General features: G+C 70.0%; 64 protein-coding genes and 2 pseudogenes (1 of these 66 cut by a window edge). 55 read left to right on the plus strand and 11 right to left on the minus strand.

Translation table 11 applies throughout. The features are described from left to right. The 30 genes from rplD to truA all read left to right on the plus strand — a co-directional run. Positions 1-539, plus strand: partial view of a 50S ribosomal protein L4 gene (gene rplD / locus AN215_RS21735; protein WP_070008916.1) — the 3' portion only. The gene continues 121 nt to the left of window position 1, outside the view; the window shows 539 of its 660 coding nt (coding positions 122-660); its start codon lies off the left edge, out of view; the stop codon is at positions 537-539. Next, positions 539-871 (plus strand): 50S ribosomal protein L23, encoded by a 333-nt coding sequence (gene rplW, locus AN215_RS21740; RefSeq protein WP_070008917.1) that lies wholly within the window; start codon positions 539-541, stop codon positions 869-871. Before rplD ends, rplW begins: the two co-directional genes overlap by 1 nt. Before the next feature lie 39 nt (positions 872-910). After that, complete coding sequence (gene rplB / locus AN215_RS21745; protein WP_070008918.1) at positions 911-1747, plus strand: 50S ribosomal protein L2; 837 nt, start codon at positions 911-913, stop codon at positions 1745-1747. Between the two features lie 12 nt (positions 1748-1759). After that, positions 1760-2041, plus strand: coding sequence for a 30S ribosomal protein S19 (gene rpsS / locus AN215_RS21750; RefSeq protein WP_070008919.1), 282 nt, complete (start codon positions 1760-1762; stop codon positions 2039-2041). 43 nt (positions 2042-2084) lie between these two features. Then, positions 2085-2432, plus strand: a complete 348-nt coding sequence (gene rplV, locus AN215_RS21755; protein WP_028433865.1) for a 50S ribosomal protein L22 — start codon at positions 2085-2087, stop codon at positions 2430-2432. Then, positions 2432-3268, plus strand: coding sequence for a 30S ribosomal protein S3 (gene rpsC, locus AN215_RS21760; RefSeq protein WP_070008920.1), 837 nt, complete (start codon positions 2432-2434; stop codon positions 3266-3268). The genes rplV and rpsC overlap by 1 nt, the downstream gene beginning before the upstream one ends. Positions 3269-3273: 5 nt before the next feature. After that, positions 3274-3693 carry a 50S ribosomal protein L16 gene (gene rplP / locus AN215_RS21765; RefSeq protein WP_070008921.1) on the plus strand — a complete coding sequence of 140 codons (420 nt, stop codon included), beginning with the start codon at positions 3274-3276 and terminating at the stop codon, positions 3691-3693. Then, positions 3693-3917 carry a 50S ribosomal protein L29 gene (rpmC, locus tag AN215_RS21770; RefSeq protein ID WP_070008922.1) on the plus strand — a complete coding sequence of 75 codons (225 nt, stop codon included), beginning with the start codon at positions 3693-3695 and terminating at the stop codon, positions 3915-3917. Before rplP ends, rpmC begins: the two co-directional genes overlap by 1 nt. Continuing rightward, complete coding sequence (gene rpsQ / locus AN215_RS21775) at positions 3917-4201, plus strand: 30S ribosomal protein S17 (RefSeq protein ID WP_070008923.1); 285 nt, start codon at positions 3917-3919, stop codon at positions 4199-4201. Before rpmC ends, rpsQ begins: the two co-directional genes overlap by 1 nt. A gap of 126 nt (positions 4202-4327) precedes the next feature. Beyond that, the gene (rplN, locus tag AN215_RS21780) at positions 4328-4696 is read left to right on the plus strand and encodes a 50S ribosomal protein L14 (RefSeq protein WP_027738919.1); all 369 of its coding nucleotides are present in this window, start codon (positions 4328-4330) and stop codon (positions 4694-4696) included. A gap of 2 nt (positions 4697-4698) precedes the next feature. Next, positions 4699-5022 carry a 50S ribosomal protein L24 gene (rplX, locus tag AN215_RS21785; protein WP_070008924.1) on the plus strand — a complete coding sequence of 108 codons (324 nt, stop codon included), beginning with the start codon at positions 4699-4701 and terminating at the stop codon, positions 5020-5022. Next, on the plus strand, positions 5022-5582 hold the full coding sequence (rplE, locus tag AN215_RS21790; RefSeq protein ID WP_070008925.1) for a 50S ribosomal protein L5: 561 nt from the start codon (positions 5022-5024) through the stop codon (positions 5580-5582). The genes rplX and rplE overlap by 1 nt, the downstream gene beginning before the upstream one ends. 1 nt (position 5583) lies before the next feature. Beyond that, positions 5584-5769 carry a type Z 30S ribosomal protein S14 gene (locus AN215_RS21795; protein ID WP_070008926.1) on the plus strand — a complete coding sequence of 62 codons (186 nt, stop codon included), beginning with the start codon at positions 5584-5586 and terminating at the stop codon, positions 5767-5769. Positions 5770-6008: 239 nt separating this feature from the next. Next, positions 6009-6407: a 30S ribosomal protein S8 gene (gene rpsH, locus AN215_RS21800; RefSeq protein WP_070008927.1), complete on the plus strand. Its 399-nt coding sequence runs from the start codon at positions 6009-6011 to the stop codon at positions 6405-6407. A gap of 23 nt (positions 6408-6430) precedes the next feature. Further along, entirely contained in the window at positions 6431-6970 is a 540-nt protein-coding gene (gene rplF, locus AN215_RS21805; protein WP_070008928.1) for a 50S ribosomal protein L6, read from the plus strand. A gap of 3 nt (positions 6971-6973) precedes the next feature. Beyond that, on the plus strand, positions 6974-7357 hold the full coding sequence (gene rplR / locus AN215_RS21810; RefSeq protein WP_070008929.1) for a 50S ribosomal protein L18: 384 nt from the start codon (positions 6974-6976) through the stop codon (positions 7355-7357). Between the two features lie 43 nt (positions 7358-7400). After that, a complete protein-coding gene (gene rpsE / locus AN215_RS21815; protein WP_055485893.1) occupies positions 7401-8003 on the plus strand; it encodes a 30S ribosomal protein S5 in 603 nt (200 codons plus the stop codon). After that, a complete protein-coding gene (gene rpmD, locus AN215_RS21820; RefSeq protein ID WP_070008930.1) occupies positions 8003-8185 on the plus strand; it encodes a 50S ribosomal protein L30 in 183 nt (60 codons plus the stop codon). Before rpsE ends, rpmD begins: the two co-directional genes overlap by 1 nt. A 1-nt stretch (position 8186) precedes the next feature. Beyond that, positions 8187-8642 carry a 50S ribosomal protein L15 gene (gene rplO / locus AN215_RS21825; RefSeq protein WP_070008931.1) on the plus strand — a complete coding sequence of 152 codons (456 nt, stop codon included), beginning with the start codon at positions 8187-8189 and terminating at the stop codon, positions 8640-8642. A 158-nt stretch (positions 8643-8800) separates the two neighbouring features. Next, positions 8801-10126: a preprotein translocase subunit SecY gene (gene secY / locus AN215_RS21830; protein ID WP_070008932.1), complete on the plus strand. Its 1326-nt coding sequence runs from the start codon at positions 8801-8803 to the stop codon at positions 10124-10126. Then, a complete protein-coding gene (locus tag AN215_RS21835) occupies positions 10126-10794 on the plus strand; it encodes an adenylate kinase (protein WP_070008933.1) in 669 nt (222 codons plus the stop codon). Before secY ends, AN215_RS21835 begins: the two co-directional genes overlap by 1 nt. Before the next feature lie 241 nt (positions 10795-11035). Next, positions 11036-11872 carry a type I methionyl aminopeptidase gene (map, locus tag AN215_RS21840; protein ID WP_070008934.1) on the plus strand — a complete coding sequence of 279 codons (837 nt, stop codon included), beginning with the start codon at positions 11036-11038 and terminating at the stop codon, positions 11870-11872. Positions 11873-12105: 233 nt separating this feature from the next. Further along, positions 12106-12327 carry a translation initiation factor IF-1 gene (infA, locus tag AN215_RS21845; protein ID WP_003948620.1) on the plus strand — a complete coding sequence of 74 codons (222 nt, stop codon included), beginning with the start codon at positions 12106-12108 and terminating at the stop codon, positions 12325-12327. A 65-nt stretch (positions 12328-12392) separates the two neighbouring features. Next, positions 12393-12506, plus strand: a complete 114-nt coding sequence (rpmJ, locus tag AN215_RS21850; RefSeq protein ID WP_003956441.1) for a 50S ribosomal protein L36 — start codon at positions 12393-12395, stop codon at positions 12504-12506. A 209-nt stretch (positions 12507-12715) separates the two neighbouring features. Further along, positions 12716-13096 carry a 30S ribosomal protein S13 gene (gene rpsM / locus AN215_RS21855; protein WP_070008935.1) on the plus strand — a complete coding sequence of 127 codons (381 nt, stop codon included), beginning with the start codon at positions 12716-12718 and terminating at the stop codon, positions 13094-13096. Between the two features lie 67 nt (positions 13097-13163). Beyond that, complete coding sequence (gene rpsK / locus AN215_RS21860) at positions 13164-13568, plus strand: 30S ribosomal protein S11 (RefSeq protein ID WP_028433270.1); 405 nt, start codon at positions 13164-13166, stop codon at positions 13566-13568. 26 nt (positions 13569-13594) lie between these two features. Continuing rightward, positions 13595-14221: a 30S ribosomal protein S4 gene (gene rpsD, locus AN215_RS21865; protein WP_070008936.1), complete on the plus strand. Its 627-nt coding sequence runs from the start codon at positions 13595-13597 to the stop codon at positions 14219-14221. A gap of 151 nt (positions 14222-14372) precedes the next feature. After that, entirely contained in the window at positions 14373-15395 is a 1023-nt protein-coding gene (locus AN215_RS21870; RefSeq protein WP_070008937.1) for a DNA-directed RNA polymerase subunit alpha, read from the plus strand. Positions 15396-15611: 216 nt separating this feature from the next. Beyond that, entirely contained in the window at positions 15612-16202 is a 591-nt protein-coding gene (rplQ, locus tag AN215_RS21875) for a 50S ribosomal protein L17 (RefSeq protein ID WP_070008938.1), read from the plus strand. 109 nt (positions 16203-16311) lie between these two features. Then, positions 16312-17202: a tRNA pseudouridine(38-40) synthase TruA gene (gene truA / locus AN215_RS21880; RefSeq protein WP_079123485.1), complete on the plus strand. Its 891-nt coding sequence runs from the start codon at positions 16312-16314 to the stop codon at positions 17200-17202. 77 nt (positions 17203-17279) lie between these two features. Here the strand turns inward: truA and AN215_RS21885 are convergent, their stop codons facing one another. Next, positions 17280-18131, minus strand: coding sequence for a hypothetical protein (locus AN215_RS21885; protein ID WP_245694634.1), 852 nt, complete (start codon positions 18129-18131; stop codon positions 17280-17282). A 54-nt stretch (positions 18132-18185) separates the two neighbouring features. Between AN215_RS21885 and AN215_RS21890 the strand changes: the two genes are divergently transcribed. The 4 genes from AN215_RS21890 (at position 18186) to glmM (ending at position 23078) form a co-directional block, all read left to right on the plus strand. Further along, positions 18186-19832 carry an ABC-F family ATP-binding cassette domain-containing protein gene (locus tag AN215_RS21890; RefSeq protein ID WP_070008941.1) on the plus strand — a complete coding sequence of 549 codons (1647 nt, stop codon included), beginning with the start codon at positions 18186-18188 and terminating at the stop codon, positions 19830-19832. Between the two features lie 405 nt (positions 19833-20237). Beyond that, a complete protein-coding gene (rplM, locus tag AN215_RS21895) occupies positions 20238-20681 on the plus strand; it encodes a 50S ribosomal protein L13 (RefSeq protein WP_070008942.1) in 444 nt (147 codons plus the stop codon). Between the two features lie 42 nt (positions 20682-20723). Continuing rightward, a complete protein-coding gene (gene rpsI / locus AN215_RS21900; protein ID WP_070008943.1) occupies positions 20724-21227 on the plus strand; it encodes a 30S ribosomal protein S9 in 504 nt (167 codons plus the stop codon). Positions 21228-21719: 492 nt separating this feature from the next. Next, on the plus strand, positions 21720-23078 hold the full coding sequence (gene glmM / locus AN215_RS21905) for a phosphoglucosamine mutase (RefSeq protein ID WP_070008944.1): 1359 nt from the start codon (positions 21720-21722) through the stop codon (positions 23076-23078). Positions 23079-23171: 93 nt separating this feature from the next. Here glmM and coaA read toward each other — a convergent pair whose 3' ends face one another. Then, a complete protein-coding gene (coaA, locus tag AN215_RS21910; RefSeq protein WP_070008945.1) occupies positions 23172-24152 on the minus strand; it encodes a type I pantothenate kinase in 981 nt (326 codons plus the stop codon). 193 nt (positions 24153-24345) lie between these two features. Between coaA and AN215_RS21915 the strand changes: the two genes are divergently transcribed. From AN215_RS21915 to AN215_RS28830, 8 genes and pseudogenes are all read left to right on the plus strand, one after another. Then, positions 24346-24567 carry a hypothetical protein gene (locus tag AN215_RS21915; protein WP_070008982.1) on the plus strand — a complete coding sequence of 74 codons (222 nt, stop codon included), beginning with the start codon at positions 24346-24348 and terminating at the stop codon, positions 24565-24567. Positions 24568-24702: 135 nt separating this feature from the next. Beyond that, positions 24703-25419: pseudogene (locus AN215_RS21920) on the plus strand (glutamine--fructose-6-phosphate aminotransferase); the annotation flags it as partial. Positions 25420-25472: 53 nt separating this feature from the next. Next, a complete protein-coding gene (locus AN215_RS21925) occupies positions 25473-25841 on the plus strand; it encodes a holo-ACP synthase (protein ID WP_070008947.1) in 369 nt (122 codons plus the stop codon). A gap of 124 nt (positions 25842-25965) precedes the next feature. After that, positions 25966-27438: a bifunctional ADP-dependent NAD(P)H-hydrate dehydratase/NAD(P)H-hydrate epimerase gene (locus tag AN215_RS21930; protein WP_070008948.1), complete on the plus strand. Its 1473-nt coding sequence runs from the start codon at positions 25966-25968 to the stop codon at positions 27436-27438. A 116-nt stretch (positions 27439-27554) separates the two neighbouring features. Beyond that, positions 27555-28748, plus strand: a complete 1194-nt coding sequence (gene alr / locus AN215_RS21935; protein ID WP_070031225.1) for an alanine racemase — start codon at positions 27555-27557, stop codon at positions 28746-28748. Between the two features lie 3 nt (positions 28749-28751). Then, complete coding sequence (locus tag AN215_RS28825) at positions 28752-30293, plus strand: alpha/beta fold hydrolase (RefSeq protein WP_079123314.1); 1542 nt, start codon at positions 28752-28754, stop codon at positions 30291-30293. A gap of 169 nt (positions 30294-30462) precedes the next feature. Then, a complete protein-coding gene (tsaE, locus tag AN215_RS21945) occupies positions 30463-31035 on the plus strand; it encodes a tRNA (adenosine(37)-N6)-threonylcarbamoyltransferase complex ATPase subunit type 1 TsaE (protein ID WP_070008655.1) in 573 nt (190 codons plus the stop codon). Positions 31036-31186: 151 nt separating this feature from the next. Then, positions 31187-31426 carry a hypothetical protein gene (locus tag AN215_RS28830; RefSeq protein ID WP_079123315.1) on the plus strand — a complete coding sequence of 80 codons (240 nt, stop codon included), beginning with the start codon at positions 31187-31189 and terminating at the stop codon, positions 31424-31426. A gap of 201 nt (positions 31427-31627) precedes the next feature. Here AN215_RS28830 and AN215_RS21950 read toward each other — a convergent pair whose 3' ends face one another. Continuing rightward, complete coding sequence (locus AN215_RS21950; protein ID WP_070008654.1) at positions 31628-32188, minus strand: L,D-transpeptidase; 561 nt, start codon at positions 32186-32188, stop codon at positions 31628-31630. Between the two features lie 178 nt (positions 32189-32366). Here AN215_RS21950 and AN215_RS21955 point away from each other — a divergent pair, with 178 nt between their 5' ends. The 5 genes from AN215_RS21955 (at position 32367) to AN215_RS21975 (ending at position 36571) form a co-directional block, all read left to right on the plus strand. Continuing rightward, positions 32367-33824, plus strand: coding sequence for an LmeA family phospholipid-binding protein (locus AN215_RS21955; protein ID WP_070031226.1), 1458 nt, complete (start codon positions 32367-32369; stop codon positions 33822-33824). Between the two features lie 159 nt (positions 33825-33983). Then, the gene (gene tsaB, locus AN215_RS21960; RefSeq protein ID WP_070011561.1) at positions 33984-34649 is read left to right on the plus strand and encodes a tRNA (adenosine(37)-N6)-threonylcarbamoyltransferase complex dimerization subunit type 1 TsaB; all 666 of its coding nucleotides are present in this window, start codon (positions 33984-33986) and stop codon (positions 34647-34649) included. Positions 34650-34705: 56 nt separating this feature from the next. Then, positions 34706-35206, plus strand: coding sequence for a ribosomal protein S18-alanine N-acetyltransferase (rimI, locus tag AN215_RS21965; RefSeq protein WP_070011586.1), 501 nt, complete (start codon positions 34706-34708; stop codon positions 35204-35206). After that, positions 35199-36326 carry a tRNA (adenosine(37)-N6)-threonylcarbamoyltransferase complex transferase subunit TsaD gene (gene tsaD, locus AN215_RS21970; RefSeq protein ID WP_070011560.1) on the plus strand — a complete coding sequence of 376 codons (1128 nt, stop codon included), beginning with the start codon at positions 35199-35201 and terminating at the stop codon, positions 36324-36326. Before rimI ends, tsaD begins: the two co-directional genes overlap by 8 nt. Continuing rightward, positions 36323-36571, plus strand: a complete 249-nt coding sequence (locus AN215_RS21975) for a hypothetical protein (protein ID WP_070011559.1) — start codon at positions 36323-36325, stop codon at positions 36569-36571. The genes tsaD and AN215_RS21975 overlap by 4 nt, the downstream gene beginning before the upstream one ends. A gap of 45 nt (positions 36572-36616) precedes the next feature. Here the strand turns inward: AN215_RS21975 and AN215_RS21980 are convergent, their stop codons facing one another. Continuing rightward, positions 36617-37924, minus strand: coding sequence for a class I SAM-dependent methyltransferase (locus AN215_RS21980; RefSeq protein WP_079123316.1), 1308 nt, complete (start codon positions 37922-37924; stop codon positions 36617-36619). Between the two features lie 138 nt (positions 37925-38062). On the opposite strand from AN215_RS21980, the gene groES reads away from it, so the two are divergent. The 3 genes and pseudogenes from groES to groEL form a co-directional block, all read left to right on the plus strand. Further along, positions 38063-38371 carry a co-chaperone GroES gene (groES, locus tag AN215_RS21985; RefSeq protein ID WP_070011585.1) on the plus strand — a complete coding sequence of 103 codons (309 nt, stop codon included), beginning with the start codon at positions 38063-38065 and terminating at the stop codon, positions 38369-38371. A gap of 109 nt (positions 38372-38480) precedes the next feature. Continuing rightward, positions 38481-40106 carry a chaperonin GroEL gene (gene groL / locus AN215_RS21990; protein ID WP_070011557.1) on the plus strand — a complete coding sequence of 542 codons (1626 nt, stop codon included), beginning with the start codon at positions 38481-38483 and terminating at the stop codon, positions 40104-40106. 590 nt (positions 40107-40696) lie between these two features. Beyond that, positions 40697-40861 (plus strand): annotated as a pseudogene (gene groEL, locus AN215_RS30905) (chaperonin GroEL); the annotation flags it as partial. A gap of 688 nt (positions 40862-41549) precedes the next feature. On the opposite strand, the gene AN215_RS21995 reads toward groEL, so the two are convergent. From AN215_RS21995 to AN215_RS22005, 3 genes are all read right to left on the minus strand, one after another. Continuing rightward, positions 41550-42323, minus strand: a complete 774-nt coding sequence (locus AN215_RS21995) for an SDR family NAD(P)-dependent oxidoreductase (RefSeq protein ID WP_070011556.1) — start codon at positions 42321-42323, stop codon at positions 41550-41552. A gap of 21 nt (positions 42324-42344) precedes the next feature. Further along, positions 42345-43007: an MOSC domain-containing protein gene (locus AN215_RS22000; RefSeq protein ID WP_070011555.1), complete on the minus strand. Its 663-nt coding sequence runs from the start codon at positions 43005-43007 to the stop codon at positions 42345-42347. A gap of 157 nt (positions 43008-43164) precedes the next feature. Next, a complete protein-coding gene (locus AN215_RS22005; RefSeq protein WP_070011554.1) occupies positions 43165-43476 on the minus strand; it encodes a WhiB family transcriptional regulator in 312 nt (103 codons plus the stop codon). 374 nt (positions 43477-43850) lie between these two features. On the opposite strand from AN215_RS22005, the gene AN215_RS22010 reads away from it, so the two are divergent. From AN215_RS22010 to AN215_RS22025, 4 genes are all read left to right on the plus strand, one after another. Beyond that, positions 43851-44462, plus strand: coding sequence for a response regulator transcription factor (locus AN215_RS22010; protein WP_003948568.1), 612 nt, complete (start codon positions 43851-43853; stop codon positions 44460-44462). A 278-nt stretch (positions 44463-44740) separates the two neighbouring features. Continuing rightward, positions 44741-45325 carry a sigma-70 family RNA polymerase sigma factor gene (locus tag AN215_RS22015; protein ID WP_070011553.1) on the plus strand — a complete coding sequence of 195 codons (585 nt, stop codon included), beginning with the start codon at positions 44741-44743 and terminating at the stop codon, positions 45323-45325. 53 nt (positions 45326-45378) lie between these two features. Beyond that, entirely contained in the window at positions 45379-46896 is a 1518-nt protein-coding gene (gene guaB / locus AN215_RS22020; RefSeq protein WP_070011552.1) for an IMP dehydrogenase, read from the plus strand. 89 nt (positions 46897-46985) lie between these two features. Beyond that, positions 46986-48095 carry a GuaB3 family IMP dehydrogenase-related protein gene (locus AN215_RS22025; RefSeq protein WP_070011551.1) on the plus strand — a complete coding sequence of 370 codons (1110 nt, stop codon included), beginning with the start codon at positions 46986-46988 and terminating at the stop codon, positions 48093-48095. Positions 48096-48118: 23 nt separating this feature from the next. Here the strand turns inward: AN215_RS22025 and AN215_RS22030 are convergent, their stop codons facing one another. Then, positions 48119-49381, minus strand: a complete 1263-nt coding sequence (locus tag AN215_RS22030; protein ID WP_070011550.1) for a nucleotide sugar dehydrogenase — start codon at positions 49379-49381, stop codon at positions 48119-48121. 287 nt (positions 49382-49668) lie between these two features. On the opposite strand from AN215_RS22030, the gene AN215_RS22035 reads away from it, so the two are divergent. Then, complete coding sequence (locus AN215_RS22035) at positions 49669-51375, plus strand: glycerol-3-phosphate dehydrogenase/oxidase (protein ID WP_070011549.1); 1707 nt, start codon at positions 49669-49671, stop codon at positions 51373-51375. Positions 51376-51436: 61 nt separating this feature from the next. On the opposite strand, the gene AN215_RS29625 is transcribed toward AN215_RS22035, so the two are convergent. From AN215_RS29625 to AN215_RS22040, 3 genes are read right to left on the minus strand one after another with little or no spacing between them, the layout of a single operon-like run. Beyond that, positions 51437-51943: a hypothetical protein gene (locus AN215_RS29625; RefSeq protein WP_139140767.1), complete on the minus strand. Its 507-nt coding sequence runs from the start codon at positions 51941-51943 to the stop codon at positions 51437-51439. Further along, positions 51940-52188 carry a hypothetical protein gene (locus AN215_RS29630; RefSeq protein ID WP_139140768.1) on the minus strand — a complete coding sequence of 83 codons (249 nt, stop codon included), beginning with the start codon at positions 52186-52188 and terminating at the stop codon, positions 51940-51942. The genes AN215_RS29625 and AN215_RS29630 overlap by 4 nt, the downstream gene beginning before the upstream one ends. Further along, a complete protein-coding gene (locus AN215_RS22040) occupies positions 52146-53765 on the minus strand; it encodes a hypothetical protein (protein ID WP_139140769.1) in 1620 nt (539 codons plus the stop codon). Before AN215_RS22040 ends, AN215_RS29630 begins: the two co-directional genes overlap by 43 nt. Between the last annotated feature and the right edge of the window lie 650 nt (positions 53766-54415).

The raw sequence follows: 54415 nt of genomic DNA on the forward strand, positions 1-54415 counted from the left end.
TGGCCGCTGCCCGTCAGGGCACGCACAAGACCAAGACCCGCGGCGAGGTCCGCGGCGGCGGCAAGAAGCCGTACCGCCAGAAGGGCACCGGCCGCGCCCGTCAGGGCTCGACGCGCGCTCCGCAGTTCGCCGGCGGTGGCGTCGTGCACGGCCCCGTGCCGCGTGACTACTCGCAGCGGACGCCGAAGAAGATGAAGGCAGCCGCCCTGCGCGGTGCCCTCTCGGACCGCGCCCGCCACGGCCGTGTGCACGTCGTCTCCGGCGTCGTGGAGAACGAGGTCTCCACGAAGGCCGCGAAGACGCTGCTGGGCAAGATCAGCGAGCGCAAGCACGTGCTGCTGGTCGCCGAGCGCGGCGACGAGCACGCATGGCTGTCGGCCCGCAACCTGCCCCAGGTGCACATCCTGGAGCCGGGCCAGCTGAACACGTACGACGTGCTCGTCTCCGACGACGTGGTCTTCACCAAGGCCGCCTTCGAGTCCTTCGTGGCCGGCCCGCAGAAGGTCGCCACCTCTGAGCTCGAAGGGAGCGAAGCCTGATGAGCGAGGCAACAGCCGCCCAGCCGACGAGCAAGACGTTCACGGACCCCCGTGACATCTTGATCAAGCCCGTGGTCTCGGAGAAGAGCTACGCGCTGCTGGACGAGAACAAGTACACCTTCATCGTCGACCCGCGCGCCAACAAGACCCAGATCAAGCAGGCCGTCGAGGCGGTCTTCTCGGTCAAGGTCAGCGGGGTCAACACGCTCAACCGGCAGGGCAAGCGCAAGCGCACCCGCACCGGTTACGGCAAGCGCGCCGACACCAAGCGCGCCATCGTGACCCTGGTCGAGGGCGACCGCATCGACATCTTCGGCGGCCCGGTCTCCTGACGGAGGCAGGACCGTCCGATATCGGACGAGGACTGAGAAATGGGTATCCGCAAGTACAAGCCGACGACTCCGGGCCGTCGTGGCGCCAGTGTCGCCGACTTCGTCGAGGTCACGCGGTCCACGCCGGAGAAGTCACTGGTCCGCCCGCTGCACAGCAAGGGCGGCCGTAACAACGCCGGTCGTGTGACCGCTCGCCACCAGGGCGGTGGCCACAAGCGCGCCTACCGAGTGATCGACTTCCGTCGTCACGACAAGGACGGCGTGCCCGCCAAGGTCGCGCACATCGAGTACGACCCGAACCGCACCGCGCGCATCGCGCTGCTGCACTACGCCGACGGCGAGAAGCGCTACATTCTCGCGCCCGCCGGCCTCGCGCAGGGCAGCCGCGTGGAGAACGGTCCCGGTGCCGACATCAAGCCGGGCAACAACCTGGCGCTGCGCAACATCCCCGTCGGTACGACGATCCACGCCATCGAGCTGCGGCCCGGCGGCGGCGCGAAGTTCGCCCGGTCCGCCGGCGCTTCCGTGCAGCTGCTGGCGAAGGAGGGCCGCATGGCGCACCTGCGCATGCCGTCCGGTGAGATCCGCCTGGTCGACGTCCGCTGCCGCGCCACCGTCGGCGAGGTCGGCAACGCCGAGCAGTCGAACATCAACTGGGGCAAGGCCGGCCGTATGCGCTGGAAGGGCGTCCGCCCGACCGTCCGCGGTGTGGTCATGAACCCGATCGACCACCCGCACGGTGGTGGTGAGGGTCGTACCTCCGGTGGCCGCCACCCGGTTTCGCCGTGGGGTCAGAAGGAGGGGCGTACGCGCTCGCCGAAGAAGGCCAGCAACAAGTACATCGTCCGCCGCCGCAAGACGAACAAGAAGCGTTAGGAGGCGGATCAGATGCCGCGCAGTCTCAAGAAGGGGCCCTTCGTCGACGACCACCTGAACAAGAAGGTGGACGCCCAGAACGAGGCCGGCTCCAAGAACGTCATCAAGACCTGGTCACGCCGCTCGATGATCGTCCCGGCCATGCTCGGCCACACGATCGCGGTGCACGACGGCCGTAAGCACGTCCCGGTGTTCGTCACCGAGTCGATGGTCGGCCACAAGCTCGGCGAGTTCGCGCCGACCCGCACCTTCCGCGGCCACGTCAAGGACGACCGCAAGTCGCGTCGTCGCTGATGGCGGGGTGTGAAGACCTATGACTGACACCGAAGGGACAACCATGGAAGCCAGGGCCTCCGCGCGCTATGTGCGCGTTACGCCCATGAAGGCCCGCCGGGTGGTGGACCTTGTCCGTGGCTTGCCTGCCACGGAGGCCCAGGCGGTCCTGCGCTTCGCACCGCAGGCCGCGAGCGTGCCGGTGGGCAAGGTGCTGGACAGCGCCATCGCCAATGCCGCACACAACTACGACCACACGGACGCCGACAGCCTCGTCATCTCCGAGGCGTACGTCGACGAGGGCCCGACCCTGAAGCGGTTCCGGCCGCGCGCCCAGGGGCGTGCCTACCGGATCCGCAAGCGGACGAGCCACATCACGGTGGTCGTGAGCAGCAAGGAAGGAACCCGGTAATGGGCCAGAAGGTAAACCCGCACGGGTTCCGCCTCGGCATCACCACCGACTTCAAGTCGCGCTGGTACGCCGACAAGCTCTACAAGGACTACATCAAGGAAGACGTCGCGATCCGCAAGATGCTCACGCAGGGCATGGAGCGGGCCGGCATCTCCAAGGTGGAGATCGAGCGCACCCGTGACCGCGTACGTGTCGACGTGCACACCGCACGTCCCGGCATCGTCATCGGCCGCCGCGGCGCCGAGGCCGACAGGCTCCGGGGCAACCTGGAGAAGCTGACCGGCAAGCAGATCCAGTTCAACATCCTCGAGGTCAAGAACCCCGAGACCGATGCGCAGCTGGTGGCACAGGCCGTCGCAGAGCAGCTGTCCTCCCGCGTCTCCTTCCGTCGCGCCATGCGCAAGAGCATGCAGACGACGATGAAGGCCGGCGCGAAGGGCATCAAGATCCAGTGCGGTGGCCGCCTCGGCGGCGCCGAGATGTCCCGCTCGGAGTTCTACCGCGAGGGCCGCGTGCCCCTGCACACGCTCCGCGCGAACGTCGACTACGGCTTCTTCGAGGCCAGGACCACCTTCGGCCGCATCGGCGTGAAGGTCTGGATCTACAAGGGTGACGTCAAGAACATCGCTGAGGTCCGCGCCGAGAACGCCGCCGCCCGTGCGGGCAACCGCCCGTCCCGCGGTGGCGGCAACGAGCGCCCCCGTCGTGGTGGCGAGCGTGGCGGTCGCGGCCGCAAGCCGCAGCAGCAGAGCGCTCCCGCCGAGGCCACCAAGGCCGAGGCCGCGGCGCCCGCCGCCGCGGCCGCAGAGCCCGGCGCTGCCGGGAAGGAGGGCTGACCGCCATGCTTATCCCGCGCAGGGTCAAGCACCGTAAGCAGCACCACCCGAAGCGCACGGGCATGGCCAAGGGTGGCACCGAGGTCTCGTTCGGTGAGTACGGCATCCAGGCCGTCACCGCCGCGTACGTGACGAACCGGCAGATCGAGGCAGCTCGTATCTCCATGACTCGTCACATCAAGCGTGGCGGCAAGGTGTGGATCAACATCTACCCGGACCGCCCGCTGACGAAGAAGCCCGCCGAGACCCGCATGGGTTCCGGCAAGGGCTCTCCGGAGTGGTGGATCGCGAACGTCAAGCCGGGACGGGTGATGTTCGAGCTGTCCTACCCGAACGAGAAGATTGCCAAGGAGGCGCTCACCCGCGCCGCCCACAAGCTTCCGATGAAGTGCCGGATCGTTCGGCGCGAGGCAGGTGAGTCGTGATGGCGGCCGGCACGAAGGCCACCGAGCTGCGTGAGCTGGGCGACGAGGAGCTTCTCGGCAAGCTTCGCGAGTCCAAGGAAGAGCTGTTCAACCTCCGCTTCCAGGCGGCGACCGGGCAGCTGGAGAACCACGGCCGGCTGAAGGCCGTGCGCAAGGACATCGCCCGGATCTACACCCTGATGCGTGAGCGTGAGCTGGGCATCGAGACGGTGGAGAGCGCCTGATGAGCGAGACGAATGTGACTGAGAAGCAGCAGGAGCGCGGTTTCCGCAAGACCCGCGAGGGTCTCGTCGTCAGCGACAAGATGGACAAGACCGTCGTCGTCGCAGTCGAGGACCGCGTCAAGCACGCGCTGTACGGCAAGGTCATCCGCCGTACGAACAAGCTCAAGGCGCACGACGAGCAGAACGCCGCCGGGGTCGGCGACCGCGTACTCCTCATGGAGACCCGGCCGCTGTCCGCGACCAAGCGCTGGCGCATCGTCGAGGTTCTTGAGAAGGCGAAGTAAGCAGTTCCGCAACGGAATTGGCTTGGCAATCAGCCTGGGGACCCCCAGGACAGTTCCGCCAGGCTCGGCAGGGCACGCCCCCGGGCGTGACCCTGCCGGGAACCGGCAGACGATCAGGAGATAGACGTGATCCAGCAGGAGTCCCGGCTGCGCGTCGCCGACAACACGGGTGCGAAGGAGATTCTCACCATCCGTGTGCTCGGCGGCTCGGGCCGGCGCTACGCGGGCGTCGGTGACGTCATCGTCGCTACCGTCAAGGACGCGATCCCGGGCGGGAACGTGAAGAAGGGCGACATCGTCAAGGCCGTCATCGTGCGCACCGTCAAGGAGCGCCGCCGGCCCGACGGCTCGTACATCCGCTTCGACGAGAACGCGGCGGTCATCCTCAAGAACGACGGCGACCCCCGCGGCACCCGCATCTTCGGCCCCGTGGGCCGGGAGCTGCGCGAGAAGAAGTTCATGAAGATCATCTCGCTCGCGCCGGAGGTGCTGTGACGATGAAGATCAAGAAGGGCGACCTGGTCCAGGTCATCACCGGCAAGGACAAGGGCAAGCAGGGCAAGGTCATCGTGGCCTACCCCCGCGAGGACCGAGTCCTGGTCGAGGGTGTCAACCGGGTCAAGAAGCACACGAAGGCCGGCCAGACCGCTCGTGGTTCGAAGACGGGCGGGATCGTGACGACCGAAGCTCCGGTCCACGTCAGCAACGTGCAGCTCGTGGTGGAGAAGGACGGCAACAAGGTCGTCACCCGCGTCGGATACCGCTTCGATGACGACGGCAACAAGATCCGCGTTGCCAAGCGGACCGGTGAGGACATCTGATGACTGCCACCACTGAAGCACCGCGCCTCAAGCAGCGCTACCGCTCCGAGATCAAGGGCAAGCTGCAGGACGAGTTCAAGTACGAGAACGTCATGCAGGTCCCCGGTCTCACCAAGATCGTGGTCAACATGGGTGTGGGCGACGCCGCCCGCGACTCCAAGTTGATGGACGGTGCCATCAAGGACCTCACCACGATCACCGGCCAGAAGCCGGCGGTGACCAAGGCCCGCAAGTCCATCGCGCAGTTCAAGCTGCGTGAGGGCATGCCGATCGGCGCGCACGTGACGCTGCGCGGCGACCGGATGTGGGAGTTCCTGGACCGCCTGCTGTCCCTCGCGCTGCCGCGCATCCGCGACTTCCGCGGTCTGTCGCAGAAGCAGTTCGACGGGCGGGGCAACTACACCTTCGGTCTCACGGAGCAGGTCATGTTCCACGAGATCGACCAGGACAAGATCGACCGGGTCCGGGGCATGGACATCACCGTGGTCACCACGGCGACCAACGACGACGAGGGCCGCTCCCTCCTTCGTCACCTCGGCTTCCCGTTCAAGGAGAACTGACATGGCGAAGAAGGCTCTGATCTCCAAGGCCGCTCGCAAGCCGAAGTTCGCTGTCCGCGCGTACACGCGCTGCCAGCGCTGCGGCCGTCCGCACTCCGTCTACCGCAAGTTCGGCCTTTGCCGCGTGTGCCTTCGCCAGATGGCGCACCGTGGCGAGCTGCCGGGCGTGACCAAGAGCTCCTGGTAACCCGTCGCTCGCCCTTCGCCAGGAGGGCGAGCGAGTACGGGCCAGCCAGGACTCTCGGTAAGAGCATCAAGGCCGGACGGGTGTCCGCCGCACGCCGCTGAGGTCGTGCGGCCGGCCGCCCGCCGTCCGTGACCGTCTTACTACGCCGTAGGTCCCCGCACCCCACCTGTCCTGTCCGTGTACAGGGAGAAGGAGGGCGCATACAGGAAACCCCGGCGAGAGAGGCCGAAGGCCATCACATGACAATGACCGATCCGATCGCGGACATGCTGACGCGTCTGCGTAACGCGAACTCGGCGTATCACGACGCCGTCGTGATGCCGCACAGCAAGATCAAGTCGCACATCGCGGAGATTCTCCAGCAGGAGGGCTACATCACCGGCTGGAGGACCGAGGAGGCCCACGTCGGCAAGAGCCTCGTGCTCGAGCTGAAGTTCGGCCCGAACCGCGAGCGCTCGATCGCGGGCATCAAGCGGATCTCGAAGCCGGGCCTGCGGGTCTACGCGAAGTCCACCAACCTGCCCAAGGTGCTCGGTGGCCTGGGAGTGGCGATCATCTCCACCTCCCACGGGCTGCTCACCGGCCAGCAGGCACAGAAGAAGGGCGTGGGCGGGGAAGTCCTCGCCTACGTCTGGTAACGGAAGGGAACGGAGGTAAAGCAATGTCGCGTATCGGCAAGCTCCCCATCCAGGTTCCCGCCGGTGTGGACGTCACCATCGATGGCCAGGCGGTCGCCGTGAAGGGCCCCAAGGGTTCCCTTTCGCACACCGTTGCCGCGCCCATCGAGATCGTGAAGGGCGAGGACGGCGCGCTGGTCGTCTCGCGTCCCAACGACGAGAGCCGGAACAGGGCCCTGCACGGTCTGTCCCGCACGCTGGTGGCGAACATGATCACTGGCGTGACCAACGGATTCAGCAAGGACCTCGAGATCAGCGGCGTGGGTTACCGCGTCCAGGCGAAGGGCTCCAACCTGGAGTTCTCGCTGGGCTACAGCCACCCGATCCTGGTCGAGGCGCCGGAAGGCATCTCGTTCAAGGTCGAATCGCCGACCAAGTTCTCGGTCGAGGGCATCGACAAGCAGAAGGTCGGCGAGGTCGCCGCCAACATCCGCAAGCTCCGCCGCCCGGACCCGTACAAGGCCAAGGGCGTGAAGTACGCGGGCGAGACCATCCGCCGCAAGGTCGGAAAGGCTGGTAAGTAAGCCATGGCATACGGCGTGAAGATCGCTAAGGGCGACGCCTACAAGCGCGCCGCCGCCAAGCGCCGTCACATCCGCATCCGCAAGAAGGTCTCGGGCACCCCCGCCCGCCCCCGCCTTGTGGTGACGCGCTCGAACCGCCACATGGTCGCTCAGATCGTGGACGACCTGGCGGGCCACACCGTGGCTTCGGCGTCGTCTCTCGACTCGTCGATCCGCGGTGGTGACGGTGACAAGAGCGCGCAGGCCAAGCAGGTGGGCGCACTCGTCGCCGAGCGTGCGAAGGCCGCGGGCGTGGAGGCCGTCGTGTTCGACCGCGGCGGGAACAAGTACGCAGGGCGGATTGCCGCTCTGGCTGACGCCGCCCGTGAAGCCGGGCTCAAGTTCTGAGCCGGTTCCAACGCTGAGCGGATAAAGGAGAGAGGTAATTCCAATGGCTGGACCCCAGCGCCGCGGTGGCGGCGCCGGTGGCGGCGAGCGTCGGGACCGCAAGGGCCGGGACGGCGGCGCCGCCGCCGAGAAGACCGCGTACGTTGAGCGCGTCGTCGCGATCAACCGCGTGGCAAAGGTTGTGAAGGGTGGCCGTCGCTTCAGCTTCACCGCGCTCGTCGTGGTGGGCGACGGTGACGGCACCGTCGGCGTCGGATACGGCAAGGCCAAGGAGGTGCCGGCCGCCATCGCCAAGGGTGTTGAGGAGGCCAAGAAGCACTTCTTCAAGGTCCCCCGCATCCAGGGCACCATTCCGCACCCCATCCAGGGTGAGGAAGCCGCGGGTGTCGTGCTCCTCAAGCCGGCCTCGCCCGGTACCGGTGTGATCGCCGGTGGCCCGGTGCGTGCCGTTCTGGAGTGCGCGGGCATCCACGACGTGCTCAGCAAGTCGCTCGGCTCCTCCAACCCGATCAACATCGTGCACGCCACGCGTGCGGCTCTGCAGGGGCTTCAGCGTCCCGAGGAGATCGCCGCCCGCCGTGGCCTGCCGCTGGAGGACGTGGCTCCCGCCGCACTGCTGCGGGCGCGTGCCGGGGTGAGTGCGTAATGGCTCGCCTGAAGATCACGCAGACGCGTTCTGTCATCGGTACGAAGCAGAACCACCGGGACACGCTGCGGACGCTCGGTCTGAAGAGGGTCAGCGACGTGTCCGTACGCGAGGACCGTCCCGAGGTGCGCGGCATGGTGCACACCGTGCGGCACCTCATCACGGTCGAGGAGGTCGACTGAGATGGCGGAGAACAACCCGCTGAAGGTCCACAACCTCCGGCCGGCTCCGGGCGCCAAGACCGCCAAGACCCGTGTGGGCCGTGGTGAGGCGTCCAAGGGCAAGACCGCCGGACGTGGCACCAAGGGCACCAAGGCCCGTTACCAGGTTCCGGAGAGCTTCGAGGGCGGGCAGATGCCGCTGCACATGCGGCTGCCCAAGCTGAGGGGCTTCCGCAACCCTGCCCACAAGCAGTTCCAGGTGGTGAACCTGGAGAAGCTGGCCGAGCTCTACCCGAAGGGTGGCGAGGTCACGGTGGCCGATCTGGTCGCCAAGGGCGCCGTTCGCAAGAACGAGCTCGTCAAGGTGCTCGGCTCCGGCGACATCTCCGTGAAGCTGACGGTGACCGTCAACAAGGTCTCCGGTTCGGCCAAGGAGAAGATCACCGCTGCCGGCGGCACCGTCAACGAGCTTGGCTGAGTTCGCCGACTGACTGGCCGGGGACGTCCCAACGGGGCGTCCCCGGTCCGTCGTTCCACGGCGGGCACCGTCGCCGGTAAGGTGGCGGGCACTGTTGGTATCTGTCGACCCCAAGACCGTCACCTCTCGCGCGAGACGCGGGGGGCGCAGGAGGCACCGTGCTCACCGCGTTCGCCCGGGCGTTCCAGACGCCCGACCTGCGAAAGAAGCTGTTGTTCACGCTCGGTATCGTGGTGCTCTTCCGCTTGGGGCAGCACGTTCCGGTACCGGGTGTCAGCTTTGAGAACGTCAACCAGTGCGTAAACGAGGCCAAGGGGGACCAGGGCCTCCTCGGGCTGGTCAATATGTTCAGCGGTGGCGCACTGCTGCAGTTGACCATTTTCGCGCTCGGCATCATGCCGTACATCACGGCGAGCATCATCTTGCAGCTGCTCGTCGTGGTCATTCCGCGGCTGGAGGCCCTGAAGAAGGAGGGCCAGTCCGGGCAGGCCAAGATCACGCAGTACACGCGTTATCTGACGGTCGCGCTCTCGATTCTCCAGGCGACGGGCCTCGTCGCCACCGCACGCAGTGGCACCCTCTTCCCGCAGTGCCAGGTGCGCGATCAGATCATCCCGGACCAGTCGATCTTCGCCACCGTCACGATGGTGATCTGCATGACCGCGGGCAGCGCGTTCATCATGTGGCTCGGCGAACTGATCACCGACCGCGGTATCGGCAACGGCATGTCGATGCTGATGTTCATCTCGATCGCCGCCGGCTTCCCCGGCGCGCTGTGGGCCATCAAGAAGCAGGGCAAACTGGCCGACGGCTGGATCGAGTTCGGCACGGTGATCATCTGCGGCCTCGTGATGGTGGGCCTCGTCGTCCTGGTCGAGCAGGCCCAGCGACGTGTTCCCGTTCAGTACGCGAAGAGGATGATCGGCCGCCGCAGTTACGGCGGTACGTCCACCTACATTCCGCTGAAGGTCAATCAGGCGGGTGTGATCCCCGTCATCTTCGCGTCGTCGCTGCTCTACATTCCGGCACTGATCGTTCAGTTCAGCGGATCGCAAGCCGGCTGGGCGCAGTGGATCCAGGACCACTTCGTGACAGGCGACCACCCGCTTTACCTCGTCACGTACTTCGTGCTGATCGTCTTCTTCGCCTTCTTCTACGTCGCGATCTCCTTCAACCCCGAAGAAGTGGCCGACAACATGAAGAAGTATGGTGGCTTCATCCCGGGCATCCGGGCAGGTCGGCCCACCGCGGAGTACCTGGCTTACGTGCTGAACCGCATCACATGGCCGGGGTCTCTGTACCTCGGGCTGATCGCTCTGGTGCCGACCATCGCGCTGATCGCGTTCGGTGCCAATCAGAATCAGCAGCAGAGCTTCCCGTTCGGCGGGACGAGCATTCTGATCATCGTGGGCGTCGGGCTCGAGACCGTGAAGCAGATCGAGAGCCAGCTTCAGCAGCGCAATTACGAAGGGTTCCTCCGCTGATGCGTATCGTCCTCGTCGGACCGCCTGGCGCGGGTAAGGGAACGCAGGCCGCGTTCCTCGCCGAGAACCTGTCGATTCCGCACATCTCCACGGGTGACATCTTCCGCGCGAACATCAGCCAGGGCACTCCGCTCGGGCAGCAGGCCCAGGAGTACATGCGTGCGGGTCAGCTCGTACCCGACGAGGTCACGATCGGTATGGCGAAGGACAGGATGGCCGAGGCCGATGCGGCCTCGGGCTTCCTGCTGGACGGCTTCCCCCGCAACATCGCGCAGGCGGAGGCGCTGGACGGCGTCCTCGAGGAGCGGAGCCAGAAGCTCGACGCCGTGCTCGACCTGGAGGTCCCGGAGGAAGAGGTCGTGAAGCGGATCGCGGGCCGCCGCATCTGCCGCAGCGACAGCAGCCATGTCTTCCACGCTCAGTACAGCCCGCCGAAGCAGGACGGGGTGTGCGACGTCTGCGGCGGCGAGCTGTACCAGCGCGACGACGACCGCGAGGAGACCGTCCGCAAGCGGCTGGCCGTCTACCACAGCGAGACCGAGCCGATCATCGACCACTACAAGCGTCAGGACCTGGTCACGACCATCTCGGCGCTGGGCGAGGTGAGCGAGGTCACCGAGCGGGCGATGCAGGCGCTCGAAACCGCGAGGGACTCCGTGTCCGACTGACGGTACGGAGCGATCCGTCACGGCTTCGCGTTGCGGTCGCGGTTCCCGCCAGGGACCGCGACCGCACGCACATACGGCACACTGAGTGAAGCGGGGGCAGAAGCTCCCGTCCGTACGAGCCTCACGGTCCGCGCCGGCCGGCAGCCCGAGCCCCACCGGGACCGGTCGGGAACGGCACGACATCGAACCCCCTGCAGGACACCAGAGCCCCTGCAGATCATCCAAGGAAGGGCACCGCCGCATGGTGGAGATCAAGACCCCGGAGCAGATCGCGAAGATGCGCGAGGCGGGCCTGGTCGTCGCGGCGATGCACGACGCGTGCAGGACGGCGGCCGTGCCGGGGGCCAGCACCAAGGATCTGGACGAGGTCGCGGCCAAGGTGCTCGCCGACCACGGCGCCAAGCCCAACTTCCTCGGCTACGGCGGCTTTCCGGGCAACATCTGCACCTCCGTGAACGACATCGTCGTGCACGGCATCCCCGACGGGGCGACCGTCCTCAAGGAGGGCGACCTGCTCTCCATCGACGCCGGCGCGATCATCGACGGCTGGCACGGCGACGCCGCCATCACCGTCTTCGTGGGCGAAGGGCACTCCGCCGAGCTGCACGAGCTGAGCCGTGTCACCGAGGAGTCCATGTGGGCCGGCATCGCCGCCGTGCGCAAGGGCAACCGGCTCGTCGACGTCTCCAGGTCGATCGAGGGGTACATCAGGCGGCAGCCCCGTCCCGCCTCGGGCTCGTACGGCATCGTCGAGGACTACGGCGGGCACGGCATCGGCTCCCAGATGCACATGGACCCGCATCTGCTGAACTACGTGGACCGCAGGCGCGGCCGGGGACCGAAGCTGGTGCCGGGCCTGTGCCTCGCCATCGAGCCGATGGTGACTCTGGGGACCCCCAAGACGCACGTGCTCTCGGACGACTGGACGGTCAAGACGAACGACGGCACCTGGTCGAGTCACTGGGAGCACTCGGTGGCCCTCACGGAGTCGGGCCCGCTCGTGCTGACGGCTCCCGACGGCGGCAAGGCGAAGCTCGCCGAGCTGGGGATCACCGCTGCCCCCGACCCGCTCGCCTGACCTCCGCCGGACGCCGTCGCCGCCCGTCCCACGGGGTGGATGCCGGGCCGCTCCCTGAAGGCCTGCGCACAGCGGACTTCCCCGCGCCGCGCATGATGATCTTGATAGCCGGGGAGGCTACCCGAATTCGTCTTTGCGGGGCGGGTACCGTAGACTGGCTCGTCGGTCCCGGGGTATCGGTATGCCCGGGGTCACCCCCAGGTAGCCGATCCCGGAAGGTGAAGCGCTAGAGCATGGCCAAAAAACAAGGGGCCATCGAGATCGAGGGCACGGTCGTCGAATCTCTGCCGAATGCGATGTTCAAGGTGGAGCTTCAGAACGGGCACCAGGTTCTCGCGCACATCAGCGGCAAGATGCGGATGCACTACATCCGTATCCTTCCCGACGACCGGGTCGTGGTGGAGCTCTCTCCCTACGACCTGACCCGCGGGCGGATCGTCTACCGCTACAAGTAGCTCGACAGATCGAGCCGCTGTTCCATGTCCGTGGGGTGGCGGCCTGACCCGGAGAACCTCACAAAATGAAGGTCAAGCCGAGCGTCAAGAAGATCTGCGACAAGTGCAAGGTGATCCGCCGTCACGGCCGGGTCATGGTCATCTGCGACAACCTGCGCCACAAGCAGCGCCAGGGCTGAAGCAACCAGGGCCGCGAGCCTTCGCACATATCGCACTCTTCGCGCGACGCAAGTGAAAAGTACATACGCAGTCACCCGACCCCCCGCCTGGTAATTCTTGTCGGTGGGGACGACACCCCCGGTCGGAGGCCGGGGACCTTGTACGTACGGCGTACGGACAGGGGACGGTGCTGCGGCAGACCTCCGCAAAGCAATCAGGAGCCCAAGGAATGGCACGCCTCGCAGGCGTCGACCTCCCGCGCGAGAAGCGCGTAGAGGTCGCCCTCACCTACGTCTTCGGCATCGGTCGAACCCTTGCCCAGCAGACCCTGGGTGAGTCCGGCGTCAACCCCGACACCCGGGTGCGGGATCTGACTGAGGAAGACCTCATCAAGATCCGCGACTACGTGGACAACAATCTCCGGGTCGAGGGTGACCTCCGCCGTGAGATCCAGGCCGACATCCGCCGCAAGGTCGAGATCGGCTGCTACGAGGGCCTGCGGCACCGCCGCGGTCTTCCCGTCCACGGTCAGCGCACCAAGACCAACGCCCGCACCCGCAAGGGCCCGCGCCGCGCGATCGCCGGCAAGAAGAAGCCGGGCAAGAAGTAGTCCGCACCGGACACGCTGCAAGCGGTCCGTGTTGCAGGACCGACGACCTCCACAGGAGTAAATCCATATGCCTCCGAAGGGCCGTACGGCCGGCGCCAAGAAGGTGCGCCGCAAGGACAAGAAGAACGTCCCCGCCGGGCACGCTCACATCAAGAGCACGTTCAACAACACCATCGTTTCGATCACCGACCCGACCGGCAACGTGATCTCCTGGGCCTCCGCCGGCCACGTCGGCTTCAAGGGCTCCCGGAAGTCGACGCCGTTCGCGGCGCAGATGGCCGCCGAGAACGCCGCTCGCCGCGCTCAGGAGCACGGCATGCGCAAGGTCGACGTCTTCGTGAAGGGTCCCGGCTCCGGCCGTGAGACCGCGATCCGTTCCCTCCAGGCCACCGGCCTCGAGGTGGGTTCGATCCAGGACGTGACCCCGACCCCGCACAACGGCTGCCGCCCGCCCAAGCGCCGCCGAGTCTGACCAGCCGGAACAGGAGAACTGAGACAATGGCGCGTTACACCGGGGCCGACTGCAAGCGTTGCCGTCGGGAGAAGCAGAAGCTCTTCCTCAAGGGGAGCAAGTGCGAGAGCGCGAAGTGCCCGATCGAGATCCGTCCTTACCCCCCGGGTGAGCACGGTCGCGGGCGCACCAAGGACTCCGAGTACCTGCTGCAGAAGCGCGAGAAGCAGAAGGCAGCGCGTATCTACGGCGTCCTGGAGAAGCAGTTCCGCGGGTACTACAACGAGGCCAACCGCCTGCAGGGCAAGACAGGTGACAACCTGCTGCGCATCCTGGAGACCCGTCTGGACAACGTGGTCTACCGGGCCGGCTTCGCCAAGTCCCGCGACCACGCCCGTCAGCTGGTCCGGCACGGGCACATCACGGTCAACGGCCGCAAGACCGACATCCCGTCGGCGCGCGTGTCCGTCAACGACATCGTCGAGGTCCGCGAGCCCTCCCGTAACCTGACGCCTTTCCAGGTGGCGGCTGCGGAGGCCGGGGAGAAGACGGTTCCGGCCTGGCTGGAGTCCATCCCCTCGAAGATGCGGATCCTCGTCCACTCGCTGCCCGAGCGCCAGGTGATCGACACCCAGGTGCAGGAGCAGCTGATCGTCGAGCTGTACTCGAAGTAGTCGGAGTACGCCCGGCTGCTGCCCTTCGGTTCCGCCCGGCGGGCAGCGGTTCAACCGGGGTGGGTGGTACGGCACTCGGACGTGCCGTGCCGCCCGTACCCTGTCAGTGCGGCATCAAATAGCGGTTGCCGAAGACTGGAGGCATCACCACATGCTGATCGCTCAGCGCCCGTCCCTGACCGAAGAGGTCGTCGACGAATTCCGCTCACGGTTCGTGATCGAGCCGCTGGAGCCGGGTTTCGGCTACACCCTCGGTAACTCACTGCGTCGTACGCTCCTCTCCTCGATCCCCGGAGCGGCTGTCACCAGCATCCGGATCGACGGTGTCCTGCACGAGTTCTCGACCGTGCCGGGCGTCAAGGAGGACGTCACCGACCTCATCCTCAACATCAAGTCCCTCGTCGTCTCCTCGGAGCACGACGAGCCGGTCGTGATGTACCTGCGCAAGCAGGGCCCCGGCCTGGTCACCGCCGCGGACATCGCCCCGCCGGCCGGTGTCGAGGTGCACAACCCCGACCTGGTCCTCGCGACGCTCAACGGCAAGGGCAAGCTGGAGATGGAGCTGACGGTCGAGCGCGGCCGCGGCTACGTCTCCGCCGTGCAGAACAAGCAGATGGGCCAGGAGATCGGGCGCATCCCGGTCGACTCCATCTACTCGCCGGTGCTCAAGGTCACGTACAAGGTCGAGGCGACTCGTGTCGAGCAGCGCACCGACTTCGACAAGCTGATCGTCGACGTCGAGACCAAGCAGGCCATGCGGCCGCGCGACGCCATGGCCTCGGCCGGCAAGACCCTGGTCGAGCTCTTCGGCCTGGCCCGCGAGCTGAACGTCGACGCCGAGGGCATCGACATGGGTCCGTCCCCGACGGACGCGGCGCTTGCCGCCGATCTGGCGCTGCCGATCGAGGAGCTGGAACTCACCGTCCGCTCGTACAACTGCCTGAAGCGTGAGGGCATCCACTCCGTGGGCGAGCTCGTGGCGCGTTCCGAGGCGGACCTGCTCGACATCCGCAACTTCGGCGCGAAGTCGATCGACGAGGTCAAGGCGAAGCTGGCCGGCATGGGCCTGGCCCTGAAGGACAGCCCGCCCGGATTCGACCCGACGGCCGCCGCCGACGCCTTCGGGGCGGACGACGACGCGGACGCCGGTTTCGTCGAGACCGAGCAGTACTGAGTCCCGCCGAGCGGTTCTGATCTGCGGGGTCCTTGTGGCCCCGCCGCCCCGGCCGGGAATCCGCCCGGCCGGGCCCCCTCGGCCCTTGTGGGCCTGGGGGGACCCCCACCCTCCGCCCCGGCGGGCCTGGGGGATCCCCAACCCGGTACCTGATACGGCCGGAACTGCCACCGGTACCTGATACGGCCGGTGCAGGAACACCGAAGGAGAAGCACGATGCCGAAGCCCACCAAGGGTGCCCGCATGGGTGGCGGCGCCGCCCACCAGAAGGCGATGCTGGCGAACCTCGCCACGGACCTTTTCGAGTACGGGCGCATCACCACCACCGAGGCGCGGGCCCGCCGGCTGCGTCCCGTCGCGGAGCGTCTGATCACCAAGGCGAAGAAGGGCGACCTTCACAACCGCCGCCAGGTCATGCGCACGGTCACGGACAAGAGCGTGGTCCACACCCTCTTCACCGAGATCGGCCCCCGTTACGAGAACCGGCCGGGCGGCTACACCCGCATCACCAAGATCGGTAACCGCCGTGGCGACAACGCGCCCATGGCCGTGATCGAGCTGGTGGAGGCCCTGACCGTGCAGCAGCAGGCTGTCGGCGAGGCCGAGGCCGCCACGAAGCGGACGGCGAAGGACAAGGAAGCGGCGGGCGACAAGGCCGCGGCCGACCTGAAGAAGGACTCCGCGGAGAAGTCCGAGGCCGCCGAGGCCGAGGTCGAGAAGGCGGAGGCCAAGGCTGAGAAGGCGGAGGCCAAGGCCGAGAAGGCCGAGGGCGAGGAGTCCGGGGCCGGGGAGTCCAAGGACGCCTGACGCTCGTGGAGCTCGTGAGCGGGCCCGTTCCCTTCGGGGAGCGGGCCTGTTCGTTCTTCACCGGGAGAGGAACGGAAGGACCGGCTGCGTGACGGACGTTACGGACGCGGTGGAGCCCGGCAAGGTACGGGCGCGACTCGACCTGAGCTATGACGGCAAGGACTTCTCCGGCTGGGCCCGTCAGCGAGGCCGGCGGACCGTGCAGCAGGAGCTGGAGGACGCGATCCGCGTGGTGCTGCGCCTCGGCCGGGGGGACGAGGCCGTACCGGTGGACCTGACCGTCGCGGGCCGCACGGACGCGGGCGTGCACGCGCGGGGCCAGGTCGCCCACGTCGACCTGCCCGAGGACGTGTGGGCGGAGCACAACGGGCAGTTGCTGCGGCGCCTGGCGGGGCGGCTGCCGATGGACGTACGGGTGTGGCGCGTCGGCGCGGCGCCCGAGCACTTCAACGCCCGCTTCTCGGCGGTCTGGCGCCGCTACTCGTACCGCGTGAGCGACCATCCCGGCGGCGTCGACCCGCTGCTGCGCTCACACGTGCTGTGGCACAACTGGCCGCTCGACGTCGAAGCGATGAACGCCGCAGCCCCGCATCTGCTCGGCGAGCACGACTTCGCCGCGTACTGCAAGAAGCGCGACGGCGCGACCACCGTCCGTACGCTGCAGCAGCTGCGCTGGGAGCGGCACGAGGACGGTGTGCTGGAGGCGACCGTGAAGGCCGACGCCTTCTGCCACAACATGGTCCGCTCGCTGGTCGGGGCGATGCTCTTCGTCGGCGACGGGCACAGGCCGCCGGAGTGGCCCGGTGAGGTGCTCGCGGGGCGGGTCCGGGACTCGGCGGTCCACGTCGTACGGCCGCACGGGCTGACCCTGGAAGAGGTCGGCTATCCGCCGGACGGCGAGCTCGAGGCGCGCAACCGGGCGGCGCGCAACAGGCGTTCACTGCCCGCGGGCGGCGGGGGAGTGCCGGGCGGCGCGGCTGCCGGGGCGGGCTGCTGCTGAAACTGCAGGCGCTCGACATGCAGCCGCCGGACGCGCAGACACGGGGTGCGACGCGCCCTCGCCGACGCGCCGGTCCGTCACCCGGGTGAGGCCCCCACGGCCTTCGCCGCCTGTTCCTTGCCCCGCTTGAGGATGCGGGCGTACGCGTATGTGGAACCGTCGCGGCCTGCCTGCTCCGCCTTGGAGTCGGACGCTGTGGAGGGCTTGCCGTTGGTGCGCCCCGCGATGGTGAAGTAGGCGTACCTGCCGTAGGAGTTGGCGGTCGTACGGCAGGTGACGGTGCGGCAGAAGTCGGGGACGCCGCCGCCCTTCAGCGCGACCAGGTTCGGCTTGTACTGCTTCTTCACCTTGGTCGCCGTCGCGGCGTCGTCGAAGACCGCGATGCCCACCGTGACGGCCAGTCCGCTGCGGGTGTAGGTCGCGCGGAAGAGACTCTCGCAGTCGTTCTTGCTGAGGACCGGGCCGAGTCCGGCGTGCGCCGCGTCCGTGCAGCCCTTGCTGGTGTCGGTCGCGGCGCGCTTGTACGGACGGCCGTTGATGGTGACGTTCTTGGAGGTGAAGAGCGTGCCGACGGTGAGCGGGGCCTTGTCGCGCTTGGCGTCCGAGACGAAGTCGCGGGGCGGTGGCGGCGGCGGAGGCTCGTCCTTGAACGTCGGGTCCGGCTGGCCGGCGGTGCTCGACGGCAGGTCCTCGGGCGTGGGCAGCGTCTCTGACGGCTTGTCGGACGCATTGCCCCCGCCGCCGCCCTCGTTGACCACCGCGACGGCGACGATGCCGGCCACGACGACCGTGGCCAGCGCACCCGCACCGGCGATCATCCAGCGGCGCCGCTTGGAACGCTCACGTTCCGACTCGTCGGCGAGCGCAGCCCAGTCGGGAGTGGAAGAACCGCCCGGACCCTGGTCGGGTCCACCCTGCCCAAAGCTCATGGGCGCATCATATTCGGTTGGCTCAGGAGGTACGCCACCACAACAATCGCCCCCATGGGACACCTCGAAGTCGCTCATCTGGACTACTTCCTCCCGGACGGGAGGGCGCTGCTCGCGGACGTCTCGTTCCGGGTGGGCGAAGGGGCTTCGGTGGCGCTCGTGGGTCCGAACGGGGCGGGGAAGACGACGCTGTTGCGCCTCGCCTCGGGTGAACTGCGCCCGGACAGCGGCACGGTGACGGTCAGCGGGGGGCTGGGCGTGATGCCGCAGTTCATCGGCGTGAGCACCGACCGCGACGACGAGCAGACGGTACGGGACCTGCTGGTGTCCGTCGCGCCGCCCGCGATCCGCAAGGCCGCGGAGGCGGTCGACGCCGCCGAGCTGGCGGTTATGGAGGCGCCCTCCGACGACGAGGCCGTACAGCTGCGTTACGCGCAGGCGCTCGCCGACTGGGCGGAGGTGCAGGGGTACGAGGCCGAGACCCTGTGGGACAAGTGCACGACGGCCGCACTCGGCATCCCTTATGAGAAGGCCCAGTGGCGCACCCTGAGCACACTCTCCGGGGGTGAGCAGAAGCGGCTCGTGCTCGAGTCGCTTCTGCGCGGCGACGACGAGGTACTTCTGCTGGACGAGCCGGACAACTATCTGGACGTCCCCGGCAAACGCTGGCTGGAGGAACGTCTCAACGAGACGCGGAAGACCGTGCTGTTCATCTCTCACGACCGCGAACTTCTGGCGCGGGCGGCCGGCAAGATCGTGAGTGTCGAGCCCAGCCCGGCCGGAAGCGACGTGTGGGTGCACGGCGGCGGGTTCGGCGGCTACCACGAGGCGCGCCGGGAACGGTTCGCGCGCTTCGAGGAACTGCGCCGCCGCTGGGACGAGAAGCGTGCACAGCTGAAGAAGCTGGTGCAGGACATGCAGCGGTACGCCGCACGCAGCGACGAGATGGCCTCCCGCTACCAGGCGGCGAAGACGCGGCTGCGCAAATTCGAGGAGGCGGGCCCGCCCCCGGAGCCGCCCCGCGAGCAGCGGATCACGATGCGGCTGCGCGGCGGGCGTACGGGCGTGCGCGCCGTGACCTGCGCGGAGCTGGAGCTGACGGGACTGATGAAGCCCTTCAGCCTTGAGGTCTTCTACGGGGAGAGGGTGGCGGTGCTCGGCTCGAACGGCTCCGGGAAATCGCACTTCCTGCGGCTCCTGGCCGGCGGCCCGGACGGCGAATCGGTGGCGCACAGGGGCAGTTGGAAGCTCGGCGCACGTGTCGTGCCCGGATACTTCGCTCAGACGCACAGCCGTCCCGAGCTGGAGGGACGCACCCTGCTGGATGTGCTGTGGACCGAGCACGCCAAGGACAGGGGAGCGGCGATGTCCGCGTTGCGCCGGTACGAGATGACGGGTCAGGCCGAGCAGCCCTTCGACCGGCTCTCCGGAGGACAGCAGGCCCGTTTCCAGATCCTGCTGCTGGAGCTGGCAGGCACGACCGCGCTGCTGCTGGACGAGCCGACGGACAACCTGGACCTCGAGTCGGCGGAGGCGTTGCAGAGGGGGCTGGAGGCTTACGAGGGCACGGTGCTGGCGGTGACACACGACCGCTGGTTCGCGCGCTCCTTCGACCGCTTCCTGGTCTTCGGCGCGGACGGTGCCGTACGGGAGACGCCGGAGCCGGTGTGGCAGGAGGGACGGGTGGCGCGGCAGCGCTGAGCGGTGGTGGTGAGGCCGCTGTGCGGCTGTGAACGTTCGAGGAGAGGCCGCGGAAAGGGACTTGAGGCCGGTCACGGGCCAGGCTCAGGCCCGCTTTGACCCGTGTGGGTGCGCCCCGGTAAGCTGCCGGTTCGTTGTGTGTATTGGCTTGCTCATTCTCACGTGGGAGGGCCTTACACCCCGGCCCACCGGCCGATGACCAGCGATCAGCACACGCGGCCCGCGTCACCGTAGTGCGGTCAAGGCTGACGTGATCTGCCAGGTGGCCTTGTCAGGACCTTTCCCGTGGCCCTCCGGGGCTCAAGGGAGACGTCCCCCCAGCCCTCAGCGGGCCTGGGGAGGCCCCGTCTCCCAGGCTCTCGCGGGCCTGGGGACACCCCACTAGAAGAAGCGAAGGCTACGACAGTGCGTACGTACAGCCCCAAGCCCGGCGACGTCCAGCGCCAGTGGCATGTCATCGACGCGCAGGACGTTGTCCTGGGCCGTCTGGCCACCCAGGCCGCCACCCTTCTCCGGGGCAAGCACAAGCCGGTTTACGCGCCTCACGTGGACACCGGCGACTTCGTCATCGTCATCAACGCCGACAAGGTGCACCTGTCCGGCAACAAGCGGACCCAGAAGCTGGCCTACCGCCACTCCGGCTACCCGGGTGGTCTGCGGTCGGTCCGCTATGACGAGCTGCTGGAGAAGAACCCCGCGAAGGCCGTCGAGAAGGCCGTCAAGGGCATGCTCCCCAAGAACACCCTGGGCCGCCAGATGCTCTCGAAGCTGAAGGTGTATGCGGGTGACCAGCACCCGCACGGCGCCCAGAAGCCCGTGCCGTTCGAGATCAGCCAGGTCGCGCAGTAAGTCCGGCCACCGACCCGATACAGAGAGAAGTTGAGGAGAACCGTGGCCGAGACCACTGCTGAGACCCCCGTCGAGGGCGTCGAGGAGTACACGACCGAGACCCCCGAGGCGCCGGAGGAGTTCACCTCCGAGTCGCTCGCATCCCGCTTCGGCGACCCGCAGCCGGCCGCCGGCACGGGGCGCCGCAAGAACGCCGTCGCCCGTGTCCGTATCGTCCCGGGCAGCGGCAAGTGGAAGATCAACGGTCGCACCCTCGAGGGCTACTTCCCCAACAAGGTGCACCAGCAGGAAGTCAACGAGCCCTTCAAGGTGCTCGAGCTGGACGACCGCTACGACATCGTCGCCCGCATCAACGGCGGCGGCATCTCGGGTCAGGCCGGCGCGCTGCGCCTCGGCGTGGCCCGTGCGCTGAACGAGGCGGACGCGGACAACAACCGTGGCCCGCTGAAGAAGGCCGGCTTCCTCACGCGTGACGCTCGCGCCGTCGAGCGCAAGAAGGCCGGTCTGAAGAAGGCCCGTAAGGGCACGCAGTACAGCAAGCGCTGACGCGCCGTCCTGGCTGCGCTGCCCGCAGCAGCGACACGAACCGCCCCGGGGGTACGAAACCGTGCCCCCGGGGCGTTCGTCTATGAGGTTGCCGCGGAAGGTACCGGAGCAGCCGGTCCGGGCGCCGGGGGAGCGGCGGCCGCGCGGGCCAAGCGGCCGGCGGGCCGCTCCGGGCATGCCAATCGCGTGCACTCGGTATACAACGTGTCGCGACGGGCACTTTTGCTGAGTGCGGGCGGTACGTGAGCGTGCCGGGCACCGGGAGCGCGCCAGACCGGGCCGCGGCGGATACCTTGCACGGACGGGTACGGGCCCGGCGTCGGGTCCGGGCCTCCCGCACGCAGCAGGTCGCGGCCGGGTCGCGGCCAGGCCGTGTCCGCCTCGTACACGGCTCCCATGCGCCCCATATGCGGCTCGTATACAGCTCGTATCCGGTCGGGAACACCCCTCGGCCCGGTACTCGGACTCGACTCGGACTCGGAGGAACCACAAGTGGGACGACTCTTCGGAACGGACGGTGTGCGCGGTGTCGCCAACGAGGGGCTGACCGCCGAGCTGGCGCTCGGCCTGTCGGTCTCGGCGGCACATGTGCTCGCTGAAGTGGGCTCGTTCGAGGGACACCGGCCGGTGGCCGTGGTCGGGCGGGACCCACGAGCGTCCGGGGAGTTCCTGGAGGCCGCCGTTGTCGCCGGTCTGGCGGGCGCCGGTGTCGACGTCCTGCGTGTGGGCGTGCTGCCGACCCCGGCTGTCGCCTACCTCACCGGGTCGCTCGGCGCGGACCTCGGCGTGATGCTCTCCGCCAGCCACAACCCCATGCCCGACAACGGCATCAAGTTCTTCGCACAGGGCGGCCACAAGCTCGCCGACGAGCTGGAGGACCGCATCGAGGCGCTCTACCACGAGCACGGCACGGGCCAGCCGTGGGACCGCCCGACGGGCTCCGCCGTGGGCCGCGTCCGCGACTACGACGAGGGCTTCGACAACTACGTGGCGCACCTCGTGGGCGTACTGCCGAACCGGCTCGACGGGCTGAAGGTCGTCATCGACGGGGCCAACGGCGCGGCCTCACGGGTCTCACCGGAGGCGTTCGCACGCGCGGGCGCCGAGGTCGTCACCATCGGCGCGGACCCCGACGGCCTCAACATCAACGACGGCTGCGGCTCGACCCATCTGGACGGACTCCGCGCGGCCGTCGTGGAGCACGGCGCGGACCTCGGCGTGGCGCACGACGGTGACGCCGACCGCTGCCTGGCCGTCGACGCACACGGTGAGGTCGTCGACGGCGACCAGATCCTCGCGGTGCTGGCGGTCGCCATGCGGGACGCGGACCGCCTGCGCAAGGACACCGTGGTGGCCACGGTCATGTCGAACCTCGGCTTCCGGCTGGCCATGGGCCGTGAGGGCATCGAGGTCCTCCAGACCGCGGTCGGCGACCGCTACGTGCTGGAGGAGATGAAGCGCGGCGGATACGCGCTGGGCGGCGAGCAGTCAGGGCACGTGATCGTGCTCGACCACGCCACCACCGGGGACGGCACGCTGACGGGCCTGATGCTCGCAGCACGCGTCGCCACGACGGGCAAGCCGCTCGCGGAGCTGGCGAGCGTCATGGAGCGGCTGCCGCAGGTGCTGATCAACGTGCGGGACGTGGACAAGGGCCGGGTGGAGACGTCCGGAGAGCTGGCCGCGGCCGTCAACGACGCGGAACGTGAGCTGGGCGCGACGGGCAGGGTCCTGCTCCGCTCGTCCGGCACCGAGCCGCTGGTACGGGTCATGGTGGAGGCCGCGGACAGCGAGCAGGCCGAGGCCGTGGCGGGCCGGCTGGCCGACGTCGTGAAGAGCTCGCTCGGCTGACGGCAAGGGCGGTGCGACCGTCACCGGTCAGCCCGCCACGGCTCAGTCCGGCCCGGCCCGGCACCGCTCAGTCCGGCCCGGCCCGCCCGGCCCTCAGAGCTTCCGCAGCGAGAGCCGCTCGACCTTGTGGTCCGCGCCCTTGTGCAACTGCAGCGTCGCGCGCCCGCGCGTGGGCGCGATGTTCTGCCGCAGGTTGGGCTCGTTGATGGTGTGCCATGTGCGGCGCGCGTAGTCGAGCGCCTCGTCCTCCGTCACCTGCGTGTAGCGGTGGAAGTAGGAGCGCGGGTTCTGGAAGGCGGTGTCGCGCAGCGCGCGGAAGCGGTTGAGGTACCAGGCCTCGATGTCGCTCGTACGGGCGTCGACGTAGACGGAGAAGTCGAAGTAGTCGGCGAGGGCGAGCCGGGTACGGCCGTCCTTGCCGGGAAGCGCCGGCTGGAGCACGTTCAGCCCCTCGACGATCAGGATGTCCGGGCGCCGCACCGTGAGCCGTTCCCCGGGGACCCGGTCGTAGATGAGGTGCGAGTAGACGGGCGCGGTCACATCCGGCTTGCCGGCCTTCACGTCCGCGACGAACCTCGTGAGAGCGCGGCGGTCGTACGACTCGGGGAAGCCCTTGCGCGACATCAGCCCGCGCTCCTGCAGCTCCGCCGTGGGGAGCAGGAAGCCGTCCGTGGTGACGAGTTCGACGCGCGGGTGCTCCGGCCAGCGGGCGAGGAGCGCCTGCAGCAGCCGGGAGACCGTGGACTTGCCGACGGCGACGCTTCCCGCGACGCCGATCACGAAGGGCGTCCCGTGCTGTCCCCCGTTCCCTCCGTCTTCTCCCGGCTCAACCGGGCGGCGACTCCAGTCGCTGAGGAACGTGTTCACCGCGTCGCGGAGGCCTTGCGTCGCGGCGACGTAGAGGTTGAGCAGGCGGGAGAGCGGCAGGAAGACCTCGCGCACCTCGTCGAGGTCGACGACGTCGCCGAGGCCGCGCAGCTCCTCCACCTCGGCGGCGGTCAGGGGCAGCGGCGTGCGTTCGCGCAGCGCGCTCCATTCGGCGCGTGAGAGTTCGACGTAAGGCTTGGCCGGCACGCGACCATTCTGCGCCGTGGCCGGTGGCCGGGACCCGTCGGGTGGCTGCCGGAACGGGACGGCGGAGGGGCGGGGTGACACGTACGAACCGTGCGTGAAAATAGGATGTGCAGACGGTGTACGGCTGGTGGGGTTTGGCGCTACGTTTCGCGGCATGTCCCTCCGCATCGGCCGTATGAGCCGCAAACACCGCATGCGAAGACGACCCGCCCTGCTCGTGTCACCGCCGGACCGGGACTTCGCCGCCCGCATACAGAGCGATCTGGCGCTGGACGACCTGCCTGATGAGGACCTCGCCGAGGATCTCTCCGAGAGCCTCGACATGTACGTCCTGGGCAGCAAGCCGCGCTGCGAGGAAGCGGAATATCTGGAACTGGTCGAGGACGCCATAGAGCGGATGGCCCGCGGCCGCTGAGCGCACCCCGTCGCCCGTCCGCACGTTCGCGCCCGGCCCACGCCGGCGTCCGGCTGCACCCCGGCCCACGCCGGCGTCCGGCTGCACCCCGGCGCACGCCGTCGTCCGGCCGCGGTCACGTTCTAGGGTGCTCGCATGTGCGGAATCGTTGCGTACGCGGGAGGGCGTTCCGCCCTCGGTGTCCTGCTCGGCGGACTGCCCCTGCTCGAACACCCGGACTGCGACTCCGCGGGGCTCGCGCTGCTCGTCGACGGCGGACTGGCCGCGGCGAAGAAGACGGGGACGCTCGACGACCTTCGGCGGGAGCTGAGGCTGCGTCCGCTTCCCGCCGCGACGACCGGCATCGGTCACCTTCGCCGTGCCACGCACGGGTCGCCCACGGACCTCAACGCACACCCGCACCTGGACGGTTCGGGCCGCGTGGCGGTCGTACAGAACGGGGACATCGCCGATCACGGACGGCTGCGGGACGAACTCGCTTCCCGTGGCCACGAGTTGGTGTCGGAGACGGACACCGAGGCGGCCGCGCATCTGCTCGCCGGGCACTACTCCTCCTGCGGCGACCCGGCCGAGGCGATGCGTCAGGTCTGCCGTCAGCTCACCGGTTCCTTCGCGCTCGTGGCCGTGCACGCCGACGAGCCGGACGTGGTCGTGGGCGGGTGCCGCGGGCTGCCGCTCATTCTGGGCACCGGTGACGGCGAGACGTTCCTGGCATCGGACCCGGCGGCGTTCGCGCCGCACACCGGCGAGGCAGCCGCCGTCGGCGACGACCGGGTCGTGACGGTGCGTCCGGAGGGCGCGTGGGTCACGGATCTGGACGGGGTGCCGGTGGATCCGCGCCCGTACGAAGTGCGGCCCGGCTCCCGCGACGGGCGGGGCGAGGACGAGGTCGTCGGGGGTTCCAGATGATCGTGGGAGTCGGCATCGACGTCGCCGCGGTCGACCGGTTCGCGCAGGCGCTGGAGCGCACCCCCACGCTGGCCGGACGGCTCTTCGTCGACGCCGAGTTGTGGCTGCCCAGCGGTGAGAGGCGGGGTGTGGCCTCCCTCGCCGCGCGCTTCGCCGCGAAGGAGGCGCTGGCCAAGGCACTCGGGGCGCCCGGAGGCCTGAGCTGGACCGACGCGGAAGTGGTGCAGGCCGACTCGGGACAGCCGTCGCTGACGGTACGGGGGACGGTGGCGGCACGCGCCGAGGCGCTGGGGGTGCGGGGATGGCATCTCTCGCTGTCGCACGACGCGGGCATCGCATCCGCCGTGGTGATCGCGGAGGGGTAGGGCTTCGAACCCGGCCGCCGGCGGTGAGCCCTTGGGGTGAGCCCGCCGGGGTCGGGCCCGCCTGGGGTGAGCCGTCGTCACGTTCCTGTGGTCGGCCCTGCTGGTGCGCCGTCAGACTGGTGGCATGAGGACTGCGTACAGCGTGGAGACCGTACGGGCCGCCGAGCGCGAACTGATGGAACGGCTGGCCCCCGGTGTGCTGATGCAGCGCGCCGCGGCCGGCCTGGCGGCCGCGTGCTCGGGGCTTCTCGGACGGACGTACGGCAGCCGCGTCGTGCTCCTCGTCGGCAGCGGCGACAACGGCGGCGACGCCCTCCATGCGGGAGCGCGCCTCGCCCGGCGCGGGGCAGGCGTCACCGCCGTACTGCTGTCTCCCGAGCGGGTACACGAGGGCGGGCTCGCCGCACTGCGTGCCGCGGGCGGGCGTGTGCAGGCGGCGCCGGGGACGGTCGTGGAGGGCGCGCCCGTCCCCGTCGAACCGGTCGTCGCGCGCGCGGACCTCGTCGTGGACGGGATCGTGGGCATCGGCGGCAAGGGCGGGCTGCGCCCGTCGGCCGTGGAGCTGGCGGAGTTGGTGGAGCGGGTGCGCGCGCCGGTCGTGAGCGTGGACCTGCCGAGTGGCGTGGACGCGGACACCGGCGAGGTGCCGGGTGTGGCGGTACGGGCGGACGCGACGGTGACGTTCGGCGCGTACAAGCCGGGCCTGCTGCTCGACCCGGCGCGCGAGTACGCCGGGGCGCTGCGCCTTGTCGACATCGGGCTCGGCCCGTTCCTGGGCGACGCTCCTGCGGCGGAGGCGCTCCAGCACGCCGACGTGAACGAACTGCTGCCCCGCCCCGGCGCGGAGAGCGACAAGTACAGGCGTGGTGTGGTCGGCGTCGTCGCCGGGTCGGCGCGCTATCCCGGGGCGGCCGTGCTCACGGTGTCGGGTGCGCTGCGCGGCGGCGCCGGAGCCGTGCGTTATGTGGGTCCCGCCGCGGATGCGGTGATCGCCCGCCACCCCGAGACGCTGGTGTCCGCGGGCCCGCCGAGCAAGGCCGGCCGGGTGCAGGCCTGGTCGGTCGGTTCGGGCCTGGGCGAGGACCGGGACCGGCTGGAGGACGTGCTGGCCGCGCCGGTGCCGGTGCTCATCGATGCCGACGGGCTGCGTCTCGCGGACGAGCAGGCGCTGCGGGCCCGTACGGCACCCACGGTGCTGACTCCGCACGCGGGAGAGGCCGCCGCGCTGCTCGGCTGGGAGCGCAGTGAGGTCGAGGCCCGCCGCCTGGCCGCCGTACGGGAGCTCGCGCGGCGCACGGGCGCGACGGTGCTGCTGAAGGGGTCGACGACCCTCGTGGCCGGCCCCGGCGGTGTCCGCGTCAACCCGACGGGCAGCGGCTGGCTGGCCACCGCCGGGACCGGGGACGTGCTGTCGGGGCTGATCGGTTCGCTGCTGGCGGGCGGACTGGAGGCACTGGAGGCGGCGTCCGTGGGCGCGTACGTGCACGGCATGGCGGGCCGCCTCGCGCCACGGCCCGCCGGCGCGTCCGATGTGGCGGACGCACTGACGGCGGCCTGGCGCGACCTGCTGCGGGACGGTGAGCCGGCGGCCCGCTGAAGTACGGGGTCGGCCGAGGCGTCGCAAGCGGTTCTCACGCATGCGTACGGACCGGGGGACGCCGCCGGAACGGCACGGGGAAAGGCCGTACCGGGGGTGCCTGAGACACTGAGAGCGTGAACGACCTCTCCAGCCCCACCGCTCTCCCGGCGCCACCCGGAAGCGAGGCGCTCCGCGCCCGTGCCGAGATCGACCTGGACGCCGTACGCGCCAACGTCCGCGCGCTGCGGGCCCGTGCGCCCCGCGCCGAGCTGATGGCCGTGGTGAAGTCCGGCGGATACGGGCACGGTGCCGTGCCCTGCGCACGCGCGGCGCGCGAGGCGGGCGCGTCCTGGCTGGGCACCGCCACGCCGCAGGAAGCGCTGGAGCTGCGGGCCGCCGGTGACACCGGACGGCTGATGAGCTGGCTGTGGACGCCGGGCGGGCCCTGGCAGGAGGCGATCGAGGCGGACATCGACGTCTCGGCGAGCGCGCTGTGGGCACTGGAGGAGATCGTCGCGGCGGCCCGCAGGAGCTGCCGCACCGCACGTGTACACCTCAAGGCCGACACGGGCCTGGGCCGCGGCGGCTGCCAGCCCGCCGACTGGCCGGACCTCGTCGCCGCCGCGCGCGCCGCCGAGGCCGGGGGAGCGGTACGCGTCGCGGGAGTCTGGTCGCACTTCGCATGCGCCGACGAGCCCGGTCACCCGGCCAACGCCGCGCAGCTCGACGCCTTCCGGGACGCGCTCAAGATCGCGGAGCGGGCCGGTCTCGACCCGGAGGTGCGGCACCACGCGAACTCGGCCGCGACGCTGACTCTCCCGGAGTCCCACTTCGACCTCGTACGGCCGGGGGTCTCCGTCTACGGGCTCTCGCCGTCCCCCGAGGTCGGGGTCGCGGCCGAGCTCGGGCTGCGCCCGGCGATGACCCTGAGCGCCTCGCTCGCGCTGGTGAAGCAGGTGCCCGCGGGCCACGGCGTCAGCTACGGGCACGACTACCGCACGGCGGGCGCGACCGCCCTCGGCCTCGTGCCGCTGGGCTACGCGGACGGTGTGCCGCGGCACGCATCCGGTACGGCGCCGGTGCTGGCCGCCGGCAAGTGGCGGACGGTGGCGGGGCGCGTGGCCATGGACCAGTTCGTGGTCGACCTCGGCGGCGACGCGGCCGCCGCGGGAGACGAGGTCGTGCTCTTCGGCCCCGGCGACCGCGGCGAGCCGACGGCGGAGGACTGGGCGCGCGCGGCGGGGACCATCTCGTACGAGATCGTTACGCGGATCAGCGCCCGGGTATCACGGATTCATACGAACGAACGGGCGAATACGGGGGGCTGAGCGATGACGGCCGGGGTGAGAACCGAAGCGCTCGCGGAAGCCGCAGCCGGGGTCGCGGAGGCGGTCTCGGGCAGCGACGGCGGTGGCGGTGCCGTCGGCGAGGGCCCGTGGGGCCGCCGTGCCGGGCTTGCCGGAGCGGCGCTGGGACTGGTGGCGGCGGGCGTCGCCGTGGAGCGGCTCACGGTCAACCGTGGCGTACGGCGCAAGGCCCGTCTCGCCCTGGACGCCACGGGGCCGTACGGCTCGCTGCGGGGCACGGCAGGCACCGCGTACGCGGAGGACGGCACGGAGCTGTACTTCGAGACGGACGCCCCGGAGGCGTACGAGGACGGCGCCCGCGACGGTGCCGCCGGTGCTGCAGCCGGTGCCGCCGGTACCGCCGCCGGTTCCGGCCCGGCGCGCGACGGCCGCGCCACGACCGCACGTACCGCCGCCGCCGCGGCGGCGGGTGACGGTGTCGGCGGCCCGACCGTGGAGCCGGTGCGCATCGACGCCGGGGCCGCAGGCACAGCCGACGGTGCCGCGGAGGGCGCCGGCGGTGGACGCGAGGGCGCACGCGAGGGCGCACGTCGTGGTCCTGGCGCGCGACGCGGACAGCGGCAGCCGGCGGCCCGGCCCTCGCCGCACCGCAACCGCCTGATGCGCCTGCTCGGGCGCCGCCCCGTACAGGGCGCGGGTGAGGAGCCGCCGCCGAAGGCGGGCCGCCGGCCGCCCACCGTCGTCTTCACTCACGGCTACTGCCTCAACCAGGACGTCTGGCACTTTCAGCGGGCCGCCCTGCGCGGCGCCGTACGCACCGTCTACTGGGACCAGCGCAGCCACGGACGCTCCGGCCGCGGCCCCACCGGGGAGCCCGTGACGATCGACCGGCTCGGCCGCGACCTCAAGGCCGTTCTGGACGAGGCCGTCCCCGAGGGCCCCGTCGTGCTCGTGGGGCACTCCATGGGCGGCATGACGGTGATGGCGCTGGCCGATCAGTACCCGGACTTCGTCGCCGAGCGTGTCACCGGAGTCGCCTTCGTCGACACCAGCGCGGGCGGCCTCGGTGAGGTGACGTACGGGCTGCCGCTTCCGTCGATGGGTGTGAAGGCCGTACGCCGGGTGGTGCCCGGAGTGCTGAAGGCGATGGTCGCGCAGAGCGCGCTGGTCGAGCGTGGCCGGCGGGCGACCGCGGATCTCTTCGCCGGGCTGGTCAAGCGCTATTCCTTCGGCGACGTACGGAACGTCGACCCGGGAGTGGCGCGCTTCGCGGAGCGGCTGATCGAGTCGGTGCCGATCGACGTGGTCGCGGAGTTCTACCCGGCGTTCGAGGCGCACGAGAAGACGGCGGCGCTCACGGCGTTCGACGGACGTCCCGCGCTGGTGCTCGCCGGGGACCGTGACCTGCTCACGCCGTACGCGCACAGCGAAGCCATCGCCGCCGCACTGCCCTCCGCCCGGCTGCTGACCCTCGAGAGGACGGGGCATCTGTCGATGCTGGAGCGCCCGCACGAGGTCAACGAGGCCCTGGCGCAGCTGATCACCCGCGCCGTCACGGAGGCCTGAGCGCGCGGGTCGGCGCAGGCCGGGCGGCCCGCGCCGGGTTGGGCCGGACCCGTCCAGAACGGCGGGCCCGCAGGACGGTCGGGCGGACGAGGGCCGGGAGCCCGGGAGACCGGGAGCCCCACGGGAGAGCGACGCGGCGCCCCGCCTCTCGCGCGTACCATCCGGACGCATGGAAGCACCACAGTCCCCGGCGGCGGCCGAGCCGCTCGCCGTCCGTCGCACCGCGCTCGTCCCCACCGCCGAACGGATGCGGGAGGTGGGACAGCGCATCGCCGGGCTGCTCGGCCCTGGCGACCTCGTACTGCTCACAGGCGAGCTGGGCGCGGGCAAGACCACGCTCGCCCGCGGCATCGGCGCGGGGCTCGGCGTGCGCGGCGCCGTGACCTCGCCGACCTTCGTCATCGCACGAGTGCATCCGCCGCTCGGCGACGGGCCGCCGCTGGTGCACGTCGACGCGTACCGGCTGGGCGGCCAGGGGCTGGAGGGGATGGACGACCTGGATCTGGACGTGTCCCTGCCGGAGTCGGTGGTGATCGTGGAGTGGGGCGAGGGACGTGTCGAGGAACTCTCGGAGGACCGGCTCCACGTGGTGATCGAGCGCGAGACCGGCGCGGCTGCGAACGGTGGCGCGGACGACGGCGGGGACGGCGGCGCGGAAGACGCCCAGGACGACGAGCGGACCGTGACGGTGACCGGCGTCGGCGAGCGGTGGCGCGGGGTGGATCTCTCCCTGCTCGGGTGACCTCCGGCGGGCGGTCCGCCCGGTCCGTACGTCCCGACAGCTTGTCGGCAAGATGTTGCACGGGCGGCGGCGGGCGTGGTCAGATGGTCGTGAGCGCGAGGTTAGGTGTGCCTCACCCGACCCGCCCGCCCAGGAGCCACGGGAGGATCCCATGCCCGCCGAAGACCGAGCGCGGAAGCCCGGCGCGCCGCCGTCGGCTCCCGGGGAGCAAGGCGTTTCCATGCGTGCGCTGCTGGCGTCGTGCGCTGCCGCTGACGCGGTCTCGACGCCGCCTTCCGACGTGGACGGCTCCCCGTCCGAGGCCGGGCGCGCGAAGCGCGGCGACGACGAAGCCGGGACGGCCACGATGACAGGCGCGGCGGAAGCTCACCCGGGCCAGGACGCCGCCTGAAGCAAGCACCCCAGCGGTCCGACCCGCCCGAACCGCCTCGGAGCCGGGTACGGCGGCGGCGTGGCCGCAGCCGCCGCCCGGAGCCCGAGCCCCGCCCCGTAACCGGAGAGATCCGAGGCCCGGTCACGGCCCCTGGAGCCCCATCACGGCCCGGGCGGCCGAGTCCTTCAGCGGGCCACGCTCTTCACCGGGTCACGCCCCTCAGCGGACCACCACGACCTTCGTGCCGATCGTGGCGAAGAGCCACATCGCCTCACCGTCCGCACGGCGTTCCCGGATCCCGCCGGTCTGACGCACCTGGTCGGCGTCCGGCAACGACCCGTCGAGCGCGGCGCTGAACCCTATGGTCGTGCCCTGGCTCGTCGCGAAGCGCACCACGTTCTCGACGGGCACCCCGTCCGAGCCCGTGACGTGCGGCGCGCGGGATTCGACCTTGTACGTCCCAGGTTCCGGGTCGACGGAGCTCGGGGCCACGCGGAAGGTGCGCTTCACCTCCTGGTCGGGGTTCATCAGCCAGACTCTGTTCCGGTCCAGGTCGTAGACGACGCGCTTGCCCGCACCGGAGAACGCGGGGAGGTTGGTCTCCCGCTCCTTCTCCTCCTTCTCGCGCTCCGTGAGTTCCCCGGAACCGCCGGAGTCGGAGGCGCCCGCCTCCGCGCGGTCCTGCGCGGCGCTCGCCTGGTAGGTGAAGTAACCGACGACGGCCAGAGCCGCCGCCGTAAGCGCCGCCACGACCGCTCCCGCGCTGCTGCCACGTGCCACCGTGCGCCGCCCCTTCCCATGTCCGCCGTCCCCGCGCGTCGACGGTAGCAGCAGGTGACGCGGCGACGGCCGGGCTCGGGAGGGGGCGGTGCGGGGGGCATGCGGAACGGTGCTGCCGTACCCCCAGTTCCACAGGCGCGAGTTGGAGATCGTGTCGAGCTTGTGTTCGCATTGGCCGATGAGCGCGCACCGACCCCCGACAAGTTCCACAGGGTGGACAAGGACGGCACCGAATCCTTACGAGGAGCTGGCGTCGCCGGACGCGCCACCGGCCGCCCCCCGCGGACCCAGCCCGTACGACGCGCTCGCGGCGGGCCCCGGCCGGGGCCCGCGCCACGGCGGTGACCACGGCGCCGACCACGCGGGCGGCCAGGGTGCCCGGCATGCCCGCACCGGTCCGGACGGACTCCCCGTCGCCGGCTCCGGCCTCTACGGCAGCCCGTACGACGGCTTCGGCGGCGACGCGGGCGACGGGCACGGGGGCGAGACGCCCGACGACGGCTTTCTGGGGCTGGCTCTGCGCTCCGAGTACGACGAGGCCCCCGAGGACCGCATGCCCTACCTCCGCGCGGTGCGCAGGCGCCGCCGTTCGCGGGCGCGGAGGACCGTGAAGGCCGCCGTCGCCGTCGTGGTCCTGCTGGCGTTCCTCGTCGTCGGCGACCGCTGGGCGGCCCTGTACGCCGAGAACAAGGCCGCCGGCAAGGTCAAGAGCGCGATGAAGCTGCACGCCGAGCCGGAGGTGCACATCCGCGGCTTCCCGTTCCTGACGCAGCTCGCCGGCGAGCGGCTCGACCACGTCGACATCGCGGTCCCGGACGTCCCGGCGGGCCGGATATCGGTCGCGCAGGTGAAGGGGTCCGTCGAGGACGTACGGATCGTGGGCGGTGCCCCGTCCTCCATCAAGGGCGCGGTGCTGGGCCGGATGAAGGGCGACGTGCTTCTCGACTTCGACGACCTGGACCGCGAACTCGGCACGTCCCAGGTGGACTTCACCGCCGGCTCGCGCGACTCCGTACTGGCCCACGGCGAGCTGCCCGTGGCGGGCAAGCGGGTCCAGGTGGGAGCGCGCGCCCATCTGCGCCGTACCGGCGACCACGGGGTCGGCACGACCGTCGACCGCATGCGGCTCAAGGTCCCCGGCCTGTTCTCCTACACCCCGGGCAAGGACGGCGGTCTCCGGCTGGCCCGGCCGGTCGCCGAGCGCATCAAGCGCGACGCGGCGGACGCGAAGGCTCTCTTCCGGGTCGGCTCGGTCGCCGAGCGCTTCGGTCTCACCCCCGAACGCGCCGCACAGGTGCGGCAGAGCGAGACGGAGCTGCGCCGTACGACCGGCGCTCCCCGCTTCGTCGACAGACTCATGAAGATCAACATGCTGGATGTGCTGCTGGAGCACCCCTCGCTGCTGAAACGGATCGGCATCGACCCCGGCCTCATCGAGAGCCTGAAGAAGATCGAGGAGCCGAAGCTGGCGGAGAAGCTGTCGCTGTCGGTACGGCTGCCCGAGGTGCCCGGCGACGTGCGTCTGCGGGAGATCTCCGTCGAGAAGGACGGGATACGGGCACAGCTGACCGGCGCGGACATGCCCTTCGGCGACGGCGCGAAGCACATGCCGCAGGGCCCGGCCGGGCAGCGCTGAGGGCCTGGCGGACCGCGCGGGCCTCGGGGCCCTCGGGGACCTCGCGGACCACGTAGACGTCCCCGCTCCCGCCGGGAGCCGGACTCCGCAGGTCACCCGAAAGCGTCCAGTACGGGACCCTGGAAACGGCCGCTCCCCATCCGCCGTAGGCTGGCTACCGTGCTGCTGCTCGCTCTTGACACCGCCACCCCGGCCATCACCGTCGCGCTGTACGACACCGACGGCGACCGCCTCCTCGCGGCCTCCGACCAGACCGACGCCCGCCGTCACGGTGAGCTGCTGCTGCCGTCGGTCGACCGGGTGCTGCGCGAGGCCGGCCGCCCCCTGCGGGACGTCGACCGCGTCGTCGTCGGCACGGGGCCCGGTCCGTACACCGGGCTGCGGGTCGGGCTCGCCACCGCCGAGTCCTTCGGCGCCGCGCTCGGGATTCCGGTGCTCGGGATGTGCACGCTCGACGGCATCGCGTACGCCTCAGGCCTGGAGGTCCCGTTCGTCGTGGCGACGGACGCCCGCCGCAAGGAGGTCTACTGGGCGCGTTACTCAGACGCCCGTACCCGCCTCGGCGACCCCGCGGTGGACCGCCCCGGCGAACTGCCCGCGGAGATCACGGCGCTGCCGGCCGTCGGCGCCGGCGCGCGGCTGTACGAGGAGACCTTCACGGGCTTGCGGACCGACCTCCCTCTCGACTCCTCGGCCGCGGCGCTCGCGTGTCTCGCCGCCGAGCGGCTCGCCAAGGGCGAGGAGTTCCCCCCGCCGCGGCCCCTCTACCTCCGCCGACCCGACGCCCGCGTCCCCGCCAACTACAAGGTGGTCACGCCCAGGTGACCCGTACCGCCGCGGAGGACCGCCCCCGGCGGAGCGCCGACGTGGTGCTCCGCGAAATGCGCTGGTGGGACATCGAGCGCGTGCTCGGTCTCGAACACGTCCTCTTCCCCGAGGACGCCTGGACCGCCGGCCTCTTCTGGTCGGAGCTGGCGCACGCCCGCGGCCCCGGCGCCACCCGCCGCTATCTCGTGGCCGAGAGCCGGGCACCGGGCGGCGAGGAGCACACCCTCGTCGGGTACGGAGGCCTCGCCGCCGTCGGCGGTACCGGCGACATCCAGACCATCGGAGTCCTCCCCGCCCACCGCGGCACCGGCCTCGCCGCCCGCCTGATGGGTGAACTCCTCGCCGCGGCCGACGCGTTCGGCTGCCACGAGGTGATGCTGGAGGTCCGCGTGGACAACGCACCCGCACAACGTCTCTACGAGCGCTTCGGCTTCACCAGAATCGGCCTCCGGCGCGGCTACTACCAGCCCGGCAACGTCGACGCCCTCGTCATGCGCCTGGAGACCCCCGCCCCCTCCGCGAACTCTTCCCAAGGAACGAAGACCCATGGCTGACGAACCCCTCGTCCTCGGCATCGAGACCTCTTGCGACGAGACCGGCGTCGGCATCGTCCGCGGCCACACCCTGCTCGCCGACGCCATCGCCTCCAGCGTCGACGAGCACGCGCGCTTCGGCGGCGTCGTGCCCGAGGTCGCCAGCCGCGCCCATCTGGAGGCGATGGTCCCCACCATCGAACGCGCCCTGCGTGAGGCCCGCGTCTCGGCCTCCGACCTCGACGCCGTCGCCGTCACCGCCGGGCCAGGGCTCGCGGGTGCGCTCCTCGTGGGCGTCAGCGCGGCCAAGGCGTACGCGTACGCGCTGGGCAAGCCCCTCTACGGCGTCAATCACCTCGCCTCCCACATCTGCGTCGACCAGCTCGAACACGGCCCCCTGCCCGAGCCGACCATGGCGCTGCTCGTCTCCGGCGGACACTCCTCGCTGCTGCTCGCTCCCGACATCACGGCGGACGTACGCCCGCTCGGCTCGACCATCGACGACGCGGCGGGGGAGGCCTTCGACAAGGTGGCCCGCGTGCTCGACCTGGGCTTCCCGGGCGGCCCCGTCATCGACCGGTACGCACGTGAGGGCGACCCGGAGGCCATCGCCTTCCCGCGGGGTCTGACGGGGCCGCGCGACGCCCCGTACGACTTCTCCTTCTCCGGCCTGAAGACGGCCGTCGCCCGCTGGATCGAGGCCAGGCGGAACGCGGGCGAGGAGGTGCCCGTACGGGACGTCAGCGCGTCCTTCCAGGAGGCGGTCACCGACGTGCTGACGCGCAAGGCCGTCCGGGCCTGCCAGGACGAGGGCGTGGACCATCTCATGATCGGCGGCGGCGTCGCCGCCAACTCGCGGCTGCGCGCGATGGCGGAGGAACGCTGCACCCGCGCGGGCATCGAGCTGCGCGTCCCGCGCCCCAAGCTGTGCACGGACAACGGTGCGATGGTCGCGGCGCTCGGCGCCGAGATGGTCGCGCGGCGCCGCGCCACGTCCGGCTGGGACCTTCCGGCGGACTCCTCGCTCCCGGTCACCGAACCACACCTGCCCGGCCCGGCGGACGCACATGGCCACGCCCACGGGCACGGGCACTCCCACGACCACGTGCACGAACTCAGCCGGGAGAACCTCTACTCGTGACCGTCGCACTGATGTGGGAGGCCAAGGCGGCCGGCGGCCGCGGCGGCGAGCTGCTGGCCTGGGCACGTGACCAGGAGCTGGCGGAAGCACCGCAGCGCCGCGAGACCTACACCGCTCCCGGCGACCGCGTCCTCGTCATCACCTGGTGGTCCGGCGGGCTGTCCGCGAAGCTTCCCGAACTGCCCGATCCCCCCGAGGAGTTGACGGCCCGGCCCGTGCACCGCTGGCGCTTCGAGCAGGTCTGAGCGCACGGACCGGGCGGGACGGAGCCGGCGGGAGACCCCGAACAGCTAGGCGCCTGCCGGTCCTTCGAGCGGCTGCCCCAGAAGCACGGTGGGCGCACCCGCCACCCGGGTGAGGAACACCGTGCAGATGCCCGGCCCTTCGAGCTTGAGTTTCTTGCGCAGCTCCGCGGGCTCCACGGCCGAGCCCCGTTTCTTGATGGTGGCAGTGCCGATGCCGCGTTCACGCAGCAGCGCACGCAGCCGCTTCAGCTGGAAGGGCAGCACGTCGGTGATCTCATAGCCCGTCGCGTACGGGGTGACGTGCGGCTCGTCGCACGTCACATAGGCGATCGTCGGATCGATGAGCCGGCCGTTCAGCTCCGCGGCCACCTCCGCCACGAGGTGCGCGCGTACGACCGCGCCGTCCGGCTCGTACAGGTAGCGGCCGACCGGCCCGGCGGGCGGATCGGCCAGCCCGCGCGACAGGAGTGAACGCGGGCCGGGCAGCAGGGTCGCTCGTACGGGGGAACTCTCTGCCGTGCTTCCCGCTCCCCTCCCCGCCCCGAACCAGAGCACGGCTTCCTTCACATCCCCCGAGTCCGAGATCCACTCGGCCTCGGCGTCGTCCGGAACGGCCTCGTGGGGAATGCCGGGCGCGACCTTCAGCGCCGCATGCGAGACGCGGCGGGCCACTTCGACCGCCCACGACAGCGGCGGCGAGTACGCCTCGGGGTCGAAGATCCGCCCCTTGCCGCCACGGCGCGCGGGGTCCACGAACACGGCGTCGCAGCCGGAGACATCGGCGTCGCCCACGTCCTGGCAACGGATCTCGATGCGGTCGGCCAGACCCAGCGCCGCCGCGTTCGCCCGTACGACGTCGCACGTCAACGGGTCGCTGTCGACGGCCAGTACGTGCATCCCCGCACGCGCCAGCGCGATCGCGTCCCCGCCGATGCCGCAGCACAGGTCCGCCAGCACCGGCACGCCCGCCGCGGAGAAGCGTTCCGCCCGGTAGGCGGCGACGCTCGCACGCGTCGATTGCTCCAGGCCGTTCGGCGTGAAGTACATGCGCGCCGCGTCCTCCGCGCCGAACTTCGCCGCCGCCCGCTGCCGCAGCCGGGCCTGGGCGAGGGCGGCCGAGACCAGCTCGGGTGCGTGCGTACGGCGCAGACGCGTCGCCACGGCCAGTTCGCGGTCCGGGTCGTACCCTTCCAACGACCCCAGCAGCGCCTGTCCTTCATCGCCGAGCAGCCCGGCGAACGCCTCACGGTCCACTCCCGCATTCTCCCGTCCCGGCGGGGAACGGACAGCCCGGGGTCGCGGATGAGGCTCGCACGACTGGCACTCGTGTTGACGGAGTGCTAACCGCGGCATAATGTCGACCCTGGCACTCTCCCATTGCGAGTGCCAGACATCAGCGACAGGAAGATCCGGCACCCGCGACGACGGATCAGCCAGGTCGCCACCCCAGACATAAGACCCCGTTATGAGATCTCCGAAGGGGGAGGTCGGATCGTGACGACCGCCAGCAAGGTTGCCATCAAGCCGCTTGAGGACCGCATCGTGGTCCAGCCGCTCGACGCTGAAGAGACCACGGCCTCAGGCCTGGTCATCCCGGACACCGCCAAGGAGAAGCCCCAGGAGGGCACGGTCCTGGCTGTAGGCCCGGGCCGCTTCGAGGACGGCAACCGTCTGCCGCTCGACGTGAACGTCGGCGACATCGTGCTGTACAGCAAGTACGGCGGCACCGAGGTGAAGTACAGCGGCGAGGAGTACCTCGTCCTCTCGGCTCGCGACGTTCTCGCGATCGTCGAGAAGTAAGTCACCGCAGCCGGAAGACACTTCTGATCCGCGCCCCGGTCCCTCCCGCATCACACGAGATGTACCGGGGGCCGGGGCGCGGTTCGTTCGAGAGGACTCAACAGCTCCCATGGCGAAGATCCTGAAGTTCGACGAGGACGCCCGCCGCGCCCTCGAGCGCGGCGTCGACAAGCTGGCCGACACCGTGAAGGTGACGATCGGCCCCAAGGGCCGCAACGTCGTCATCGACAAGAAGTTCGGCGCACCCACCATCACCAACGACGGCGTGACCATCGCCCGTGAGGTCGAGGTCGAGGACGCCTACGAGAACCTCGGCGCGCAGCTGGTGAAGGAGGTGGCGACCAAGACCAACGACATCGCGGGTGACGGCACCACCACCGCCACCGTGCTCGCCCAGGCCCTGGTCCGCGAAGGCCTGCGCAACGTGGCGGCGGGCGCCTCGCCCGCCGCCCTGAAGAAGGGCATCGACGCCGCGGTCAAGGCCGTCTCCGACGACCTGATCGCCAACGCCCGCCCCATCGACTCCAAGGAGGACATCGCCTCGGTCGCCGGCCTGTCCGCCCAGGACAAGCAGGTCGGCGAGCTGATCGCCGAGGCGATGGACAAGGTCGGGAAGGACGGTGTCATCACCGTCGAGGAGTCCCAGACCTTCGGCCTGGAGCTCGACTTCACCGAGGGCATGGCCTTCGACAAGGGCTACCTCTCGCCGTACATGGTCAGCGACCAGGAGCGTATGGAGGCCGTCCTCGACGACCCGTACATCCTGATCCACCAGGGCAAGATCAGCTCCATCCAGGACCTGCTGCCGCTGCTGGAGAAGATCATGCAGGCCGGCGGCTCCAAGCCCCTGCTGATCATCGCCGAGGACGTCGAGGGCGAGGCGCTCTCCACCCTCGTCGTGAACAAGATCCGCGGCACGTTCAACGCCGTCGCCGTCAAGGCGCCCGGCTTCGGCGACCGCCGCAAGGCGATGCTCGGCGACATGGCGACGCTCACGGGCGCCACCGTGATCGCGGAGGAGGTCGGCCTCAAGCTCGACCAGGCCGGTCTGGACGTGCTCGGCACCGCACGCCGCATCACCGTCACCAAGGACGACACGACGATCGTCGACGGTGCGGGCAAGCGTGAGGACGTCGAGGCCCGCGTCTCCCAGATCAAGGGCGAGATCGAGGCCACCGACTCCGACTGGGACCGCGAGAAGCTCCAGGAGCGCCTCGCCAAGCTGGCCGGCGGCGTCTGCGTCATCCGCGTCGGTGCCGCGACCGAGGTCGAGCTCAAGGAGAAGAAGCACCGCCTGGAGGACGCGATCTCCGCGACCCGTGCGGCGGTCGAGGAGGGCATCGTCGCCGGCGGCGGCGCCAGCCTCGTGCACTCCGCGAAGGTCCTGGAGGACTCGCTCGGCAAGAAGGACGACGAGGCGACCGGCGTCGCCGTCGTGCGCCGGGCCGTCGTCGAGCCGCTGCGCTGGATCGCCGAGAACGCGGGCCTCGAGGGTTACGTCATCACCTCGAAGGTCTCCGAACTCGACCGCAACCAGGGCTTCAACGCGGCCACCGGCGACTACGGCGACCTGATCAAGGCCGGCGTCATCGACCCGGTCAAGGTCACGCGCTCCGCGCTGGAGAACGCGGCGTCGATCGCGTCGCTGATGCTGACGACCGAGACGCTGGTCGTCGAGAAGCCGGAGGAGGAAGAGCCGGCAGCGGGTGGCCACGGCCACGGCCACGCGCACTGACGCCGACGCGTCAGCCCACCCGACCGAGGCCCGGTGCTCCCCGCTTGGGGGCGCCGGGCCTCTGGTTGTCCGACTGGGCCCGCCGCGTGTTCGCGTGCGGTGTGTTCGGGGTTCCGGGTGCGTGCCGCTGCGGCGGTGGCTCCGGGAAGGCATGATTTACCTCCCTGTACCGGTACGGGGACCTGTTCTGGCTCCCATATGGCGGTCCGCAAATCATGCTTGAGTTTCCCGGAGCCACCGCCTCCGCGTCCCACCCCCTCCGGTCGTCCGAGCGGCTTTCCCCTGGTGGTTCCCGGACAGGTTGCGGGTTGCTGCCGTGCGGACCTTTCGGCACGTGTACGTGCCTTGCGGCTCCAACCATCGGTGTTCAGGGGCCCGTTGGGCCCTGCCGTGGTCCGAGAGCGGCAGCGGGTCCGACGGGAGGAACGAGGCAACTGACTGGGGCCACCGGCGGGGAGCCGCCGACGGAGGGGAGGGGGCGGGACGCGCAGGGGTGCGTGTCCGGACGCTTGCCCGTGATTTGCCGACCGGCACATGGAGGGCTGAACAAGCAGGCTGACGGTTCAGGGAGGTAAATATGGGGTCTCNACCTGATCAAGGCCGGCGTCATCGACCCGGTCAAGGTCACGCGCTCCGCGCTGGAGAACGCGGCGTCGATCGCGTCGCTGATGCTGACGACCGAGACGCTGGTCGTCGAGAAGCCGGAGGAGGAAGAGCCGGCAGCGGGTGGCCACGGCCACGGCCACGCGCACTGACGCCGACGCGTCAGCCCACCCGACCGAGGCCCGGTGCTCCCCGCTTGGGGGCGCCGGGCCTCTGGTTGTCCGACTGGGCCCGCCGCGTGTTCGCGTGCGGTGTGTTCGGGGTTCCGGGTGCGTGCCGCTGCGGCGGTGGCTCCGGGAAGGCATGATTTACCTCCCTGTACCGGTACGGGGACCTGTTCTGGCTCCCATATGGCGGTCCGCAAATCATGCTTGAGTTTCCCGGAGCCACCGCCTCCGCGTCCCACCCCCTCCGGTCGTCCGAGCGGCTTTCCCCTGGTGGTTCCCGGACAGGTTGCGGGTTGCTGCCGTGCGGACCTTTCGGCACGTGTACGTGCCTTGCGGCTCCAACCATCGGTGTTCAGGGGCCCGTTGGGCCCTGCCGTGGTCCGAGAGCGGCAGCGGGTCCGACGGGAGGAACGAGGCAACTGACTGGGGCCACCGGCGGGGAGCCGCCGACGGAGGGGAGGGGGCGGGACGCGCAGGGGTGCGTGTCCGGACGCTTGCCCGTGATTTGCCGACCGGCACATGGAGGGCTGAACAAGCAGGCTGACGGTTCAGGGAGGTAAATATGGGGTCTCCCCGCCGAAGGCAGGGGACGGGTCCGGACATGTACCCCGGAGCGGCACGCCCCCGCCACCAGAAACGCACCCCGAGGCGCACATGGCGACCCGCTGTGCGGTCAACGCGGCCCGAACCGCCGCCCCGTCGTCGAGGACGCCTTCGACAGCAGCTCCCTGGGAAGGAGCCTCGCCGCCCCCATGAGCGTCTTGTAACGCGCGTCCGGGATCGAGAGGTTCCGGCCGCGGACCAGGTCCTTCATCGCCGCGGCCACCACCGCGTCCGCGTCCAGCCACATCCACCGCGGAACGCTGCCCGCGTCCATCCCGGCGCGCTCGTGGAACTCCGTCCGTACGAAACCGGGGCACAGGGCCATCAGCCGCACCCCCGACCCCGCCAGATCCTTCGCCGCGCCCTGCGTGAACTGGACGACCCATGCCTTGCTCGCCCCGTACGTGCCCCGCGGCACGAACGCCGCGACCGAGGCGACATTCACGACACCGCCGCGCCCCCGCTCCCGCATGCTCGCCGCCCCCGCCGAGGTGAGCCGGAGCACGGCCTCGCAGTGGACCTTGAGCATCGTGAGCTCGTCCTGCATGGGGACGTCGAGGTAGGTGCCCTTGTTGCCGAAGCCCGCGTTGTTGATCAGCAGATCCACGGGATGCTCCCGGTCTGCCAGCCGGTCCTCGACGGCCGAGATGCCGTCCTCCGTGGCCAGGTCGGCCTTCAGGACGGACGCCTCGACACCGTGCAGGTCGTGGAGCCGTGTCGCCTGTTCCCACAGGCGGTCCTTGTCGCGGGCGACCAGTACGAGGTGGTGTCCGTCCCGGGCGAGCCGCCGGGCGAAGGCGGCCCCGAGGCCGGAGGTCGCTCCCGTGATCAGCGCAGTCGTCATGGGGGGCACGCTATCCGCGCTTCAGCCGCCCGTACGCCGCAGGGCCTTGCCCCGCGCCTCCGGGTGCAGCGCGTCGCCCGCGGCGAGGACGCGCGGCAGCAGCTCGGGCTCCCGTGTCAGCGCGCGGAAGAGGAAGCTCACGGTCACCTCGTGGTCCGGGCGGTGGACGATGACCACGCCGTCCCCGGCGCACACCGCCCCCGGCTGGACCACGCGCAGATACGCGCCGGGCAGGGCCCGCTCGGTGAAGCGCTTGACCCAGCCGCGCTCGTCGAGCCAGCCCGCGAAGGTACGGCAGGGAATGCGCGGCGCGGTCACCTCCAGGACCACTTGGTCCCCGATGAGCCAGCGCTCGCCGATCCGCGCACCGTTCACATCCAGCCCCTCGGTCGTGAGGTTCTCGCCGAAGCAGCCTGGGTCGAGGTCCCGGCCGAGTTCACGGGCCCATCCGTCGAGGTCCTCGCGTGCGTAGGCGTACACGGCCTGGTGGTCGCCGCCGTGGTGGCGCATGTCGCCGATGGTGTCGTCGGCGAGGGCGCTTCCGCCGGTGCCCTTCGGGCCTGGCGCGGAGACGCCGACGGGCCCGGAGGCCGGACGCTTGTCGATGCCGGTCAGGCTCCCCGGTGCGTCGGTGTACGAGGGGGCGCGCAGCGGCTTGGCGACGTTGACGGACAGAAGGTTCATGAGCGTCAGGCTAAATGGGTGAATCTCCGCGGACGACCGAGTTCCGCGGCGGCGGCGAACGAGGCGGCAGCGGCGGCGAGATGACGCCGGCGACGAAGACCGAAGGGCCGAAGGGACAACCCCCTGAGCGTGAAGCGCCCAGGGTGAACGTTTCTGCTCAGTTCTGGCCGTCGGGCACGGCGACGAGCCTGCTGCGCGCCCGGCCCATGAGCTCCTCGCGCTCGTCCTCGGTGAGCCCGCCCCACACGCCGTACGGCTCGCGCACCGCCAAGGCGTGCGCCGCGCACTCCGAGCGGACGGGGCAGCGCATGCAGACCTCCTTCGCGGACGCCTCGCGCGCACTGCGGGCCGCGCCGCGCTCGCCCTCGGGGTGGAAGAAGAGAGAGCTGTCGACTCCGCGACAGGCGGCGAGCAGCTGCCAGTCCCACAGGTCTGCGTTGGGGCCCGGGAGGCGGGAGAAGTCTGCCATTGCGTGTCCTCTCGTCGGCGTACTTGAGGCTCGCTCTCGCTCCGTCCATTTATAGACAAATATGACTCATTGCGAACCTAGCCGAAAGAAAGCGCGAAGCAGAACTAAGTCTGCTAAATAGGGCAAAAGGTAAAAGACGCCACTCGGGGAAACCCTTCAGTGCGATGCGGCAGAACTGTGTACGCGCGATCACGTAGAGTGCTGATGGCGGTGGCCGAAACCCGTAACTCTTTTGGGTGACCGTCGTTGAGTGTGCGGAGGCGGTTGGCGGAATGATCTCGGGCACTGGTGTCCGAGGGGTGTCAATCGCACAGGTGACGATTCGTAACAGCCTGGAGGCTCAAGGTGACGCGCATCAGCTGCGGAGGGCGGTCATGACATCCGTCCTCGTCTGCGACGATTCCCCGCTTGCCCGAGAGGCGCTCCGCCGCGCGGTCGCGACCGTGCCCGGCGTCGAGCGTGTGACGACGGCGGCCAACGGCGAGGAAGTCCTCCGCCGCTGGGGTGCCGACCGGTCCGACCTCATCCTCATGGATGTCCGCATGCCCGGTCTCGGTGGTGTGGAGACCGTGCGGCGACTGCTGTCGGCCGACCCCGGCGCCCGCATCATCATGCTGACGGTGGCCGAGGATCTCGACGGAGTGGCACTGGCCGTGGCGGCGGGCGCCCGCGGCTACCTGCACAAGGACGCCTCGCGCGCGGAGCTGCGGGCCACCGTCACGCAGGCGCTGGCCGACCCGACGTGGCGGCTGGCACCCCGGCGGCTGCGTTCGGCCGAGATGGGGGCCGCCCCGACGCTCACCGCCCGTGAGATCCAGGTGCTCGAGGGCATGAGCCACGGCCGGTCCAACGCCGAGATCGGCCGGGAGCTCTTCCTCTCCGAGGACACGGTGAAGACCCACGCCCGGCGTCTGTTCAAGAAGCTCGGCGCCTCGGACCGCGCCCACGCCGTGGCTCTGGGCTTCCGCTGGGGTCTCGTTCGATAGATAGCTCACGTTCGCTCATGGCCCGCCCGTCCCCGCCTGCGAAGTTCCGCCACGCGCGGTCTTCGGGGCCGGCCCCGGGGGAAGGGCGGGGCGGCGTAAGCGGCCCAGGAATCCCGCGAGTGCCGCATGCTTGTTGTATGGAGTTCCTCGGGGACCGTTCGGTCAGGCGTGAGGGGAGGGCGCGGGAGATGAGGGCCAGTGCCCCTGCTCATAACGCTTCGGTGCACAACCAGGGGCGCGGTGCGACGGAACGCTCGGCTCAGGTGCACCATGGACCGATGCGCAACGACGGGCACGACGACACCGCGGTCGTGAGCGCACTCGTACGACGCGCCAGGGAGGGCGACGAGCAGGCCACGCACGACCTCCTCGCCCACGTCCATCCGCTGGCGCTGCGCTACTGCCGCAGGCGGCTGACCCGACTGCCGGGCGACGCAAGGCACTTCGTGGACGACCTCGCACAGGAGGTCTGCATCGCGGTGCTCTGCGCACTGCCGCGCTACCGCGACACCGGGAAACCCTTCGAGGCCTTCGTCGTGGCCATCGCCCAGCACAAGGTCGCCGATCTGCAGCGGGCCGCCATGCGCGGCCCCGGCAGTACGGCGGTGCCCTCCGACGAGATGCCCGAGCAGCCCGACGATTCGCTCGGCCCGGAGGAGCGCGCGCTGCTCAGCAGCGACGCGGCGTGGGCCAAGAAGCTGCTTGCCAATCTGCCGCAGCATCAGCGCGAGCTGGTGCTGCTGCGCGTCGCCGTCGGGCTCACCGCGGAGGAGACCGGCGAGATGCTCGGGATGTCGCCCGGGGCGGTACGTGTCGCCCAGCACAGGGCGCTGAGCAGGCTGAGGGCACTGGCGGAGCAGTAGTTCCGGGCCGTTTAGCATGGACTTTCACCCCGGGCCAGCATTGGAAAGGTGTCATGACAGCGAACGACGGAGTCGGAATCGAAGCCGGAGTACCTGCGAAGTTCGCCATGCTCGGGCTGACGTTCGACGACGTGCTGCTGCTGCCCGGCGAGTCCGACATGGCTCCCGGTGACATCGACACCGGCTCGCGGATCTCCCGCAACGTCCGCGTGAACGTACCGCTGCTGTCGGCGGCGATGGACAAGGTCACCGAGTCCAGGATGGCCATCGCGATGGCCCGTCAGGGCGGCGTCGGCGTGCTGCACCGCAATCTGTCGATCGAGGACCAGGCGGCCCAGGTCGACAGGGTCAAGCGCTCCGAGTCCGGCATGGTCGCCGACCCGATCACGATCCGTCCGGACGCGACGCTGGGTGACGCCGACGTGCTCTGCGGCCGCTTCCGCATCAGCGGCGTGCCCGTCACCGACGAGGCAGGCAAGCTGCTCGGCATCGTCACCAACCGTGACATGGCCTTCGAGTCCGACCGCGACCGGCCTGTGCGCGAGCTGATGACGCCGATGCCGCTGGTCACCGGCAAGGTCGGCATCTCGCGGAACGACGCGATGGAGCTGCTGCGCCGTCACAAGATCGAGAAGCTGCCGCTGGTCGACGACGCCGGCGTCATCAAGGGGCTCATCACCGTCAAGGACTTCGTGAAGGCCGAGCAGTATCCGCTCGCCGCGAAGGACCCGGACGGCAGGCTCGTCGTCGGTGCGGCCGTCGGTGTCGCCGGGGACGCGTACGAGCGTGCGCAGGCCCTGATCGAGGCGGGCGTGGACTTCGTCGTGGTGGACACCGCGCACGGTCACTCGCGGCTCGTCGGCGACATGGTCGCAAAGATCAAGTCGAACTCCCCGGTCGACGTCGTCGGTGGCAACGTCGCCACCCGTCAAGGTGCGCAGACGCTGATCGACGCCGGGGCCGACGGCATCAAGGTCGGTGTCGGGCCGGGTTCCATCTGCACGACGCGCGTCGTCGCGGGCATCGGGGTGCCGCAGGTGACGGCGATCCACGAGGCCTCGCTCGCCGCGCAGGAGGCCGGGGTCCCGGTCATCGGCGACGGCGGCCTGCAGTACAGCGGCGACATCGCGAAGGCCCTGGTGGCGGGCGCCGACACGGTGATGCTCGGGTCGCTTCTCGCCGGCTGCGAGGAGTCGCCCGGCGAGCTGCTGTTCATCAACGGCAAGCAGTTCAAGTCCTACCGTGGAATGGGCTCGCTGGGCGCGATGCAGTCGCGGGGCGAGCAGAAGTCGTACTCGAAGGACCGCTACTTCCAGGAAGAGGTCGGCGGGGACGACAAGCTCATCCCCGAGGGCGTCGAGGGACAGGTGCCCTACCGGGGCCCGCTCGGTGCCGTGGTGCACCAACTGGTCGGCGGTCTCAAGCAGTCGATGTTCTACGTCGGCGGGCGCACCGTGCCGGAGATGAAGGCGAACGGCAGGTTCGTACGCATCACCTCGGCAGGGCTGAAGGAGAGCCACCCGCACGACGTCCAGATGACGACCGAGGCGCCGAACTACTCACGACGCTGAGCCCGGCACCCACCGGGCCGCAGGGCGCCGCCTGTCGGTGATACTGGAGCGGCAGCAGAGCACAGCGCACGGCGAGAAGGGCTTCACAGGTGACAGAGATCGAGATCGGGCGCGGCAAGCGCGGGCGCCGGGCGTACGCCTTCGACGACATCGCTGTGGTGCCCAGCCGCCGCACGCGTGACCCCAAAGAGGTCTCGATCGCCTGGCAGATCGACGCCTACCGCTTCGAACTGCCCTTCATGGCCGCCCCGATGGACTCCGTCGTGTCACCCGCCACCGCGATCCGCATCGGTGAGCTGGGCGGGCTCGGTGTGCTCAACCTCGAAGGGCTCTGGACGCGTTACGAGGACCCGGAGCCGCTGCTCGCCGAGATCGCCGAGCTGGACGAGCGCACCGCCAACCGCCGGATGCAGGAGATCTACGCGGAGCCGGTCAAGGAGGAGCTGATCGGCGAGCGGATCAAGGAGGTGCGTGACGCGGGCGTGGTGACGGCCGCCGCGCTCTCTCCGCAGCGAACGGTCCAGTTCTCCAAGGCGGTTGTCGACGCGGGCGTCGATCTCTTCGTCATCCGCGGTACGACCGTCTCCGCCGAGCACGTGTCGGGGGCGGCGGAGCCGCTCAACCTCAAGCAGTTCATCTACGAGCTGGATGTGCCCGTCATCGTGGGCGGCTGCGCCACGTACACGGCGGCGCTGCATCTGATGCGCACCGGCGCGGCCGGTGTGCTGGTCGGCTTCGGCGGCGGCGCCGCGCACACGACGCGGAACGTGCTGGGTATCCAGGTGCCGATGGCGACCGCTGTGGCCGATGTCGCAGCGGCGCGCCGGGACTACCTGGACGAGTCGGGCGGCCGCTACGTACACGTCATCGCGGACGGCGGCGTCGGCTGGTCCGGCGACCTGCCCAAGGCGGTGGCCTGCGGCTCCGACGCGGTGATGATGGGCTCGCCGCTGGCCAGGGCCACGGACGCGCCGGGCCGCGGGCACCACTGGGGCATGGAGGCCGTGCACGGTGACGTGCCGCGCGGCAAGCGGATGGACCTGGGCGCGGTCGGTACGACGGAGGAGATCCTGCTCGGTCCCTCGCACACCCCGGACGGCTCGATGAACTTCTTCGGCGCGCTGCGCCGTGCGATGGCGACCACCGGCTACTCGGAGCTCAAGGAGTTCCAGCGGGTGGAGGTCACGGTCACGGGGTGACCCGCAGGGGATGAGCCGCCCCGTCAGAGGCGGTGGGCGGCGCCTGTCGGGCTCGCTCCCCTTGTGTCGAAGAGGAGTTGGGCCTTGGCGGCAAGCCCCTGCAGGTCGTATCTGCGGTGGTGCTGGAGGAGCACCGTCAGATCGGCGGACGCGGCGGCCTCGTAGAGGGAGTCGGCCCGCGGCACCGGCTGGTCCGCCACCTGCCACTCCTTGACGTACGGGTCGTGGAAGCTCAGTTGCGCGCCGAGCTGCTTGAGCCGGAGTGCCACCTCGCGGGCGGGTGCGCCCTCCTGGTCGGGCAGGTCGGGCTTGTAGGTGACGCCGAGCAGCAGTACGCGGGCGCCGCGGGCCGACTTGCCGTGTTCGTTGAGGAGTTCGGCGGCGCGCTGGCAGACGTAGCGCGGCATGCGGCCGTTGACCTCCTGCGCCAGCTCGACCATGCGCAGCGGATATCCAAGCGAACGGCTGCGGTACGCAAGGTAGTTGGGGTCGATGGAGACGCTGTGGCCGCCGACGCCGGGGCCCGGGCGGAACGCCTGGAAGCCGAACGGCTTGGTCTCCGCGCAGCGGATGACGTCCCACAGGTCGACGCCGATGTCGTGGCAGAAGACCGCCATCTCGTTCACCAGCGCGATGTTGACCTGGCGGAAGTTGGTCTCCAGCAACTTCGTCGTCTCCGCCTCGCGCGGGCCCCGCGCACGTACGACCTTGGCCGCGAGGCGCCCGTAGAAGGCGGCGGCACGCTCCGTACAGGCAGGGGTGAGGCCGCCGATGACCTTGGGGGTGTTGGCGTATCCGTAGCGGCGGCTGCCCGGGTCGAAGCGGGAGGGCGAGTAGGCGAGATGGAAGTCGCGGCCCGCGCGCAGGCCCGAGCCCTCTTCGAGCAGCGGCTTGAGGAATTCCTCGGTGCTGCCGGGGTACACCGCGGATTCGAGTACGACGGTCGTACGGGGGCGCAGCCGGGAGGCGAGAGCGTGAGCAGCGGTACGCACCGCGTCGAGGTTCAGCGCGCGGTCGGGCCCGAGGGAGGTCGGCGCGCAGATGAGCGCAGTACGGACGTCGCCGAGGACCTCGGGATCGGTGGTGGCGCGGAAGCCCCGGGAGATCATGCGGCGGACCGCTGCGGCGGTGAGGGCGCCGCCGGCCGGGGGGCGGCCCGCGTTGATACCGGCGACGGTCTCCTCGTCCGCGTCGTAGCCGATGGTCTCGATCCCGGCGACTACGGCCGCCTGTGCGACCGGAAGACCCGAATGGCCGAGTCCGAGGACGGCGAGATCTGCGGGCATTGCGGCGGACATCCTTCCCCTTGGTTCCCTCGCTGGGGTGGTGAGGCCCCGTGTGACGTTCCGGGGGCGGCCCCCGAAGGTCGCGTCGAGCTGCGCGGGCCGGTGCTTCCCGCTACTGCGCGGCGCTATAGCAAGTTAATCGGCAATATGACGGATATCTGGGATTACCCGCTCTGCGACGCCCGCGATGCGGCCGAAGTCAGGGAATTGGAGGACCATCGGCAGGGGAACACTGCCTACGTTCTGACAACACCACCGACGAACGCACGACCACACGGGAGGCAGCGGTGAGGACGGCGACACTGGGACCGGAACAGCGGGTCAGGGCGCTCGCGCAGATGTCCGAGCGCGAACTCGACGTGCTGGTCGTCGGTGGTGGCATCGTCGGTGCCGGTACGGCGCTGGACGCCGTCACGCGCGGGCTGTCCACCGGCATCGTCGAGGCGAACGACTGGGCGTCGGGCACCTCCAGCCGCTCCAGCAAGCTGATCCACGGCGGGCTGCGCTATCTGGAGATGCTGGATTTCGCACTGGTGAGGGAGGCGCTCAAGGAGCGCGGACTGCTGCTCCAGCGGGTCGCTCCGCATCTCGTCAAGCCCGTGCCGTTCCTCTACCCGCTCGAGCACAAGGGCTGGGAGCGGCTGTACGCCGGTTCGGGTGTGGCGATGTACGACGCCATGTCGCTCTCCTCCGGGCACGGACGCGGGCTTCCGAGGCACCGTCACCTCAGCCGGCGCGGCGCCCTGCGCGTGGCACCGGCGCTGCGGAAGGACGCCTTGGTCGGTGCGTTGCAGTACTACGACGCGCAGATGGACGACGCGCGCTACGTGGCCACCGTGGTCCGTACCGCTGCCGCCTACGGGGCGCACACGGCGAACCGTGCGCGGGTCGTCGGCTTCCTGCGCGAGGGTGAGCGCGTCGTCGGAGCGCGTGTGAAGGACCTGGAGCAGGACGGCGAGTACGAGGTACGGGCACGGCAGGTGGTCAACTCCACGGGCGTGTGGACGGACGACACCCAGGGGCTGATCGCGGAGCGCGGGCAGTTCCATGTGAAGGCATCGAAGGGCATCCACCTGGTCGTGCCGAAGGACAGGATCAACTCGACGACCGGGCTGATCCTTCGTACGGAGAAGAGCGTGCTGTTCGTGATCCCGTGGGGCCGGCACTGGATCATCGGCACCACCGACACCGGCTGGGACCTGGACAAGAGGCATCCGGCCGCCTCCAGCGCCGACATCGACTATCTGCTGGACCACGTCAACTCCGTGCTCGCGGTGCCGCTGACGCGGAACGACGTGGAGGGTGTGTACGCCGGGCTGCGGCCGCTGCTGGCAGGCGAGTCGGAGGCGACGAGCAAGCTGTCGCGGGAGCACACCGTCGCGCATCCGGTGCCGGGGCTGGTCGTCGTCGCCGGCGGCAAGTACACGACGTACCGGGTGATGGCGAAGGACGCGGTGGACGAGGCGGTGCACGGCCTGGACCGCCGCGTCGCGGACTGCGTCACCGAGGAGGTGCCGCTCGTCGGCGCGGAGGGCTATCACGCGCTGTGGAACGGGCGGGCGCGCATCGCGGCGCGCACAGGTCTGCACGTGGCGCGCGTGGAGCATCTGCTCAACCGCTACGGGACGTTGACGGAGGAACTTCTCGAACTGGTGGCGGACGACCCGAAGTTGGGCGAGCCGCTGCCGGCCGCCGACGACTATCTCAAGGCGGAGATCGTCTACGCGTGCACGCACGAGGGTGCGCGCCACATCGACGACGTGCTCACACGCCGTACGCGCATCTCGATCGAGACCTTCGACAGGGGCACGCGCAGCGCGCGCGAGGTCGCGGAGCTGATGGCCAAGGTCCTGGGCTGGGACGCCGACCAGGTCGACCGCGAGGTCGAGCACTACGAGAAGCGGATCGAGGCGGAGCGCGAGTCGCAGCTCCAGCCGGACGATCTGACGGCGGACGCGGCGCGGTTGGGGGCGCCGGAGATCGCGCCGGTGTGAGGTGCGCTTGCGCTGGGCTCCCGGCCGTGGAGGCGAAGGCCTCGCGGCCGGGGCCCGGGCGTCAGGCCTTGCAGCCGTAGTGCTTCTGGACGTTCGGCATGTAGGCGTTGAGGAACTTCTCCAGGGCCGCGCGTTCGTCGGAGTAGGCCTCGTCTTCGGCGACGTTGAGTGTTATGTCCGCAAAGACGGGGGGCTTGCCTCCCGCACAGTCGGCGGTTGCCTCTGCTTGTCGGGAATCGATACCGAGCTGCCCTTGGAACGTACGTGGTTGCTTACGAGTAAAGACACCAGGGGTCAGGATATGGCCCGGTCGGGTCGGGTCATGCTGGATCTTGAAGTAGTAGTCACCATCGACGTAGACGGAGCAGGCGTTCGGTGCGGCTTCGGACTTGACTCGCTTTTCGGTGACTCGTTCTCCTTCCTCGGGGAGGAGGGGGCTGATCGCTGAGGCGGGGGTCTTGATTCCGCAGAGAGACTTGGGGGGTTGGGGTTTACTTGCTCCGCATCCTGCAACAAGCGTTACCGCGGTCAGCAGGAGCAGGGCCCCCGAGCGCTTGATGTTCGTCACTTCTTCCCCTCTGCCCGCTTGGCGTCTTCATGCGCGTTGTTGGCCCCATCGACTATGCGGTTCTGCAGATCCTCGTAGTCGTACCCCGACGGTTGATCTGCGGCCCAATTACCGTTGTTGCGCTGCCAGGTCTCCACCAGGGCCCTCATTTGCCCGGAGCGGACCTCGCTGACTTCCTGTCGTTGGCCCTCTGTGGCTTCCTTCACGCCGTCTTCGTAGTCCTTCGCGACGGCTTCGATGACCACGCCGCTGGCAGCGCCCAGCCCACCGCCGGCGACCGGGACGTAGCCGAGTCCTCCGCCCGCCACGGCGCCGGCTGCGGACTTGTTCCATGCCGCCTGGTCGATCTTGCCTTCCTCGTCGTCGTTGAGGGCGGAAGTGGCCGAGTACTCCAGGAAGCCGTTGACTCGCCCTGAACGGTCGAGGCTCTGTGCGGGATCGTCCTTCTCCGTCTGGATGTCGTGCACAGCGATCTCGTTGAGGCTCTTGTCCAGAGTTCCGAACGCGGCGCCGTCGTGGGCGACTTCCGTGGTGACCTTCGCGAGGTCGGCGCGGTCGAAAGGCGTCTCCATGGTCCTGGGAGAAGACATCGTGTCGTAAGTGCTCTGGCCGTGGTGCGCGAGGACCTTCGACGCGTCGTCGCGGAGTTCGGGCGGGAACTTGTCGTTCTCCGCCAGGCCGTGAAGGCTGTTCCGGTCGCTTCGAGTTGGTCCGGGGTGGGGTCGAGGTACGGGGACGTGGTGTCGCCGGGTGTGCGCCCCGAACTGGCCGCGAACATGGCGTCGCCCAGTGCGTCCATCGACGGGTTGACCGTCTTTCCGTCGACGCTGTCGATGGTGTCGAAGTATTGCCGGTGGTTGAGGAGATACTCAGCGGTGGAGTAGCTCTCCTTCTCGTCTTCGGCCCAGGGCATGTTGACCATGCCCTGATCCACGTAGGCGCTGGTGTCCTTGAAGAGCGTCTTGTCGTTGAAGAGGTCGGTGGCGGCGTCGGGGTTGTGGGAGACGCCCGTGAGGAGGCCGGTGACGGGGTCGTTGCCCCAGGAGTTCCCCGGCAGGTCGTAGTTGGAGGGTGTGGAGTCGTGGCCCGTCCACAACTCCTCGGGAGACTTGCCGTCCTCGATGGCCTCGCGTTCGAAGCTGAGGACTTCCTTGCCGTAGTCGCCGAGGAACTGGCCGTCCCATTCGCCTTCCTGCATGAGGTCGGACATGACCTGGAAGCCGTAGGGGTCGGTGTTGCTGCCGTTGCCCTGGCGCTCGTCGCCGGCGGCGATGACGTCGCGCTTCCACTTGTCCATGCCGGGAGCGCCGGAGCCGGTGGCGGTGGCGAGCGTCCGTCCGAGATTGCCGCGCATCTGCTCGATGGCCTTGTGGCGGGGGTCGTTCGGGTTGACGGCATCCGGTCGCATGCCGTGCCAGAAGTCGATGGTTCCCTGGCCGCCCATTGAGGTGGCGAACTTCGCAGAGAAGGCGGGATCCTTGCCGTGCTCCTTCATCAACGCGTTGAGCTCGTTGATCTCGGAGAGGCTCATGTCCTCGCCCTTGCGGGCGAGTTGTGACGCCCGTCCCGCGTCGGCACCCGCGTCGGTCTTGCCGCCGGCGAAGGCGTCACCGCGGAACTGGGAACCGTCGTCGTCGTCCTGGAAATTGTGGCGCAGGCGCGTCGCGGCGTTCTCGTCGATCGTGGCGGCTTCCTGGAGCACCTTGTTGATGCGGTCCTGCCACTGCCGGGCTTCCTGCGCCCCCTGCACATCCTGCGGCCGTGTATAGCCGGGTGCGGGGACACCGGGGACAGGGTCGGCCTGGAAGGAGTCACCGGGCACGACCTGGCCTTGGTCGGTGACGCGGAACTTCTTCGGGATCTCGCTTTCGACGAGATCGATCAGTGCCTTCTTCTTCGCCTTCAGCTCGCGTGCGGCCGACTCGATATTGCCATGGACGGCCTTGGCGACCTTTCCGGCCTCTTCAAGTTCCTTGTGCTCGGCGGCGATTCGCGACTTGGCCGTCTCCTCGGTGCTCGAACTCTCTTCCCACCCGGCACCGCGGACGGTCTTGAGGACGTCCTGCTCGAAGTCCGACGCTGCCTCCGAGAGGCGCTTGTGCCCCGGGTGAGATTCCCCGGGTCATCGATACGGAACTCCCCCATGTGAGCCTTACCCCCGGCTTGTTCGGTTCGTCGCTGACAGTAACAGCGGGCTTTCGGGCAGTCCACAGGAGTTGATCATTCCGCCGAGGGCGGTCGACCCCATCCGAAGAGCGAGTGAGGCACGCGTGTCGGTGCCCGAGGAGTAGGCGGCGTCAACGCGGGGCACCCGCGTGGCCGGTGGGTGACGGTGGCCTTGACGGTGTGTGAGGCGGCGTGTGTGAAGGCGTCGGGATGTGCCCGCCCTGCGCCGCCCCCGTACGCGGTGTGACGGCGCGATGGTTCACAATGAGGAGGGGCTGGGGTGGGCCATCGCTGAGGGAACACAAG

The organism is Streptomyces abyssalis (genome assembly GCF_001751365.1).
GTDB lineage: Bacteria > Actinomycetota > Actinomycetes > Streptomycetales > Streptomycetaceae > Streptomyces > Streptomyces abyssalis.

What these genes read in the sequence shown, in the direction of transcription:
- rplW (WP_070008917.1), top strand. Translation starts at nt 539, where the DNA reads ATGAGCGAGGCAACAGCCGCCCAGCCGACGAGCAAGACGTTCACGGAC.
- rplB (WP_070008918.1), top strand. Translation starts at nt 911, where the DNA reads ATGGGTATCCGCAAGTACAAGCCGACGACTCCGGGCCGTCGTGGCGCC.
- rpsS (WP_070008919.1), top strand. Translation starts at nt 1,760, where the DNA reads ATGCCGCGCAGTCTCAAGAAGGGGCCCTTCGTCGACGACCACCTGAAC.
- rplV (WP_028433865.1), top strand. Translation starts at nt 2,085, where the DNA reads ATGGAAGCCAGGGCCTCCGCGCGCTATGTGCGCGTTACGCCCATGAAG.
- rpsC (WP_070008920.1), top strand. Translation starts at nt 2,432, where the DNA reads ATGGGCCAGAAGGTAAACCCGCACGGGTTCCGCCTCGGCATCACCACC.
- rplP (WP_070008921.1), top strand. Translation starts at nt 3,274, where the DNA reads ATGCTTATCCCGCGCAGGGTCAAGCACCGTAAGCAGCACCACCCGAAG.
- rpmC (WP_070008922.1), top strand. Translation starts at nt 3,693, where the DNA reads ATGGCGGCCGGCACGAAGGCCACCGAGCTGCGTGAGCTGGGCGACGAG.
- rpsQ (WP_070008923.1), top strand. Translation starts at nt 3,917, where the DNA reads ATGAGCGAGACGAATGTGACTGAGAAGCAGCAGGAGCGCGGTTTCCGC.
- rplX (WP_070008924.1), top strand. Translation starts at nt 4,699, where the DNA reads ATGAAGATCAAGAAGGGCGACCTGGTCCAGGTCATCACCGGCAAGGAC.
- rplE (WP_070008925.1), top strand. Translation starts at nt 5,022, where the DNA reads ATGACTGCCACCACTGAAGCACCGCGCCTCAAGCAGCGCTACCGCTCC.
- AN215_RS21795 (WP_070008926.1), top strand. Translation starts at nt 5,584, where the DNA reads ATGGCGAAGAAGGCTCTGATCTCCAAGGCCGCTCGCAAGCCGAAGTTC.
- rpsH (WP_070008927.1), top strand. Translation starts at nt 6,009, where the DNA reads ATGACAATGACCGATCCGATCGCGGACATGCTGACGCGTCTGCGTAAC.
- rplF (WP_070008928.1), top strand. Translation starts at nt 6,431, where the DNA reads ATGTCGCGTATCGGCAAGCTCCCCATCCAGGTTCCCGCCGGTGTGGAC.
- rplR (WP_070008929.1), top strand. Translation starts at nt 6,974, where the DNA reads ATGGCATACGGCGTGAAGATCGCTAAGGGCGACGCCTACAAGCGCGCC.
- rpsE (WP_055485893.1), top strand. Translation starts at nt 7,401, where the DNA reads ATGGCTGGACCCCAGCGCCGCGGTGGCGGCGCCGGTGGCGGCGAGCGT.
- rpmD (WP_070008930.1), top strand. Translation starts at nt 8,003, where the DNA reads ATGGCTCGCCTGAAGATCACGCAGACGCGTTCTGTCATCGGTACGAAG.
- rplO (WP_070008931.1), top strand. Translation starts at nt 8,187, where the DNA reads ATGGCGGAGAACAACCCGCTGAAGGTCCACAACCTCCGGCCGGCTCCG.
- AN215_RS21835 (WP_070008933.1), top strand. Translation starts at nt 10,126, where the DNA reads ATGCGTATCGTCCTCGTCGGACCGCCTGGCGCGGGTAAGGGAACGCAG.
- map (WP_070008934.1), top strand. Translation starts at nt 11,036, where the DNA reads ATGGTGGAGATCAAGACCCCGGAGCAGATCGCGAAGATGCGCGAGGCG.
- infA (WP_003948620.1), top strand. Translation starts at nt 12,106, where the DNA reads ATGGCCAAAAAACAAGGGGCCATCGAGATCGAGGGCACGGTCGTCGAA.
- rpmJ (WP_003956441.1), top strand. Translation starts at nt 12,393, where the DNA reads ATGAAGGTCAAGCCGAGCGTCAAGAAGATCTGCGACAAGTGCAAGGTG.
- rpsM (WP_070008935.1), top strand. Translation starts at nt 12,716, where the DNA reads ATGGCACGCCTCGCAGGCGTCGACCTCCCGCGCGAGAAGCGCGTAGAG.
- rpsK (WP_028433270.1), top strand. Translation starts at nt 13,164, where the DNA reads ATGCCTCCGAAGGGCCGTACGGCCGGCGCCAAGAAGGTGCGCCGCAAG.
- rpsD (WP_070008936.1), top strand. Translation starts at nt 13,595, where the DNA reads ATGGCGCGTTACACCGGGGCCGACTGCAAGCGTTGCCGTCGGGAGAAG.
- AN215_RS21870 (WP_070008937.1), top strand. Translation starts at nt 14,373, where the DNA reads ATGCTGATCGCTCAGCGCCCGTCCCTGACCGAAGAGGTCGTCGACGAA.
- rplQ (WP_070008938.1), top strand. Translation starts at nt 15,612, where the DNA reads ATGCCGAAGCCCACCAAGGGTGCCCGCATGGGTGGCGGCGCCGCCCAC.
- AN215_RS21885 (WP_245694634.1), bottom strand. Translation starts at nt 18,131, where the DNA reads ATGAGCTTTGGGCAGGGTGGACCCGACCAGGGTCCGGGCGGTTCTTCC.
- AN215_RS21890 (WP_070008941.1), top strand. Translation starts at nt 18,186, where the DNA reads ATGGGACACCTCGAAGTCGCTCATCTGGACTACTTCCTCCCGGACGGG.
- AN215_RS21915 (WP_070008982.1), top strand. Translation starts at nt 24,346, where the DNA reads ATGCGAAGACGACCCGCCCTGCTCGTGTCACCGCCGGACCGGGACTTC.
- AN215_RS21925 (WP_070008947.1), top strand. Translation starts at nt 25,473, where the DNA reads ATGATCGTGGGAGTCGGCATCGACGTCGCCGCGGTCGACCGGTTCGCG.
- AN215_RS21930 (WP_070008948.1), top strand. Translation starts at nt 25,966, where the DNA reads ATGAGGACTGCGTACAGCGTGGAGACCGTACGGGCCGCCGAGCGCGAA.
- AN215_RS28825 (WP_079123314.1), top strand. Translation starts at nt 28,752, where the DNA reads ATGACGGCCGGGGTGAGAACCGAAGCGCTCGCGGAAGCCGCAGCCGGG.
- tsaE (WP_070008655.1), top strand. Translation starts at nt 30,463, where the DNA reads ATGGAAGCACCACAGTCCCCGGCGGCGGCCGAGCCGCTCGCCGTCCGT.
- AN215_RS28830 (WP_079123315.1), top strand. Translation starts at nt 31,187, where the DNA reads ATGCCCGCCGAAGACCGAGCGCGGAAGCCCGGCGCGCCGCCGTCGGCT.
- AN215_RS21955 (WP_070031226.1), top strand. Translation starts at nt 32,367, where the DNA reads ATGAGCGCGCACCGACCCCCGACAAGTTCCACAGGGTGGACAAGGACG.
- rimI (WP_070011586.1), top strand. Translation starts at nt 34,706, where the DNA reads ATGCGCTGGTGGGACATCGAGCGCGTGCTCGGTCTCGAACACGTCCTC.
- tsaD (WP_070011560.1), top strand. Translation starts at nt 35,199, where the DNA reads ATGGCTGACGAACCCCTCGTCCTCGGCATCGAGACCTCTTGCGACGAG.
- AN215_RS21980 (WP_079123316.1), bottom strand. Translation starts at nt 37,924, where the DNA reads ATGCCGCGGTTAGCACTCCGTCAACACGAGTGCCAGTCGTGCGAGCCT.
- groL (WP_070011557.1), top strand. Translation starts at nt 38,481, where the DNA reads ATGGCGAAGATCCTGAAGTTCGACGAGGACGCCCGCCGCGCCCTCGAG.
- AN215_RS21995 (WP_070011556.1), bottom strand. Translation starts at nt 42,323, where the DNA reads ATGACGACTGCGCTGATCACGGGAGCGACCTCCGGCCTCGGGGCCGCC.
- AN215_RS22000 (WP_070011555.1), bottom strand. Translation starts at nt 43,007, where the DNA reads ATGAACCTTCTGTCCGTCAACGTCGCCAAGCCGCTGCGCGCCCCCTCG.
- AN215_RS22005 (WP_070011554.1), bottom strand. Translation starts at nt 43,476, where the DNA reads ATGGCAGACTTCTCCCGCCTCCCGGGCCCCAACGCAGACCTGTGGGAC.
- AN215_RS22010 (WP_003948568.1), top strand. Translation starts at nt 43,851, where the DNA reads ATGACATCCGTCCTCGTCTGCGACGATTCCCCGCTTGCCCGAGAGGCG.
- AN215_RS22015 (WP_070011553.1), top strand. Translation starts at nt 44,741, where the DNA reads ATGCGCAACGACGGGCACGACGACACCGCGGTCGTGAGCGCACTCGTA.
- guaB (WP_070011552.1), top strand. Translation starts at nt 45,379, where the DNA reads ATGACAGCGAACGACGGAGTCGGAATCGAAGCCGGAGTACCTGCGAAG.
- AN215_RS22030 (WP_070011550.1), bottom strand. Translation starts at nt 49,381, where the DNA reads ATGCCCGCAGATCTCGCCGTCCTCGGACTCGGCCATTCGGGTCTTCCG.